General features: G+C 74.0%; 43 protein-coding genes, 1 pseudogene and 1 riboswitch (2 of these 45 running past the window's edge). Of the genes and pseudogenes, 12 read left to right on the top strand and 32 right to left on the bottom strand.

The genetic code is table 11. The features are described from left to right. The 4 genes in view from AC5K6T_RS09095 to AC5K6T_RS09080 are tightly spaced (at most 24 nt apart) and all read right to left on the bottom strand, a layout consistent with a single transcriptional unit that may run on beyond the window. Positions 1-140, bottom strand: the 5' end (the start) of a protein-coding gene (locus tag AC5K6T_RS09095; protein ID WP_493207241.1) for a hydantoinase B/oxoprolinase family protein. It extends 3499 nt beyond the left edge of the window; the window shows 140 of its 3639 coding nt (coding positions 1-140); its start codon is at positions 138-140; the stop codon falls past the left edge of the window. 24 nt (positions 141-164) lie between these two features. After that, entirely contained in the window at positions 165-560 is a 396-nt protein-coding gene (locus tag AC5K6T_RS09090; protein ID WP_493207239.1) for a DUF742 domain-containing protein, read from the bottom strand. 9 nt (positions 561-569) lie between these two features. Then, positions 570-1004, bottom strand: coding sequence for a roadblock/LC7 domain-containing protein (locus AC5K6T_RS09085; RefSeq protein WP_493207238.1), 435 nt, complete (start codon positions 1002-1004; stop codon positions 570-572). After that, positions 1001-3988 (bottom strand): sensor histidine kinase, encoded by a 2988-nt coding sequence (locus AC5K6T_RS09080; protein ID WP_493207236.1) that lies wholly within the window; start codon positions 3986-3988, stop codon positions 1001-1003. Before AC5K6T_RS09080 ends, AC5K6T_RS09085 begins: the two co-directional genes overlap by 4 nt. A gap of 417 nt (positions 3989-4405) precedes the next feature. Here AC5K6T_RS09080 and AC5K6T_RS09075 point away from each other — a divergent pair, with 417 nt between their 5' ends. Then, positions 4406-5002, top strand: coding sequence for a hypothetical protein (locus AC5K6T_RS09075; RefSeq protein ID WP_493207428.1), 597 nt, complete (start codon positions 4406-4408; stop codon positions 5000-5002). Between the two features lie 60 nt (positions 5003-5062). Here AC5K6T_RS09075 and AC5K6T_RS09070 read toward each other — a convergent pair whose 3' ends face one another. The 9 genes from AC5K6T_RS09070 to AC5K6T_RS09030 form a co-directional block, all read right to left on the bottom strand. Further along, positions 5063-9694, bottom strand: a complete 4632-nt coding sequence (locus tag AC5K6T_RS09070) for a hypothetical protein (RefSeq protein ID WP_493207234.1) — start codon at positions 9692-9694, stop codon at positions 5063-5065. A 129-nt stretch (positions 9695-9823) separates the two neighbouring features. Then, the gene (locus tag AC5K6T_RS09065; RefSeq protein ID WP_493207233.1) at positions 9824-10702 is read right to left on the bottom strand and encodes a hypothetical protein; all 879 of its coding nucleotides are present in this window, start codon (positions 10700-10702) and stop codon (positions 9824-9826) included. Next, complete coding sequence (locus tag AC5K6T_RS09060) at positions 10699-10881, bottom strand: hypothetical protein (RefSeq protein WP_493207231.1); 183 nt, start codon at positions 10879-10881, stop codon at positions 10699-10701. The genes AC5K6T_RS09065 and AC5K6T_RS09060 overlap by 4 nt, the downstream gene beginning before the upstream one ends. Then, on the bottom strand, positions 10878-12404 hold the full coding sequence (locus tag AC5K6T_RS09055; protein ID WP_493207229.1) for a hypothetical protein: 1527 nt from the start codon (positions 12402-12404) through the stop codon (positions 10878-10880). Before AC5K6T_RS09055 ends, AC5K6T_RS09060 begins: the two co-directional genes overlap by 4 nt. A 208-nt stretch (positions 12405-12612) precedes the next feature. After that, positions 12613-13485, bottom strand: coding sequence for an SGNH/GDSL hydrolase family protein (locus tag AC5K6T_RS09050; protein WP_493207227.1), 873 nt, complete (start codon positions 13483-13485; stop codon positions 12613-12615). Next, on the bottom strand, positions 13482-14651 hold the full coding sequence (locus AC5K6T_RS09045) for a glycosyltransferase (protein ID WP_493207226.1): 1170 nt from the start codon (positions 14649-14651) through the stop codon (positions 13482-13484). Before AC5K6T_RS09045 ends, AC5K6T_RS09050 begins: the two co-directional genes overlap by 4 nt. Then, positions 14648-15781, bottom strand: coding sequence for a glycosyltransferase family 4 protein (locus AC5K6T_RS09040; protein WP_493207224.1), 1134 nt, complete (start codon positions 15779-15781; stop codon positions 14648-14650). Before AC5K6T_RS09040 ends, AC5K6T_RS09045 begins: the two co-directional genes overlap by 4 nt. A gap of 408 nt (positions 15782-16189) precedes the next feature. Continuing rightward, positions 16190-17608, bottom strand: coding sequence for a HEAT repeat domain-containing protein (locus AC5K6T_RS09035; protein ID WP_493207223.1), 1419 nt, complete (start codon positions 17606-17608; stop codon positions 16190-16192). Positions 17609-17932: 324 nt separating this feature from the next. Then, the gene (locus AC5K6T_RS09030) at positions 17933-18325 is read right to left on the bottom strand and encodes an ankyrin repeat domain-containing protein (protein WP_493207221.1); all 393 of its coding nucleotides are present in this window, start codon (positions 18323-18325) and stop codon (positions 17933-17935) included. Between the two features lie 262 nt (positions 18326-18587). Between AC5K6T_RS09030 and AC5K6T_RS09025 the strand changes: the two genes are divergently transcribed. After that, positions 18588-18782, top strand: coding sequence for a hypothetical protein (locus AC5K6T_RS09025; protein WP_493207220.1), 195 nt, complete (start codon positions 18588-18590; stop codon positions 18780-18782). 40 nt (positions 18783-18822) lie between these two features. Beyond that, positions 18823-20361 (top strand): annotated as a pseudogene (locus AC5K6T_RS09020) (ATP-binding protein); the annotation flags it as partial. A gap of 578 nt (positions 20362-20939) precedes the next feature. On the opposite strand, the gene AC5K6T_RS09015 reads toward AC5K6T_RS09020, so the two are convergent. Next, the gene (locus AC5K6T_RS09015) at positions 20940-22445 is read right to left on the bottom strand and encodes an SCO1417 family PLP biosynthesis transcription factor (RefSeq protein ID WP_493207218.1); all 1506 of its coding nucleotides are present in this window, start codon (positions 22443-22445) and stop codon (positions 20940-20942) included. Positions 22446-22545: 100 nt separating this feature from the next. Between AC5K6T_RS09015 and yczE the strand changes: the two genes are divergently transcribed. The 4 genes from yczE to AC5K6T_RS08995 all read left to right on the top strand — a co-directional run bounded on the left by yczE (position 22546) and on the right by AC5K6T_RS08995 (position 26028). After that, positions 22546-23211, top strand: a complete 666-nt coding sequence (yczE, locus tag AC5K6T_RS09010) for a membrane protein YczE (protein ID WP_493207216.1) — start codon at positions 22546-22548, stop codon at positions 23209-23211. Then, positions 23208-23978 (top strand): glycerophosphodiester phosphodiesterase family protein, encoded by a 771-nt coding sequence (locus AC5K6T_RS09005; protein ID WP_493207214.1) that lies wholly within the window; start codon positions 23208-23210, stop codon positions 23976-23978. The genes yczE and AC5K6T_RS09005 overlap by 4 nt, the downstream gene beginning before the upstream one ends. A 50-nt stretch (positions 23979-24028) precedes the next feature. Then, positions 24029-25375, top strand: coding sequence for an MFS transporter (locus AC5K6T_RS09000; RefSeq protein ID WP_493207213.1), 1347 nt, complete (start codon positions 24029-24031; stop codon positions 25373-25375). Between the two features lie 278 nt (positions 25376-25653). Next, a complete protein-coding gene (locus AC5K6T_RS08995) occupies positions 25654-26028 on the top strand; it encodes an RNA polymerase-binding protein RbpA (protein WP_003977404.1) in 375 nt (124 codons plus the stop codon). A gap of 236 nt (positions 26029-26264) precedes the next feature. Here AC5K6T_RS08995 and fxsA read toward each other — a convergent pair whose 3' ends face one another. The 4 genes from fxsA to AC5K6T_RS08975 all read right to left on the bottom strand — a co-directional run bounded on the left by fxsA (position 26265) and on the right by AC5K6T_RS08975 (position 30409). Beyond that, positions 26265-26828, bottom strand: a complete 564-nt coding sequence (gene fxsA, locus AC5K6T_RS08990) for an FxsA family membrane protein (protein ID WP_493207207.1) — start codon at positions 26826-26828, stop codon at positions 26265-26267. 109 nt (positions 26829-26937) lie between these two features. After that, positions 26938-27738, bottom strand: a complete 801-nt coding sequence (locus AC5K6T_RS08985; RefSeq protein WP_493207205.1) for a polyprenol monophosphomannose synthase — start codon at positions 27736-27738, stop codon at positions 26938-26940. A 514-nt stretch (positions 27739-28252) separates the two neighbouring features. Next, entirely contained in the window at positions 28253-29854 is a 1602-nt protein-coding gene (locus tag AC5K6T_RS08980; protein WP_493207203.1) for an amidohydrolase, read from the bottom strand. A gap of 114 nt (positions 29855-29968) precedes the next feature. Next, positions 29969-30409, bottom strand: a complete 441-nt coding sequence (locus AC5K6T_RS08975) for an Lrp/AsnC family transcriptional regulator (protein ID WP_493207201.1) — start codon at positions 30407-30409, stop codon at positions 29969-29971. A 463-nt stretch (positions 30410-30872) separates the two neighbouring features. Here AC5K6T_RS08975 and AC5K6T_RS08970 point away from each other — a divergent pair, with 463 nt between their 5' ends. After that, positions 30873-31322, top strand: a complete 450-nt coding sequence (locus AC5K6T_RS08970) for a hypothetical protein (RefSeq protein ID WP_493207199.1) — start codon at positions 30873-30875, stop codon at positions 31320-31322. Positions 31323-31797: 475 nt separating this feature from the next. Here the strand turns inward: AC5K6T_RS08970 and AC5K6T_RS08965 are convergent, their stop codons facing one another. The 4 genes from AC5K6T_RS08965 to AC5K6T_RS08950 form a co-directional block, all read right to left on the bottom strand. After that, positions 31798-32970: an acyl-CoA dehydrogenase family protein gene (locus tag AC5K6T_RS08965; RefSeq protein WP_493207198.1), complete on the bottom strand. Its 1173-nt coding sequence runs from the start codon at positions 32968-32970 to the stop codon at positions 31798-31800. Between the two features lie 327 nt (positions 32971-33297). Next, positions 33298-33957, bottom strand: a complete 660-nt coding sequence (locus AC5K6T_RS08960) for a TetR/AcrR family transcriptional regulator (protein WP_493207197.1) — start codon at positions 33955-33957, stop codon at positions 33298-33300. Between the two features lie 603 nt (positions 33958-34560). Next, positions 34561-38244 (bottom strand): hypothetical protein, encoded by a 3684-nt coding sequence (locus tag AC5K6T_RS08955; protein ID WP_493207195.1) that lies wholly within the window; start codon positions 38242-38244, stop codon positions 34561-34563. 1200 nt (positions 38245-39444) lie between these two features. Further along, positions 39445-40845, bottom strand: coding sequence for a C39 family peptidase (locus tag AC5K6T_RS08950; protein ID WP_493207193.1), 1401 nt, complete (start codon positions 40843-40845; stop codon positions 39445-39447). 257 nt (positions 40846-41102) lie between these two features. Here AC5K6T_RS08950 and AC5K6T_RS08945 point away from each other — a divergent pair, with 257 nt between their 5' ends. Further along, positions 41103-41696 carry a uridine kinase family protein gene (locus AC5K6T_RS08945; RefSeq protein ID WP_493207192.1) on the top strand — a complete coding sequence of 198 codons (594 nt, stop codon included), beginning with the start codon at positions 41103-41105 and terminating at the stop codon, positions 41694-41696. Positions 41697-42155: 459 nt separating this feature from the next. After that, positions 42156-44018, top strand: coding sequence for an AAA family ATPase (locus AC5K6T_RS08940; RefSeq protein WP_493207190.1), 1863 nt, complete (start codon positions 42156-42158; stop codon positions 44016-44018). A 219-nt stretch (positions 44019-44237) separates the two neighbouring features. Here AC5K6T_RS08940 and AC5K6T_RS08935 read toward each other — a convergent pair whose 3' ends face one another. From AC5K6T_RS08935 to AC5K6T_RS08895, 9 genes are all read right to left on the bottom strand, one after another. Then, complete coding sequence (locus tag AC5K6T_RS08935; protein WP_493207188.1) at positions 44238-45326, bottom strand: hemolysin family protein; 1089 nt, start codon at positions 45324-45326, stop codon at positions 44238-44240. Then, the gene (locus AC5K6T_RS08930) at positions 45323-46648 is read right to left on the bottom strand and encodes a hemolysin family protein (RefSeq protein WP_493207187.1); all 1326 of its coding nucleotides are present in this window, start codon (positions 46646-46648) and stop codon (positions 45323-45325) included. Before AC5K6T_RS08930 ends, AC5K6T_RS08935 begins: the two co-directional genes overlap by 4 nt. 248 nt (positions 46649-46896) lie before the next feature. Then, complete coding sequence (locus AC5K6T_RS08925; protein ID WP_493207185.1) at positions 46897-47379, bottom strand: PH domain-containing protein; 483 nt, start codon at positions 47377-47379, stop codon at positions 46897-46899. Positions 47380-47390: 11 nt separating this feature from the next. Next, positions 47391-48239 (bottom strand): ATP phosphoribosyltransferase, encoded by an 849-nt coding sequence (hisG, locus tag AC5K6T_RS08920; protein ID WP_493207183.1) that lies wholly within the window; start codon positions 48237-48239, stop codon positions 47391-47393. Positions 48240-48301: 62 nt separating this feature from the next. Beyond that, a complete protein-coding gene (locus AC5K6T_RS08915) occupies positions 48302-48574 on the bottom strand; it encodes a phosphoribosyl-ATP diphosphatase (protein ID WP_029383007.1) in 273 nt (90 codons plus the stop codon). 34 nt (positions 48575-48608) lie between these two features. Then, positions 48609-49094: a 6,7-dimethyl-8-ribityllumazine synthase gene (gene ribH, locus AC5K6T_RS08910; protein ID WP_493207181.1), complete on the bottom strand. Its 486-nt coding sequence runs from the start codon at positions 49092-49094 to the stop codon at positions 48609-48611. Positions 49095-49429: 335 nt separating this feature from the next. Further along, positions 49430-50827 carry a bifunctional 3,4-dihydroxy-2-butanone-4-phosphate synthase/GTP cyclohydrolase II gene (locus AC5K6T_RS08905; protein WP_493207179.1) on the bottom strand — a complete coding sequence of 466 codons (1398 nt, stop codon included), beginning with the start codon at positions 50825-50827 and terminating at the stop codon, positions 49430-49432. Continuing rightward, on the bottom strand, positions 50824-51465 hold the full coding sequence (locus AC5K6T_RS08900; RefSeq protein ID WP_493207177.1) for a nicotinamide mononucleotide transporter family protein: 642 nt from the start codon (positions 51463-51465) through the stop codon (positions 50824-50826). The genes AC5K6T_RS08905 and AC5K6T_RS08900 overlap by 4 nt, the downstream gene beginning before the upstream one ends. Continuing rightward, positions 51462-52067 (bottom strand): riboflavin synthase, encoded by a 606-nt coding sequence (locus tag AC5K6T_RS08895; RefSeq protein WP_493207175.1) that lies wholly within the window; start codon positions 52065-52067, stop codon positions 51462-51464. Before AC5K6T_RS08895 ends, AC5K6T_RS08900 begins: the two co-directional genes overlap by 4 nt. Before the next feature lie 143 nt (positions 52068-52210). Then, positions 52211-52341: riboswitch (FMN riboswitch) on the bottom strand. A 185-nt stretch (positions 52342-52526) separates the two neighbouring features. Here AC5K6T_RS08895 and AC5K6T_RS08890 point away from each other — a divergent pair. Together AC5K6T_RS08890 and AC5K6T_RS08885 are read left to right on the top strand one after the other, a co-directional pair. After that, a complete protein-coding gene (locus AC5K6T_RS08890) occupies positions 52527-54980 on the top strand; it encodes a chitinase C-terminal domain-containing protein (RefSeq protein ID WP_493207173.1) in 2454 nt (817 codons plus the stop codon). A gap of 262 nt (positions 54981-55242) precedes the next feature. Beyond that, positions 55243-55995 (top strand): SDR family oxidoreductase, encoded by a 753-nt coding sequence (locus tag AC5K6T_RS08885; protein ID WP_493207172.1) that lies wholly within the window; start codon positions 55243-55245, stop codon positions 55993-55995. A 23-nt stretch (positions 55996-56018) separates the two neighbouring features. Here the strand turns inward: AC5K6T_RS08885 and AC5K6T_RS08880 are convergent, their stop codons facing one another. After that, positions 56019-57334 carry the 3' portion of an ROK family transcriptional regulator gene (locus AC5K6T_RS08880; protein ID WP_493207171.1) on the bottom strand. The gene runs 19 nt beyond the window's last position, so 1316 of the gene's 1335 nt are visible here — the last part of the coding sequence; its start codon lies off the right edge, out of view; it ends in the stop codon at positions 56019-56021.

Raw genomic sequence — 57334 nt, 5'->3', positions numbered from 1 at the left:
ACACCTGCGACGGCGGCATCGCGGTAGCGGGCCGGGTGCTCCGACAGGAGTTTGCGGGTGAGCAGGCGTCCGTCCGGACGTCTGGCGACGATGTCCGTGAAGGTGCCGCCCCGGTCCACCCAGAACTGCCAGCCCGTCACGCTCTCACCCCGCTTCCGCACCGGTCACAGCGCCCGGAGGCCGTTGATCACGTCGCGCAGAATACTCTCGTCGGGCAGCTCGGCCGGCGGGACGGGGCGTGTCACATGGACGAACTCGCCGTCGACGAGGTCGCCGACGAGCACGCGCACCACGCCGACGGGCAGGTTGAGCCCGGCGGCCAGTTCGGCGACCGACTGCGGGGTGTCCCGGCACAGGTCGACGATGTCCATGTGCTCCGGGGACAGTGTCGGGTCCGATTCCGGATCGTCCGCGTGCGGTTCGGTGACGACCACCGCGATCAGGTCCATGCGGTGCTGTGCGGCGTGCCGGGTCCGGCCGCGCGTCATCGCGTACGGGCGGACGACGGGGCCCGCGTCGTCGTCGAACCAGTGGCTGGGTGCCTGACCGTCTTCGTTCATGTCATCCCACTACCCGCCGGCGTACGGATCGGTGCGCGGAGCGCTCCGCAGATGTGCGCCGACCCGCTTGACGAGCAGGGTCATCTCATAGGCGACCTGTCCGACGTCGGAGTCGGCGTCCGAGAGGACGGCCAGACAGCTGCCGTCTCCGGCTGCCGTCACGAACAGGAAGGCGTCGTCGAGCTCGACGACGGTCTGCCGGACGCTGCCCGCCTCGAAGTGCCGGCCCACACCCTTGGCGAGGCTGTGGAAGCCGGAGGCGACGGCGGCGAGGTGCTCGCCGTCCTCACGGCTGAGGTCCTGCGACACGCCGGTGGGCAGGCCGTCGCCGGACAGGACCAGGGCCTTGCGGATGCTCGCGACGCGGTCCACCAGGTCGTCCAGGAGCCAGTTCAGCTCGCCCTTGCCTGGTTCGGTGCGGCCGGTCGTGTTCGGTGCGGTCATCGACCGTCCCCCTCTGTCGTTCCTTGCGGTGCGGTGCCGCCGGCGTCGTCGCCCGCGGCGTTCTCCTGGCGGCCGCGCTGCCAGCCGCGCTGGAGCGAGGCCATACGGCTGCGTACTTCGTCGGCGTCCCGGTCGGCCGGCGCGGTCCGCTCCTGCTGCGTGCGCCGTACCGGGTCCTGTCTCAGCTGCGGGGCGAGGCTGGCCTGGCGGACACGGCGGGGCAGGGCGTCGCTGCCGGTTGCCGGCTCCTCGGGGCCGGCGCGGTGCGGGGCACCGTCCGGGGTGCGCCGGGGTGGTTCCATGGGGTGCGGGCGCCGGCGCCGTTCGGGAACCGGTTCCGCGGTGTCCGGCGCGGCCGGCGGCGTGGAGCGGTCCCCGCGGGGGGCGGTGCCTTCGGCCGTCCTGCCGCCTGAGCCGAGCGGGGGCCCCGCGGCGCCGCCGGTGCCGTCGGGCGCGCCGGGGCCGGCGGCGTCGGGCCGGACACGGCGGGTGGGGATGGCCCGGGCCGGGCCGTCGGAGCCGCCGCGGTCGGCGCGCCGGCGGGTGGGGAGCGGCTGGGGACCGTCCTCCGGAGGACGGGCGGCCGGGGTGGTGCGCTCCCGGTCCGGCCGGGCATCGTGCGAGGCCGTGGGGCGTGCGTCCTCGGGGTCGGGGCGCCAGACGCGCCGTCCGGTCACCGGTCGGCCGTGGGAGCTGACCAGCTTCGGAGTGTGCCGGCGGGGCGGCGGCACAGGTGCGCCGGTGCCGTCGACGCCGTCCGTGTCCGCGGGACCGGAGCCGTCCTGCATGCCGGTGTCGGCGTCGAAGCGCCGGGGGCCGTCCTCGGGGTCCGCGGGTGCGCGGGCTATCGAGCGGCGCGGGCGGAAGAGTCCCCCGCGACCGCTGTCGTCGCCGAGCGCGCCCGGAAAGCCGCCCAGGCGGTCGAGGTCGACGGGCGCCTCCAGCTCGACGGGGCCGTCCAGCAGCGGGAGGGTCAGGCCGGGCGAGGGGGCGGCCGCCTGCGACAGCGGCACCCGGCGGCCTCCGGCCGGGCCGTCCTCCCTGACGGTGCGGGGGCGGTCGAGGCGGAAGCCGATGCCGTTGGTGTCGGGTACGTCGTCGGTCAGCAGGGCGTCGGGAAGGAACACCACGGCGGTGGTGCCGCCGTACGGTGACGGCTGCAGGGCGACCCGGATGTTCTGGCGCCGGGCGAGTCGGCTGACCACGAACAGGCCGAGCCGGTCGGTGTCGGAGAGCTCGAAGTCGGGGGTCTCGGCGAGGCGCAGGTTGGCGTCCAGCAGGGCCTCGGCCGCCATGCCGAGGCCGCGGTCGTGGATCTCCAGGGTGAAGCCGTTCGCGACGCGCTCGCCGATGACCTGCACAGCGGTGTGCGGAGGCGAGAACACGGTGGCGTTCTCCAGGAGTTCGGCCACCAGATGGGTGAGGTCGGCGACCGCGGGGCCGGTGACGGCGACCCGGGGCAGTCGGCGCACCTCGATGCGCTCGTAGTCCTCGACCTCGGCGACGGCGGCGCGGACGACGTCCATGAGCTGGATGGGCTTGCGCCACTGCCGGGAGGGCGCGGCACCGGAGAGGATCACCAGGCCCTCGGCATGGCGGCGCATGCGGGTGGTGAGGTGGTCGAGGCGGAAGAGGTCGGCGAGTTCCTCGGTGTCCTCGGTGCGCCGCTCCATGGTGTCGAGGAGGGTGAGCTGCTTGTGCAGCAGGACCTGGCTGCGGCGGGCGAGGTTGACGAAGACCTCGGAGACACCGGCGCGCAGTTCGGCCTGCTTGACGGCCGCCTCGACGGCCGCCCTCTGCAGCGTGTTGAGAGCCTGGCCGACCTCGCCGATCTCGTTCCTGTCGTACTCGAGCCGGGGCACCTCGGTCTCGATGTCGACCTGTTCACCGGCCGACAGCCGGCGCATCACGCCGGGCAGGCGCACACCGGAGGCCTCGTGCGCCTCCAGCCGCAGCTGCCGCAGGTCCCGGATGAGGGCGCGGCCGATGCGCACGGACACGACGAGGGAGAGCAGCAGGGCGGCCAGACCGAGGACGCCGGCGATGACGGCCTGGACGATCACACTGGTCACGAACGGGCTGACGCGGTCCTGGTAGCGATTGCCGGCCTGGTCGTCGAGGGAGGCCAGTTCGTCGAGGACGTCGCCGGCTGCCGTGTCCCAGGCGGACACGGTGACACCGCGCGGCAGTCCGGTGCCGGACGCCACCGCCGCCTGCTCGGCCACTCTCAGCGGGGCGGTGGCGGCGTTCTTCCAGAAGCGCGTGTAGCGGTCGCGTTCGGTGGAGGGAAGCAGCGGCAGGCTGAGGTCGTAGAGCAGCGTGCGCTGGGCGACGAGGTCGGAGACCTCGCGCGCCTCGCCGCGGGTCACCTCGCCGACGACGAGGGCGGAGCCGAGGAGGGCGTCCTCACGCGAGAGCAGTTCGCGGGCGCGGCTGAGGTTGACCAGGGCGCGGTACTGCTTGTCCAGCTCCGCGTTGTCGAGGGCCTCGAGGTCGCCGAGCAGTTCGTAGCAGGGGTCGACCAGGCGGTTGTAGAGGTCGAGGGTGTGGGCGCGGTCGACGGTGCCGTCCTCGACGCTGCGGCGCAGGGCGTCGATGCCGTCGAAGGCGTCGAGGACGGTGGTCAGGCGCTCTCCGGCGCCCGGGCCGGCCGCGTCGGACAGGTCCGCGTCCCGGGCGTTCCGGCGGATCTCGGCGACGGCCCGGTCGGTTGCGGCCCGGCTGCTCCGCAGCGCGGTCAGCGCGTCGGACGCCCGGGGGTCGGCGAGGTAGGCCAGGCTCTGGCGGCGCTCCTCCTGGAGGGCCCGGACGGTGTCCTCGGCCGGGTAGCCGAGTTCCTCGACGACGGACGCCCCGCTGAACAGCCGGCCCGCCTCCCGTCCGGTGAGTACGGTGGCGAAGGCCCAGATCGCGGTCAGGGACAGCAGCGGAACGAGCAGCAACGCCACGATCTTCCGGCGGATGGATTTCCCGCGAAAGCGCATGGCCTCCCCCAGCTCGACCCCCCACCGGAAGGGGGGCACGCATGTGCGTCAACAAACGGCGCGAGCCTACTACCGACACACAGCCGGCTCGACGAGCGATGCGGAGGCCCAACTTCCGTACTGCCGGGGAGAGATAGCGCGTTGCTGCCCATTGCGGGAGATTGCACCCTCGAAAGTCGCAGGGCCGGCGGGGCCGGGCGTGATCAGGACACCGAGTCAATTGGCTGGAAATTTTCGGCGCTTGGGAATCTTCACGGGACGCCGTTCGTCCTTCTCCATGGGAAATGGGGGCGGAATCGGTCACAGGAGCCGTATCCCGCACCCGGGGGCGTAAAGAGAGGCAAGCCGGGCAGGCACTGGGGAGCCGGTCTTGGGGCCGGGCCGAGGGTTCTGCCGGCGGTGGGGAGCGACACGGTGATGGGCACGGCGGAGCGGAGTGGGGCGCCGGGACGGGGCACGGGGGACGGAACGGCGGTCTCCGGGGACAGCGGAGTGCCGGATCCCGGCATTCCGACAGGGGCGGACCAGGTGACGGGCAGCGCGGGCAGCGCACAGCGGAGTGCGGCGCGGTCCTCGGGCGGTACGGTCGCGCAGCGATCCTCCGGTGCCGGGGAGCGGGCGGCCCGCCGGCCACTGTGGGTGGAGGAACCCGCCACGCACAGCAGGCTTCCCGATCCTGTGCGCACGGCGGCGGTACGGGCGGTCCTGATCATCGCCGTGACGCTGATACAGGCGATGGTCGCGTTCCTGAGCACCCTGGCCGGTTCATGGCTGGCGTTCCCCATGATCCTCAGCAGCGTGGCGAGTACGGTCGTGGCGACCTGGGCCGCGCTCGACGTCTGGGTGACCCGGCAGGTCTGGAGACAGCGCAACGGCGTGGTGTCCATGCCGAGCAGCACCGCCCGTGCGCTGCGCCGGGAGCGGCGGCGTGCCAGGCGGCAGGAGCGGGCTGCCGCCCGGGCCGAGAGGCGGATAGGCCCGCCCGGCGGGGCCGGGCAGCTGTCTCACCCGTGAGGGCTGTGCACCCGTGAGGAGCAACCGCCGCCCCGGTGGGGCGGCGGGGCCTTCACCTCGTCAGGGCGCGGCTGATGCCGGGCGCTTGAACATGCGGGTCGCCGTGATCTCGCTGTGCACCGCCTCGCCCGTGTCGCCCGCAGAGGCCTGCTGGGGCAGGCCGGGGCGGAGGTGCTCCTCCACGCTGATGTACTTCAGGCCGGCCCTGAGGTCGGCGTCGTTGCGCAGCCGGATCACGAGGGGGAACTCGGCCAGGGCGGTCGTGTCGAACAGGCCGGTGGTGTAGAGGAGCTGGACGCCGAGCGCGTCGGAGACGGCGCGCTGGAGTTCCAGCAGGTAGGTGGCGTTGGCGCGCCCGATGGGGTTGTCCAGGAACAGGGTGCCGGCGTGGCGGTGCCGGTCGCGGCCGCGGTCGTTGGAGCGCAGTGCGGCCATCGTGCAGTACAGGGCGATGGCGGCGGTGAGGAGCTGACCGCCGGAGAACACGTCGCCCATCTGTCCGACGGGTACCCGCTCGGCGCGCAGCACGGCGTCCGGTTTGAGGATCTCGACGGCGACGCCCTTGGGCTGCAGGGCCGCCGCGACGCCCCGCAGCAGCAGGGACATGCCGTCCCGGCGCAGATCGGAGTTCTTCTTCACGGCGGCACGGGTCGCCTCGTCGATGACCTCGCCCAGGCGCTCGGTGAGCGTGGCCTGGTCGGGTTCCTCGAACCGGACGCGCAGGAACTCCTGTCCGGACCATTCGCCGAGTCCCTCGGGCAGCCGGGACAGCCGCTGCGCGGAGCGGAGTGTCGCCAGCGCCGACTCCACCAGTCCGCGCAGCCGGTCCACGATCGAGTCCCGGTTGCGCTCCAGCTGGGTCAGTTCGTCGGTCAGGACGCGGAGGCGCGGTGCGAAGGCGTCGGCCCACCGCTGAGCGTGCTCGGGCAGCGCCGAGGCGGGCAGTTCGCGGATCTGCTGCCGGGCGGGGGTGCGGACCTGTTCGTAGCGGGTGGCGTTGGCGTGCCGCACGAGGACGTCGCAGGCCTCACGGACGGCGGCTTCGGCGGCCGACAGATCGGCGGCGCAGCTCCGCAGCGAGCGGCGGGCCTCCGCTGCGGACTGCCGGGCCTCTTCAAGGCCTCCGGGGTAGGGCTCCGGGGCGTCCTGCTCGTCGTCGGTGACGTGCTCACGCAGCAGGTCGCGGAGCAGCGCGGCGGTCTCGTCGAAGCCGCCGGCCGCGTCCTCGGCGGCGCGATGGGTGTCGAGGAGTTCCGCGTGGGCCGCCCGGGCCTGCTCCAGGGCCTCGGTGCGGGAGGCGAGTTCGGCGGTCGCGGTCCGCAGCAGGGCCTGGGCGTGGTCGGCGTCCCGGGGCCGGGTCTCCTCGGACAGCTCGGTGTGCGCGTCGCCGTCCTCGGGGGCGTGCCGCTCGGCCTCGCCGCGCAACCGGCCGAGCAGCTCACTGGCGGTGGACATGCGGGTCTCCACCAATTGCATGAGTTCCTCGGCGCGGGCGGCGGCGGCCTGCCGGGAAGGCCCGTCGGACCCGTCCGGGGACTGCAGGAGCTGCTCGGCGCGGGTGCGGACCTTGTTGCTGAGCCGGTCGAGTTCGGCGCGGGCCGCGCTCTCGTCGCTCTCCGCGCGGGCTTGCTCGGCGCGCAGATCGGCGCCGACACCGACCTTCTCGTACACCTGGGAGGCGGCGCGGTAGGCCTCGCGCAGCGCGGGCAGGGGCGCGCCGGGGGTGGCGGTCGCGGTGTCGGGCAGGTCGTCGGGGGCGCCTGCGATCTCGGAGCGCTCGGCGCGCAGCGCGCGTGCGGTGCGGCGGGCGTCGTCCGCGGCGCGCTGAGCGGCACGGCGGTCCTCGTCGGCGGCGCGGGCCCGTTCGAGACAGGTCTGGGCTCGGGCTTCGGACTCGGCGGCCTCGTCGGCGAGTTCCCGCAGGCGGGCCTGCCAGCCGGCGCGTTCCCGCAGCCGGAAGGCGAGGCCGGCGAGGGCGTCGGCGGCGCGGCGTGCCTTCTGGGCGGCCTCCTGCCGCTCGTCGCGGAGCCGGGCCGCCTCGGTGGCGGCCTCCTCGGACTCGGCACGGGCGATCCGGGCGTCGGCGAGTTCGGCCTCGCACTCCTCGGCGAAGGAGCGGGCGGCGCGGGCGGCCTCGGCGAGTTCCCGCAGGCGTCCGGTGGCGCAGCCGGCGCGCCAGGAGGCGAGCCGGGCGGCGAGTTCGCGGTCCTTGCCGAGCCGGGCGGCCAGGGCGCGGATCTCCTCGTCGCGTGCGGCGGCGCGGGTGCGCAGCGTGCGGCGTTCCTCGTCGGCGGCGTGCTCGTCGTGCATGGCGGGGTTCGGCGGCACGAGGAAGACAGCGCCGTCGTCGGGGGCGGCGGCCGCCGGCGCCGGGGCGAGGAGGGCGGCCGCGGTGCCGACGGCCACGGCGGAGCGGGGCAGCAGCGCGGCGTCGCCCAGTGCCTCGCGGGCGCGGGCATGGGTGGCGGGGTCGGTGATGATCACGCCGTCGACGAGTTCGGGGCGGGCCGCCAGCACCCGCGCATGGTCCACCGGGTCGACGGCCTGGGCGAGGTAGCGCCAGCCGGGCAGGGCGGGGATGCCGTGCTCGCCGAGGTACTCGACGGTGGCCAGGACGTCGGGGCCGGGCGGCAGCAGGCCGCCGTCGCCGAGGGCTCCGAGGATCCGGGAGTCGTCGGCGGCGGCGGTGCGCAGCTCGAACAGCTGCCGTTCGGCGGCGGAGACGGCGTCGTCGAGGAGTTCGCGCAGTTCGTCGGCGAAGCGGTCGAGTTCCTCGGCGCTGAGCCCCGTGGCGGGCGGTGCGTCCTGCTCGCGGCGGGGCCCCGGTACGGCGGCGGGCACGTCGTGGCCGGCCAGGCCGAGCAGGTCGGTGAGGCGTTCCTCCGCGGCGAGGGCCTGCGCGGTGCGGCGTTCGGCGTCGTGGGCGTGTTCGGCGGCGAGTGCGGCGTCGGCGGCCCGGGCCGCGGTGAGTTCCGCGCGGGAGGCTGCGGACGCGGTCTCGCGGGCCTGCTCGGCGGACCGGCGGGCGGCGTCGCGGGCGGCGTCCCAGGCCGCGACGGCGGCCGTCTCGGCGTCGCTGGCGGCCAGGGCGGCGCGGGCCGGGTCGGCGTCGGGCGTGCTGTCGTCGAGCCAGCCGGCGCGGACCGCTTCGGCGGTCTCCTGCTCCACCTCGGTGAGGCGCTGGCGCAGGTGTCCGGCCTCGCTGCGGGCGCGCTGTGCCTCGGTGGCGGCGGCGGTGGCGTCGCGGTGGGCGCCGTCACCGGCGTCCTGGAGGGCGGCGGAGCGCTCCTCCTCCTCGTCGGCGAGGTTCTCGGCGCTCTCCGCGGCCGTGTGCAGGGCCCGGACGAGGTCGGTGGCTGCCTTGGTCCGGGCGGCGAGGGCGGGGGCGGCGTCGCGTTCGGCCTCCTGGATGGCGGCGGCGACACGGGCCACCCGGTCGGCGGCCGCCCGGTGGCGCAGCACGGCCTCGGCGGCCTGCCAGGCCGCGTGCAGGGTACGCGCGTCGGCGAGTTCGCGCTTCTGCGCGGCGGCGGCCTTCTCCGCGGCGGCCAGGGCCAGCGAGGCGTGCCGGTAGGCGAGTTCGGCGGCGACGAGGGCGCTGCGGCCGCGGGCGGACTCGGAGTGGGTGACGGCGTAGGCCGCGGCGGTGACGCGTTGGGCGAGGTCGGCGGCGCGCAGGCGCTCCTGTGCGCCGCGCGCCGAGAGCCGGCGGGCGAGGGTGCGGGTGCGCCGTTCGGCCGCCGTGTGGACGTCGCGGGCGCGGGCCCGGACCCCGGCGGCCTCGACGATCCTGCCGAGGAGTTCCACGGAGCCGGCGGTGAAGTCGCGTTCGGCGATGAGTTCGGCGCGTCGGCCGAGCTTGCTGCCGAAGCCGCTGACGAGGTCGGCGAGGCCGTCGGTGTCGCGGGTGTCGGTGACGGCGCGCAGCAGCAGGTCGGTGAAGTCGGAGTCCTTCTTGACCGCGAACAGGCCGGCGGCCTCGCCCTCGTCGGCGTTCATCTCACGCTGGTAGCGGAAGAGTTCGGGGTCGAGGCCGAGGTCGCCGAGGTGTTCGGTCCAGCGCTCGTGGATCTCCTCCCAGTGGACCTCCAGGTGCGGGTACGCCTTGCCGGCGTCGGTGAGGGCGTCGCGGAAGCCCTTCATGGTGCGGCGCCGGCCGTGTGCGCCGGAGGCGCCCTCCGCAGCGGGCCGTACGGCGGTGGCCTCGGCGACCGGGAGGTTGTCCAGGGCGAGGCCGGGGCCGGGCCGGAAGGAGTACCAGGCCTCGGCGAACTTGCGGGGGTCGCTGGAGACCTGACGGCCCCGCCACTCGCTGACCTTGCCCACGACGACGCACTCGCCGGTCTGCACGTGCTGCCACTCCAGGGCGACATGGCCGCAGTCGTCGGCGAGCAGGAACTTGCGCAGCACGCCGGAGCTGGCGCCGCCGAGGGTGTTGCGGTGGCCGGGCAGCATGACCGAGAAGATCAGTTTGAGCAGGACGGACTTGCCGCCGCCGTTCTCCAGGAAGAGCACGCCCGCGGGCGCCGGGCGGCGCGGCGGGCCGACCGGCTCCTCCTCGAAGAACTCCGCCTGCGCGGGCGCGGGGTCGGGCACGACGTCGCCCACACCGCGCAGGTCGAGCACGGTGTCGGCGTAGCGCGCTCCGGCGGGTCCGATGGAGTAGAGGCGGACCCGGGACAGCTCGTACATGGCGGACTCTCGTCAGTGTTGGTGCAGGTCGGGAGGTCAGGATCAGCAGGTCAGGAACAGCAGGTCGGGATCAGCAGGTCGGGATCAGCAGGGCAGGACCGCGGGGCCGGGGTCGGCGGGGTCGGCGGGTCAGGAGTGGAACGGCAGTCCGGCGTCGGCGGTGAGGGCGAGGTCGTCGCCGTCCTCGGCGGGCAGCAGGGTCGGGGTGCCGTCGGTGACCGGGACGACGCCGAGCTCCAGCAGCTCGGCCATGGCGGCGCTGCCGGCCATGTCGCGGACCTGGAGCTGGTAGCGGGCGGTCGTACGGTAGGTGCCCCCGTGGTCGTCGCCGGTGCGCTGCAGGAAGCCGGAGTCGGTGAGGAAGGCGACGGCCTTGCCGACGATCCCGGTGGTGGATCCGGCGAGGCGGCGGGCGTCCTTGGTGGCGCCGGTGGCGCTGCGTCGGGCCCAGACCCGCCAGGCGGCCTCCAGACCGGGCGCGTCGGTCGCCGGGTCGGTGTTCTCTCCGGCCCGGTCGGCGCGTTCCTCCAGCCGCCGGCAGGCCTGGCGGACGAACGCGTCCACCCCGTTGACGCTGACCCTCCCGATGTAGCCGTCGTCGGCGAGGTCCTCCGGGCGGGGAAACGCCAGGGCGGCGACGGCGAGATGGGCCAGGCCGTGCAGGAAGCGGTCGCTGCCGTCGGCGGAGGTACGGCGGGCGTAGTCGCCCATACGGACGGCGAACACGGAGTCCTCGGCGGCGGTCACGGCCATGCCTGCGCGCGGGGAGACCTCCAGGACGACCAGACCGAGGCCGGCGGCGACGGCGTCGGTGAGCCGGGCGAACGCCGGGTCCTCCCGGTGGCGGCGCAGGAGTTCGGTGTACTCCGTGTCGCGGGCGGGCTGCAGCTTCGGCTGCAGCCCGAAGGCGACGAGCCGCGCCGCGTCCGCGGCGTCGGCGGGGGTGAGAGCGGTGCTCACCGGCGCTGCGGCGGGCTCCGGGTCACTCCACTCGACGTGCTCGGTCACGGTTTCGGCTCCTCGTTCCGCTCGTGCTCGCTGATGCTCCGGCCCCCGCCGTCGCGCTGGTGCCGGTCGCCGCGCCGGTGTCCGCGGCTGCTCCGGTGCGGGCTGTCGCCCCAGTCCCGGCTGTTGCGCCAGTCCCGGCTGTTGCGCCGGTGCGGGCTGTTGCGCCGGTGCGGGCTCATGCCGCCTCCGTCCGGTCCGCCGCCATCCCCGCGGCGTCCAGCAGGGCGGTACCCACGATCAGGTCGGCGCCGCCGAACTCGGGGTCCTCCAGGCGGGTCCCGTCGTCCACGGCGAACAGCAGCTTCTGTTCGCCCTGCCGGTAGGCGGTGCCCACCGCGGGGCTGGCCGCGTGCACGGCCAGCAGGGCGACCAGGTAGGGCAGCTCGGGGTCCGTGCGCCGGGCCTCGGCCAGCAGGCCCGACAGCCTGCGCGGTGCGTCGGCCGGCAGGTCCAGCAGCGCGGTCGCGGTGGCCAGTTGCTCCTCGCTGAAGCGGCTGTCGTCCGGCGTGGCGATCAGGTCCGGCTCGGGCATCTCCGCGCCGAGGTGGTCGCGTTCGACCGGCGGGGTGAGCAGTATGTCGACCAGGTCGGCCACCCGCACGGACACGGGGGTGCGCAGTCCGGTGCCGTGCGCGAAGAACGCGTCCGTGACGCGCACGGCCTGCTCCAGGGGCAGCGGAAGGACGGGGGCGACGACATGTCCGTAGAGGTCCGTGCCGGAGGACGCGAGGGGCGCGGCGAAGGCCTGCCGGTCCTGTTCCGCGCGGAACAGCGGGCCCGCCTCCAGCAGGCGCGACTGGAGCTGGGTGTGCCGCCGGATGCAGTCCTTGACGATGTCGACCAGTTCGGCCGCGCGGCGCTTGTGCTCGGGGTCCTCCGACTCGTCGCGGGCGCGGCGGATGTTGGTCAGGATCGCGTTCTCGTGGCGGTAGCGGTCCGCGACGTGGTCGAGCGCCTCCGCGATCATGTCGGGCACCGCGTTCAGCCAGTCCACGGCGCGCACGTTGCGGCGAGTGGCCTCCAGGGCCCGGCGCAGTGTCTCGGAGTACTGCACGGTCCGGTACCGGGCCTGCTCCGCGGCGAGCTGGGCGTCGGCGAGCCGGCCGCGGCTGATCAGGACCTCCAGTTTGACCTCGGCGGCGATCTGCGCGCTGGTGACATCGGTGTCGAGAGCACCGACGAGGACGTTGACCGCCTCGTCGGTGGTGCGCAGATAGACGCTGCCGCCGGGCCCGGGCACCTCCTCGATCAGCTTGAAGTCGTAGTCGCGGCGCACATAGCTGCCGTCGGCGGCAAAGGTGCCGTACACGGCGCGGAAGCCGCGGTCGACGCTGCCGACGTTGATCAGGTTCTCCAGGACCCAGCGGGCCACTCGCTCGTGCTCGGCGGCGGGGCGGTCCGGGCTCTGGGCGGAGACGCGGGGGACCAGCCGGGCGACGACCTGGTCGTGATCGGCGCCGGTGTCGAAGTCCATCGTGAGGGTGACCAGGTCGATGGCGGCGAGGGCGACCTCCGCCATGCCGTACACGGAGTACTCGCCGGCGAGGTTGGCCTTGCGCACGTCGAGGTCGTGCAGGGGGGCGGTGCAGGCGAGCGCGCGCAGGCGCCGCGCCAGCCCTTCGTCGGCGGCCGGCCCCGGTGCGGGGCGCGGCGCCGCGCTGAGCTGGGGCGGGACGGGATCCGTCGTTGCTGGCGAAGTCACGGTGCACAGATTAGGTGCTGGGTGCGACAACAGCCCAAACGACCGGAGTGGGCCGGGCGGGGCGGTCCGGCTCGACCGGCCGGTGCGACGGGTGGTCCGGCCCGTCCCGGTCCGCGGGACCTGACCCGGCCGGTCCACCCCACCCCGGGCCGGTCCGACAGGCCTCGGCCGGACCGGGCCCGTCCTGACGGGTGCGGCCGGTACGGCCCTACGCCGCCTCCGGCTCCGGTGCCTCCCGCACGGACAACGAGGCCAGCGCGGTGGACACGGCGTGCGCGGCGCGCAGGTCGAGCCGGGCGCTGGTGCCGCGCGCGCGGTGCCGCATCTCGTCGGCGGCCAGCCGCAGCAGCTGGGGCAGCAGGTCGGTGCAGCGGCGGGTCACCCAGGCGGTGCCGGCGGTGGCGAGCCACCACAGGCTGGCGGTGCGGGTGGGCACCGGGAACTCCGGCTCCGCCGCGGGCGCGGCACCTCGTGCCACCCCGGCGTCGGCGAGCAGCGCGTGGAAGCGCAGGGCGATCGCCCGGTGCCCGCGCTCGCCCGGGTGCAGCCGGTCCGCACTCCACAGCGCGCGGTCGCTCAGCCAGCCGCCCTCGCTGGCGTGCAGGTGCACCGCGCCGTAGCGCTCGGACAGCGCGTGGACCACGGCGTTCACGGCCCGCTGCCGCCGCGCCAGCGGGCGCGCCAGTGCGCCCGGCAGGCCCAGCATGGCGCCCGGGTCGGGCAGGCAGGCGGTGAGCAGGACCGCGCCCTGGGCGGTGAGCTCCGCGTACACCCGGTCCAGCCGGGCGGCGACCGCGTGGATGTCGAAGGTGCACCGCAGCGTGTCGTTGACGCCGACGAGGACGGACGCGACATGCGGCTGCAGGGCGAGCGCGGCGGGCAGCTGCGTCTGGGCGAGGTCGCGGGTCTGGGCTCCGCTGACGGCGAGGTTGGTGAACTCGGCCGCCCCGTGCGGCCCCTCGGGGCCGGCGCAGAGCCCGGTGGCGAGCAGCGCGGCCCAGCCGCGCCACCCGTTGCCGACGGGATCGCCGACGCCTTCGGTGAGGGAGTCCCCGAGTGCGACGTAGCGGACGGAGCTCATGCCGTGCCTCCGGGCAGGACGGGGTCCCGGGGAACGAGGGCCTCGGCCTCGTGCGCGGCGAGGAAGGCGTCCACGGCCGCGCCCCATCCGAAGCACTCGGCACGCGCGCGTGCGGCCCCGCGGCGCTGGGGGCCCGGGCGGTCGAGCAGCTCGGCGACGGCGTCGGCGAACGCGTCCCCGTGGTCGGCGGCGGTGGCGCCGGCGGAGCCGACGACCTCGGGCAGCGCGGAGGAGGCGCTGACCGCCACGGGGGTGCCGCAGGCCATCGCCTCCAGCGCGGCGAGCCCGAAGGTCTCGGCGGGGCCGGGGGCCAGGCACACGTCGGCGGAGGCCTGGAGCGCGCCGAGCAGTCCGCTGTCAAAGACGTGGCCGAGGAAGGTCACGGGCAGGGCGCGCTCCCGGGCCCGCTGTTCGAGGCGGGACCGCAGCGGGCCGTCCCCGGCGACGACGAGCACCGCGGACACGCCCCGGCGGCGTAGCGCGGCGAGCGCGTCGAGGGCGGTGCCGGGCCGCTTCTCCACCGACAGCCTGGAGCACATCACCAGCAGCGTCTGGCCGGCGCGGGCGTAGCGGGCCCGTAGCGCGGCCGAACGCAGGGCGGGGTGCCGGTCGGTCAGGTCCACCCCGAGCGGCGCTCGTACGACGTTGCGGGCGCCGATCCGGACGAACTCCCGTTCCGCGAACTCGGTGGTGCACACGACCTTGGAGTAGACGTGCGCGGTGCGGACGTTGAGGGCGTCGGCGGCGCGCCGGGAGTACCGCTCCGGTACGCCCCAGGTGCGCAGGACGCCGTCGGCGGTCTCGTGCGAGACCATCACCGAGGGCACCCGGGCGCGCCGGGCCCACCGGCCGGTCCAGCGCAGGGTGGTCCGGTCGGAGACCTCCAGCCGGTCCGGGGCGAGGTCCTCCAGGAGGGCGGCGACACGGCGCCGGTCGGCGAGGACCCGGTAGCCGCCGGTGCCGGGCAGCTGCGGGCCGGGCAGGGTGATGACGCGGCCCTGCTCGGTGTCCTGGTCGGTGTGGCGTTCGCCGGGCACGACGAGGACGGGTTCGTGGCCGGCCGCCCTGAACCCCTTGCCGAGTTCGCGCAGCGCGGTGCGCAGACCGCCGGAGGCGGGCGCGACGAAGTTCGCCACGCGGACGATGCGCAGCGGCTGACCGGTCATGCCGCGAGCACCGCCTTCCGGGCGAGCAGGACCTGCTCGTAGTGCCCGATCAGCCGGTCGCCGACGGCCGCCCAGGTGCGGCCTTCCACGGTGGCGCGCCCGGCGGCGCCGTACGCGGCCCGGGCGGCGGGGTCGGCGGCGAGCGCGGCGACGGCCTCGCCGACGGCGTCGGCGTCGCGCGGCGGCACGAGCAGGCCGGTGCGGCCGTGGTCGACCAGGTCGAGGGGTCCGCCGACGGCCGGGGCGACCACGGCCACGCCGCTGGCCATGGCCTCCTGCACGGTCTGGCAGAAGGTCTCGAAGGGGCCGGTGTGGGCGAAGACGTCCAGCGAGGCGAAGATCCGGGCGAGGTCGTCGCCGGTGCGGCGGCCGAGGAAGACGGCGCCGGGAAGGGTCTCGCCCAGCTGGGTCCGGCTCGGCCCGTCCCCGACCACCACGACGCGCACTCCGGGCCGGCCGCAGGCCCCGGCGAGCAGTTCGACCTGCTTCTCGGGGGCGAGGCGGCCGACGTAGCCGACGATCAGCTCGCCGTTCGGCGCGAGTTCGCGGCGCAGTTCCTCGTCGCGGAGGTCGGGCCGGAAGCGGACGGTGTCGACGCCGCGTGGCCACAGGGCCACCCGGGGCACTCCGTGGGCCTCCAGGTCGCCGCGGGCGGCGCTGGAGGGGGCGAGGGTGATGTCGGCGGCGGCGTGCACGGAGCGGATGCGGCGCCAGGCGGCCGCCTCGCCGGCGCCCATGTAGGTGCGGGCGTAGCCGGCCAGGTCCGTCTGGTAGACGGCGACCGCGGGCACGCCGAGCCTGGCCGCGGCGGCCATGCCGCGGACGCCGAGGACGAAGGGACTGGCCAGGTGGACGATGTCGGTGCGGTGCTGGGCGATCGCGTGGGCGACGCGCCGGCTGGGGAGGGCGACGCGGACCTGGGGGTAGCCCGGCAGCGGGAGGGACGGGACCCGGACCACGGGGCACGGCGCCTGGGCGTCGGCCTCGCTTCCGGTGCCGGCGGCGGTGGCCGGTGCGACGACGAGGGGTGCGTGACCGCGATCGACGAGGTGCCGGGCGGTCTGGAGCGCGCAGTGGGCCACGCCGTTCACGTCGGGGGGAAAGGATTCGGTCACGATGACGACACGCATACCGGTGTTCTCGCCGTGCCGGACGTGGCCACGTCAACGTGGATCTTTCCTGTTCGAAAACGTCCCATGAGCGTTGAGCTGTGCCCCCGCCCGGGTCAGGCGGTGGTCATGCCTGGCTGACCCTCGGGTCATCCCCTGTTCATCCGGCGAGCGGCGCATCACCCGTTCCGCCCCACGTACGGGGGTTTCCGGCCAAAGGGGTCACATGCCCCGTAGCGCCGCGGCGCGCTCCCGGCGCGGGGTCCCGTGCCGCTGCCGCGGCCTGTGCCGCGCGCGGCACGGCGCCCCGCGGACCGGCGAGGGCCCCGGCGGCCGACCGCGCCGCCGCGCGGGCCGGGCCGCGCACCGCCGGGCCGCGCCCGGAGCCCCGCGGCGGCGTCCGGATCCGCCCGGCGCCGGGCTGCCGCGTCACACCGGCGGCGTCTCCGTGCCGATGCGGCTGCGGACGGCGGTCTGGACCTCGGCCTCCTCGGCGGGGTCGGCGGCCAGGCGGCGGAGGCGGTCGACGACGCGGGCGTCGCCGGTCTCGGCGTGGCGGGCCGCGAGTTCGCGGGTGGACTCCTCGCAGTCCCACAGGCACTCGACGGCGAAGCCGGCGGGGAAGGCGGGGTCGGTGGCGGCGAGGGCGCGGGCGGCCCGGCCGCGCAGGTGGGAGGAGGCGGTCTCGCGGTAGACGTGCCGCAGGACCGGGGCGGCGCACGCGATGCCGAGCCGGCCGGCGCCGTCGACGAGGGTCCACAGCGTCGGCGCGTCGGGGCCCTGAGAGCGGACCGCCTCGCGCAGGGCGACGAGGACGAGGTCCTTGTCGCGGGCGGCGCCCCGGCAGGCGAGCATGCGGCCGGCGGCGAAGCCGAGCGCGTCGGACCGGCGGGCCCACCGGCGGGCGCGCTCGACGGCGGCGGCGCCGCGCATGCGTTCGTAGGCCGCGACGGCGGCGTCGGCGACGGGCGCGGAGCCGGAGGCGACGGCGTGCTCGATCAGGTCGAGGGTGTGCGGGTCCTCGCTGTCCGCCAGATAGCGCAGGGCGGTGCAGCGGGCCCCTTCGGGTCCGTGGGCGGCGGCGTCGAGGATCTCCGACCGGTCCTCCGGCCCGGCCACGGCGGCGAGACAGCGAGCGGCGGGGACGTACCGGGCGGTACCGCGTTCGACGCCCTGCTGCGCCCAGTCGAAGACGGCGCCGACGCTCCATCCCGGGCGGGGTCCGGACGGCCGCATCTGGCGCTGCCAGCGGTCGAAGCAGCCCGACTCGTGGGCGGTCCGCACCCGTCCGGCGATCTCCTGGCGAGGGTCGTCGGCCCACAGCCGCCAGGGCCGTGGCTCGAAGGCGTCGCGGACGGCGGCGGCGAGTTCGGCGTCGCCCTCGGCGTCGCGGGGGAAGCGGGCCAGGACGGGGGCGGCGAGGGAGCGCAGCCCGGCGTCGTCGTCGCGCAGGGCGAGCTCGTCCAGGGCCCAGGCCCAGTTCGTCCCGTGTGCGGCGTAGCGGCGCAGCAGGGTGAGGGCGTCGTGCCTGCCGTAGGACGCGAGGTGGCCCAGGACCGCGAGGGCGAGGCCGGTGCGGCTGTCCTCGGTGTCGAGCACGTCCTCGGCGTCGAAGAGGTGGGCCTCGACGGCGTCGAGTCCGCCGCCGAGGTCGAGGTAGAGGCGGGCGTAGTAGAGGGAGCGGTTCTCCACCTGCCAGTCGTGGCGGGGGTCGCGCACCACACAGTGGTTCAGCGCTTCGAGCGCCTCGGCGCGGGGAGCGGTGAGCGCGTGCAGGGTGCCGTCGCCGCGGCCCCGCTGAAGCAGGCCGAGCAGGGTACCGCTGGGCGCTATGACCGGATCGAACATGGGAAACAGCCTCACATCAAGCGTCGACGCAACCGGGGATCGTGCTCTACCTGGATGCGCGACAACACGTCGGGGCGCCCGCCGTCTCATGCTTGCTGTAGACCATCTTCCTCTGCCTCTCGTCGGTGGCCCAGGCGGGCCGCATCACGGCCCGCGCGGTGCGGCAACACCTGCCCAGCCATCGCGTCCGTGAATCACGACGTCATGATGACTCGGGGCTCTCCACTGCCGCGACCGAAATTTCCGGCGGCCCCGCACCGCCTCCCCCGTTTTCCGTTGCCTGTCCCGCCCGGGAGGTCGTCCTCCCTGGTCGGGGTGGGTGGATCAGTGCGCCCCGAACAGCGCGAGCAGCTCCGCCTTCCCGAACATCCGTGCGGTGTCGACGGCGGACGGCGTACCGGCGGCCGGGTCGGCACCGGCCTCCAGGAGGACCGTGATGACGGCCTCCTCCCCCTTGAAGACGGCACCGGCGAGCGGGGTCTGGCCTCGGTCGTTGATCCGGTCCGCCTCGGCCCCGCGGGCGAGCAGCTCGCGCACCGTCCCGGCGTGGCCGTGGTAGGCGGCGAGCATCACCAGGGAGTCGCCGCGGTCGTTGGTGAGGTTGGCCGGAACTCCCGCGTCCAGATAGGCGGCGAGCTCCCCGGTCCGCCCCCGCCGGGCCAGATCGAAGATCTTGGTCGCGAGCTCCACGACCTCGGGGTCGGGGGCTTCACTCATGGTCCGGTCCGCCTCTCCTTGCAGCCGTTCAGGTGAATCGCCAGGGTACTGGCTGCGAGGGCACATGACGGGCGCCGCCCGAGGCAAAGATCACCGGGAGACCCGTTCGACGCGACTTCCCAGCTCAGGCGGCCCGGCGACGGCTCCGCCACACGAGCGAGAACTTCAAGATTTCCCCCGTTTGCACCTTTTATCGTATGGATACATCCTGTGATCCTGGAAGTACTCATGGTGACTGTCCCCGCGAACCAGGAGAACTCAAATGATCCTGTCCATGTCTGGTGTGGTCCTGCTCGGCATCATCGTCTTCCTGTTCTTCAAGAAGGACGGGCTCAAGGCGTCGCACGCCCTCGTGGCGGCCCTCTTCGGCTTCTATCTCGCCAGCACGGCCATCGCGCCGAGCATCCAGGCCGGCGGCGAGAGCCTGGCGAGCCTGCTCGGCGGCATCAAGTTCTGACGCCGCAGACCCCGTCCGTACGCACCGTCAGGAGACAGCAGTGGCCCGGCGTCCCCTCCCCCGCATCCTGAGCACAGGCAGCATGCAGATCGCCCGCGGCCGGGATCTGGCCCGGACGGCGGCCGACAGCGCCACCGACGTCCTCCACCCGCTGATCACGATCACCCGTGGCATGCGCCGGCTGGCCTCGGCCGGGCGGCGCAAGTGGGCCGGCACCCCCAAGGACAAGCGCGGGCCGCTGCTGTTCCTGGTCGCGTCGGTGGTCCTGGTCGTCGCCCTGGTGCCGTACGGCCCGCTGCTGGCCGTCATCACCCTGATGGCGGCCGCGGCCTGGCACGGGCGGGACCGTGTCCCGCCCGTCCCCGAAGGCCCCGACGAGTCGCAGATCCAGCGTCTGCAGGGCCTGTACGAGGCCCTGGTCCCCTATTTCTCCGCCGCCGAGGACCCCGACCCGCTGTACGCGCACGGCGGGGACTGGGAGAAGGCGCTGTCCGGGTTCACGTTCGACGACTCGGGCCGCGTCAGCCGCCTCGTGGTGCGCTACCCGGCGTACTTCACCGACGGCGAGCCCGCCGCCCGCGCCCGCATCGAGCAGCTGCTGGCCGCCAAGTCGGGGCGCGGGCGCGAGTACCACTTCCTCTGGGACGAGGAGGGCAACGAACTCACCGTCACCGTGCTCGCCCCGCTCCCCACCGACATCGCGGCGCAGCCTTTCGTGACCTCGCCGGGTGAGACCGTGCTCGGTTTCACCGATCCCGGCGAGGTGCCGCGCACGCTCCCCCTCACCCACGGGGAGGAGCGGCGCGACGTCCCGCCCGTGGTGTGGCGGACCGGGGTCCGCTCCACCGAGCCGCACCTGCTGGCCGTGGGCCAGCCGGGCAGCGGCACCTCCACCCTGCTGCGGTCGATCGCCCTCCAGGCCCTGCGCTCCGGTGACGTCCTGGTGGTCGACGGGGGCGGCACCGGCGAGTACGCCTGCCTGGCCGGCCGGGACGGCGTCCTGGCCGTGGAGTGCGACACGGCCGGGGCGGGGGCGGCACTGGAGTGGGCCGCGCACGAGACCGAGCGCCGGCTCATCGCCGTCAACCGCGCCCGCCAGGCGGGGTGTCCGGCCCCGGAGGACACCCGCCGCCCCCTGTGGATCCTGCTGGACCGGCCCGGGGCGCTCGGTCCGGTGCCCGCCGAGGGGCAGCCGCACCCCCACGCGCTGCTCCAGCTGCCGCTGCGGCACGGCCGGGCGGTGCAGGTGACCGTGGTGGTGGCCGAGCAGTTCGACCAGCTGGACCTGCTCGGCGACCCGGTACGGCAGCACACACGCGCGCGGGTCGTCCTCGGGCCCGCCACCGCGCAGCAGCTGGAGGTGCTGCTGGGCTGCCCTCCGCACACCACGCCGGTCACGCCCGTGCCGCCCGGCAGGGGCTATGCCCGCCTCGGCTCCGGTCCGGTGCTCCGGCTCCAGGTGCCCGCCACCCCGGACCCCTACGACGACGACACCCCCGACGCCCTCCGGCAGGCCGTGCTGGGTCTGCTGCCGCCCCGCACCGCCCCGGCCCAGGCAGGGCCCGAGCCGGTGCCGACCGGGCCGGTGCGGATCGAGCCGGTGCGGATCGATCCGGCACCGGCCGGCTCGGTGCCGACCGGCCCGGTGCCGGCCGAGGCGGTCCCGGCCGGCCGCGCGCCCGCGGGTTCGCCGTCCCCGGCCTCGCCGTCCCCAGGTTCGCCGTCCCCGCGGTCGCCGTCCCCGCGGTCGCCGTCCCCGGGCTCGCTGCCCGCCGACAAGGTGCCCGTCGCGAAGGTCCCGGTGGGCTTGGCGGCGGTGAACGACACGGCCGCGCACCGGGGCACCGGCGGGGCGCCCCCGCTGGAGAAGGCCTCCCTGGAACACCCGGAGAACCCGGAGAACCCGGAGAACCCGAAGAACCCGGAGAGCCCGGAGGAGAACCTGGAGACCCCGGAGAAGACGCCGGCGGACGCCGTGGACGCTGTGGAACGCGCGCGCCGGATGCCGACCGAGGCGGTGGCCGCGGAGGGCTGAACCGCCGCTGCCACGGGCGGCCGGGCCGGGCCGGGGCGGATCCGTCCCGGCCCGGCCGCCGTCCGCACCCGCGCACCGCCCGGTGCGGCACCCCTGGTCCGCCGCACGCCGGCCCGGACGTCTCAGGCCACGAACGTGCGGGGCGGCTCCGTGCCCGCGGTGCCGCCGCGCTCCACCAGACGGGCGGCCGCGGCCAGGCGGGCGGCCGCCTCGTCGGCGACCGCCCCGCCGACGGTGAACGGCAGCCGCACATAGCCCTCGAAGGCGCCGTCGACCCCGAAGCGGGGCCCGGACGGCACCCGGACACCGACCCGCTCCCCCGCCTCCGCCAGCCGCGACCCCGACAGGCCCCCGGCGCGCACCCACAGGGTCAGGCCGCCCGGCGGCACCTCGAACTCCCACTCCGGCAGTTCCCGGCGTACCGCCGCGACCAGGGCGTCGCGGTTCTCCCGGGCCTGGGCCCGGCGCAGGGCGACGGCCTGCTCCCAGCCCCCGGTGCTGAACAGCCAGTTCACGGCGAGCTGCTCCAGTACGGGCGTGCCGAGGTCGGCATAGGCGCGGGCGGCGACGAGACTGCGGATGACGTCGGGGGCGGCTCGCACCCAGCCGATGCGCATGCCCGCCCAGAACGCCTTGCTGGCCGAGCCGACGGTGACGACGGTGGACCCGGCCGGGTCGAAGCCGCACACCGGGCGCGGCATGGCGCCCTCGAACCCCTCGTCCAGCCAGAGCTCGCTCATGGTCTCGTCGGCGACCAGGACGGTGCCCGCCGACCGGGCCGCCTCCACCAGACGGCGCCGCTGGTCCTCGCCGGCCAGGGCGCCGGTGGGGTTGTGGAAGTCGGCGACGACGTACGCGATACGCGGTGCGGCCTCGCGCAGCACCTGCCGCCAGCGGTCCATGTCCCAGCCGGTCAGGCCCTCCGCCATGGCGACCGGCACCAGCCGGGCGCCGGCCTCCCGCATGAGCTGGAGGATGTTCGCGTAGGACGGGGACTCGACGGCGATGCGTTCGCCGCGGCCGCCGAAGAGGTGGCAGATGGCGTCGATGGCGCCCATCGCTCCGGTGGTCACCATGATCTGCTCGGGCATGGTGGGGATGCCGCGCGCCGTGTACCGCTCGGCGATCATGGCGCGCAGGGCGGGCAGCCCCGCCGGGTAGTCGCCGTGCGTGTGGGCGTAGGGCGGCAGTTCCTCCAGGGCGCCCTGTACGGCGCGGGTCAGCCAGGGTTCGGGGGCGGGCAGGGCGGCGCAGCCGAGGTCGATGACGGACCCGAGCGCCTCCGGGGGCAGCGGTTCCAGACCACGCGCGGGCAGCGGGTTGCCGGCGGGTACGGCGGTCCAGCTGCCGGCTCCGCGCCGCGACTCCAGGAAGCCCTCGGTGCGCAGTGCCTCGTAGGCGGCGGCGACGGTGGTGCGGCTGACGGACAGCGCCAGGGCGAGCTCGCGTTCGGCGGGCAGCCGGGCGGCCACCGGGACCCGGCCCTCCAGCACGAGCAGCCGGATGCCGTCGGCGAGGGCCCGGTAGGCGGGCGGGCGACGGGTGCCGGGGCCCGCGGGGCGCTCCTGCTGCGAGGTGAGCAGCCGGGCGAGCTGCGTCGCGCCCACGGCCGAGGTCCACTGAGCCATCTTTTCGGTCCACCTTCCCGGAATTGGCCCTGGATGGCCTTCCTTTCCCCGCCACAGAGTGTCATGCGTCAGGCCACTTCCACCACTGCGGGGGGACATCTTGCGCGCGACAGGCGCCACACCGGGCGGAACGGTCCGCCGTCTGATCCAGCTCTACGCCGGACTCGCCCTGTACGGCGCCAGCTCCGCCCTCCTGGTGGAGGCGGGGCTGGGCCTGGAGCCGTGGAACGTGCTGCACCAGGGGCTGGCCGAGCTGACCGGTCTGACGATCGGCGTGGTGTCGATCGTGGTGGGCGCGGCGGTGCTGCTGCTGTGGATCCCGCTGCGGCAGCGGCCGGGCCTCGGCACGGTCTCCAACGTCTTCGTCGTGGGGCTGGCCATGGACGCCACCCTGGCGGCCCTGCCGGACGTGGACGGCCTGGCCGTACGCGTGCCGCTGATGCTGGCGGGCGTCACGCTCAACGGAGCGGCGACCGGCCTGTACATCGCGGCGCGGTTCGGGCCGGGCCCGCGGGACGGCCTGATGACGGGTCTGCACCGGCGCACCGGCCGGTCGATCCGCCTGGTGCGCACGGCGGTCGAGGTGGCCGTCGTGGCGAGCGGGTTCGCGCTGGGCGGCACCGTCGGGGCGGGAACGCTGCTGTACGCCGCGGCGATCGGGCCGCTCGCCCAGTTCTTCCTGCGCGTGTTCGCCGCTCCCGCGGCATCGTCCGGCAGTACGGTCGTTGCCGCCGGTCAACCCCGGGGAGGGATACTGCGACGGTGACCACCACGCGCATACGCCACCCGTACCTGGACCACCCCGGCCCGATCGCCTTCGCCCACCGCGGCGGCGCCGCCGACGGACTGGAGAACACCGCGCTGCAGTTCCGGCGCGCGGTCGGGCTGGGCTACCGCTTCATCGAGACGGATGTGCATGTCACCCGGGACGGGCGGATCGTGGCGTTCCACGACTCCACGCTCGACCGGGTGACCGACGGCGCGGGCCGCATAGGGGACCTGAGCTGGGCGGACGTGGCGCAGGCGCGGGTGGCGGGCCGGGAGCCGGTGCCGCTGTTCGAGGATCTGCTGCGGGAGTTCCCGCAGGTGCGCTGGAACGTCGACATCAAGGCGGAGTCCGCGCTCCACCCCTTCCTGGAGCTGGTCGAGCGCACCGACAGCTGGGACCGCGTGTGCGTGGGCTCCTTCTCCGAGGCCCGCGTGGTGCGCGCGCAGCGGCTGGCCGGCCCGCGGCTGGCCACCTCCTACGGCACCCGCGGGGTGCTGAACCTCCGGCTGCGCTCCTGGGGGGTCCCGGCCGCACTCCGTTCCTCGGCGGTGGCGGCGCAGGTGCCCGAGACGCAGTCGGGCATCCAGGTGGTCGACCGCCGCTTCGTGCGTACCGCCCATGCGCGCGGTCTGCAGGTGCACGTGTGGACGGTCAACGAGCCCGAGCGGATGCACCGGCTCCTGGACCTGGGTGTGGATGGCATCATGACCGATCACATCGACACACTGCGCGAGGTCATGGAGGACCGGGGCGTCTGGGTCTGACGCCCGGCGACGCCTGCGCGGGGGCGTGAGGACCGGAAGCGAGGGCGCGGGTGGGGACCGACACCGTGCGGGGTGCGGCCGTCGACGAGACGGCGGACCGGCGGCGCGAGCAGCGCGGCTGGTACTTCTACGACTGGGCGTGCTCGGTCTACTCGACCAGCGTGCTGACCGTGTTCCTCGGCCCGTACCTGACGTCGGTGGCCGAGGCGGCGGCGGACGCCGACGGGTTCGTGCACCCGCTGGGCATCCCGGTGCGCGCGGGGGCGTTCTTCCCCTACGCGGTGTCCCTGTCGGTGATCGTGGCCGTACTGGCGATGCCGCTGACGGGTGCGATGGCCGACCGGACGGGCCGCAAGAAGCCGCTGCTCGGCGCGGCCGCGTACGTCGGGGCCGGCGCGACGGCGGGGATGTTCTTCCTGGCGGGCGACCGCTACCTGCTCGGCGGCCTGCTGCTGATCGTCGCGAACGCGGCGCAGTCGGTGGCGATGATGCTCTACAACTCCTACCTGCCGCAGATCGCCACGCCCGAGGAACGCGACGCGGTGTCCTCACGAGGCTGGGCGTTCGGCTACGCGGCGGGCGCCCTGGTGCTGGTCGCCGACCTCGTCCTGTATCTGGCCCATGACAGTTTCGGCCTGTCCGAGGGGATGGCGGTGCGGATCTGCATCGCCTCGGCCGGCCTGTGGTGGGGCGCCTTCGCGCTGATCCCGCTGCGCCGGCTGCGCGACCGGCGCGCTCCCGTGCACGAGGCGACCGCGCCGGGAGCGCGCCAGCTCAGGGCGACCCTCCGCGACATGCGCCGCCATCCGCTGACGCTGGGTTTCCTGCTGGCCTACCTGCTCTACAACGACGGCATCCAGACCGTGATCTCCCAGGCGTCGGTGTACGGCTCGGAGGAACTGGGCCTGGAGCAGTCGACGCTGATCGGGGCGGTGCTGCTGGTGCAGGTACTGGCGGTGGCCGGTGCGCTGGCCCTGGGCCGGCTGGCCCGGACCCACGGTGCCAAGCGCACGATCCTCGGCTCGCTGGTCGCCTGGACGGTGACCCTGGGGGCGGGCTACTTCCTGCCCGCCGGGCAGCCGGTGTGGTTCTTCGTGCTGGCCTCCATGATCGGCCTGGTGCTGGGCGGCAGCCAGGCGCTGTCCCGCTCGCTGTTCTCCCATCTCGTCCCGCCGGGCAAGGAGGCGGAGTACTTCTCGGCGTACGAGCTCAGCGACCGGGGCATGAGCTGGCTGGGGCCGCTGCTGTTCGGGCTGACGTTCCAGCTGACGGGGAGCTACCGGGACGCCATCCTGTCGCTGGTCGCGTTCTTCGCCCTGGGGTTCGCTCTGCTCGCCCGGGTTCCGGTGCGCCGGGCGATCGGCGACGCGGGCAATCCCGTACCGGAGAAGATTTAGCACTCAGAGCGAAAGGGCGGTAGTGTACGCCTTTGGCCTGCCAGGCGTACCGTTACTGCGCGTCAAAGATGAAGAAGCGCTGGGTGACATCCCCTCATAGATGTGACAAACCGGGCGCCGGTGGGTACTGCACTGGTTGACAAGGCTGCGGCTACGACGGCGACGCAGGACCCGGAACGGGAAACGCAACGGGAATCTTTACCGCCGACCGGACGTTGACCGGATGACGACGACAGCGACACCTGTCCTGTGGGCGACAAGCCCGGGAGGCACGATTCATGAGTGAGCGAGCTCTTCGCGGCACGCGCCTCGTGGTGACCAGCTACGAGACGGACCGCGGCATCGACCTGGCCCCGCGCCAGGCCGTGGAGTACGCATGCGAGAAGGGGCACCGCTTCGAGATGCCCTTCTCGGTCGAGGCGGAGATCCCGCCGGAGTGGGAGTGCAAGGTCTGCGGGGCCCAGGCACTCCTCGTCGACGGCGACGGCCCTGAGGAGAAGAAGGCCAAGCCCGCGCGTACGCACTGGGACATGCTGATGGAGCGGCGCACCCGTGAGGAGCTCGAAGAGGTCCTCGAGGAGCGCCTGGCCGTACTGCGCTCGGGGGCGATGAACATCGCGGTTCACCCCCGGGACAGCCGCAAGTCCGCATAGGTCCCGGCGAGGCCTGGCGGCGCCACCAAGCGCCGGCACCGACCGCGGGCGCCGTTCGTTTCCGACGTACGGCGCCCGCGGTCTTTGGCGTGCCCGGCCGCCTTCACCAGGCCGGCTTCACCAGGCTGCCTGCGCGCGCCCTTCACCCTGCCGCCTGTCCGCCCACCCCGTGCTGCCGCGCCGGGCCCCTCGGCCCGCGCAGGCCGCGCCTCGCGCGGGCCTGCCCCGCGCCCCGCTCAGGGCGTGAGGGGCGGGCGGGGCTCCTGCGGAGGGTCGGCCGGTTCGTCCCGGACCACCTCGCCCTGGACGACCTTGCCGTCCGGGCGGTGGATACGGGCCTGCTGGAACGCGCCGCCCAGCGTCCCCGCGCCCGCGGTGCGCAGCCGGCGCTCGACGGAGCGCCCCGTGAGACGGCCGAGGGCCTTCTGCACCGGAGGGACCAGCAGGAGCAGACCGAGCGCGTCGGAGATCAGCCCGGGCAGCATCAGCAGCAGGCCGCCCAGCATCATCCAGCCGTTGCCCCCCGTGCCCTCGCCGGACGGGGTGCCGCCGCGCTGCACCGCCTCGTCGAGGCTGCGGAAGGCCCGCCGTCCGGCCCGCTTGACGACTGCCGCGCCGAGCACCAGCCCGGCGAGCAGCAGCAGGACGACCGTGAGCCCGCCGGCCGCGTCGGCGACCGTGATCAGCAGCCAGATCTCCAGCACCAGCCACGCCGCGATGACCAGGGGCAGGAACGTGCGCAGCCGGGACCGCGGGCGCCGGGCGTCGGGGTGTGTCGGGTTCGGTGCGCCAGTCGTCATGCCTCCAGTGTGCCCCGGCCGGGCTCAGCCCGGGATAAGGCACCTCCCGCCCCGGCCACCGGGGTGGGCGACGCGGCCCCGTCACCCCGCCCCGCGCCCGCGGGAGGGCTCAGGACCGGCTCTGGCGGGCCCGGTCGACGACCTTGCCGACCCGCTCCCCCACGCCCCAGCTGGTCACCCGCCACAGCGCCTCGACCAGGATGTCCCGGCTCATCTTGGAGTCGCCCAGCTCGCGCTCGACGAAGGTGATGGGCACCTCGACCACGTGGTAGCCCGCCCGGACCGCGCGGCGGGCCAGGTCGACCTGGAAGCAGTAGCCCTGCGAGGCGACGTCCGTGAGGCCGAGGCCCTGCAGGGTCTCGCGGCGGAAGGCCCGGTAGCCGCCGGTGACGTCCCGGATCGGCACGTCCAGCAGGACCCGCGAGTACATGCTGCCGCCGCGGGAGATGAACTCGCGGGACTTCGGCCAGTTCACCACCCGGCCGCCCGGCACCCACCGTGAGCCGAGCACCAGGTCGGCGCCCTTGAGGGCGGTCAGCAGCCTGGGCAGTTCCTCGGGCTGGTGGGAGCCGTCGGCGTCCATCTCGACGAGCACGCCGTAGCCGCGCTCCAGGCCCCAGGCGAAGCCCGCGAGATAGGCCGCGCCGAGCCCTTCCTTGCCCTTGCGGTGCAGCACGTGGACCTGGTCGTCGTCCGCGGCGAGTTCGTCGGCCAGCTTGCCGGTGCCGTCGGGGCTGTTGTCGTCGGCGACGAGCACGTGGGCCTCGGGGACGGCCGCGCGGACGCGCCCCACGATCGCCGTGACGTTCTCCGCCTCGTTGTAGGTCGGGATGATCACCAAGGCCGTCCCGAGCGGGCCGAAACGCCTGCCCTGGAGTTGTGCCGCCCCGGTCCCGTCGCCACCGTTCACTGCTGCCCCTTCGTCTCCGTGCGCACGCGTCCACCATAATGGCCGCGTCCTGCGATGACGTGACGGGACGTTCGTATGGTCGCGGCGGCGGGGCCGGGCGCGCGGCCCCGCGGACTGCGGATGGGGGCCCGGCGCCCTTCGGGCCGGCCTGGGACCCGCTGGCTGCGGATCGACCGAGAGCCGTTGTCTACTGAGCGTCCGGGCCCCACCCGGGTCACACCCTCCCGACCGGCCGGAACGTTCCCTCGCCGCGGCGCGGGCGCTGAGCCTGGCTCCCAGTGGCGGTACCCGTGCGGTGCACCGTCCCTGACCCAGCGGCGCGGCGGCGAGTGCGCGGACGTACCCCGGTCGGGCGTCCCGTGGTGGACTCGGCCGAACCTACCGGCCCCGGGCCGCCGCCTGTCAACCACCCCTTGACCTGCGTCTCCACCGGGTCCGGCCGGCCGGCGGGGAGGATGCGCAGGTCGGGCGACGGACCGCGGAGCCGGGCCCCGGAGCGGTCCGCCGCCGCAGATCACTCGCCCGGCCGTACGTACACGGTCCGCCCGCCGACGACGGTGCGCAGGCACACCGGAAGGGGACCGCCCGGGGTCAGGTCGGGCAGGCCGGGCGTGCCGGAACGCGGGTCGGTGGACCAGCGGGCGACCCGGTCGTCCGGGGCCTGGACCACCAGCTCGCCGGTGCGCCACACGGCGTAGTCCGCGGGGGCGCCCGGGACCAGGACGCCCGCGTCGTCCCGGCCGGTCGCCCGCCAGCCGCCGCGCGTGTGCGCGGTGAACGCGGCGCGCACCGAGACCCGGTGCGCGGGCGTGCGGTGGAAGGCGGCGGCGCGCACCGTGCCCCACGGGTCGAGCGGGGTGACGGGGCTGTCGGAGCCGAGGGCGAGCGGGACCCCGGCCCGCAGCAGGGCGGCGTACGGGTTGAGGGTGCGGGCCCGCTCCGCGCCCAGGCGCCGCGCGTACATGCCGTCCTCGCCGCCCCACAGCGCGTCGAACGCGGGCTGCACGGAAGCGGTCAGACCCAGCTCGGCGAACGCGGCGATGTGGTCGGGGGTGAGCATCTCGGCGTGCTCGACGCGGTGCCGGGCGGCCCGGATCCGGGCGGCGCCGACCTGGCCGGCGGCGGCCCGCATGCCGTCCACGACGGCGGTCACGGCGGCGTCGCCGATGGCGTGGAAGCCGGCCTGGAGCCCGGCCTCGGTGCACGCGGCGACGTGGGCGGCGACGGCCGCCGCGTCCAGGTGGGCGGTGCCGGTGTGGGCGGCGTCGGCGTAGGGCCGGTGCAGGCAGGCGGTGTGCGAGCCGAGCGCGCCGTCGACGAACAGGTCGCCCGCCGCTCCGGCCGCGCCCAGTTCACGGGCCTTGGCCACGTCCCGCTCCGCCCAGTAGCCGACGACCCGCGGGCCGGGCTCCTCCGCGGCCAGCCGCAGCAGTCCGGTGAAGTCGTCCTCGGAGGAGATCTCCGGGCCGCCGCACTCGTGGACCGAGCCGATGCCGAGGGCGGCGGCGTGGGCGAGGGCCGCGCGCTGGGCCTGCACACGCTGGGCCGGGCCGACGGAGGACAGCGCGGTCGCCCGTACGGCGTGGTGGGCGTCGGCGGTGAGCGGGCCGTCCGGCCGGCCCGCCCCGGGCGTCAGGTCGAGCAGTGCGGTGGTCACCACCGCCGAGTGGACGTCGATGCGGGACAGGTACAGCGGCCGGCCGCCGGCGGCCTCGTCCAGTTCGGCGCGGGCGGGCGGGCGGCCGCCGGGCCACCGGGCGGCGTCCCAGCCGTGGCCCAGCAGGACCCTGTCGTGCGGGCGCGCCGCGGCGAACTCCCGGACGAGGGCGAGGGCGGCTTCCAGGGTGGGCGCCGCGGACAGGTCGAGTCCGGTCAGGGCGAGGCCGGTGGCGGTGGTGTGCACATGGGCGTCGGTGAAGGCCGGGGTGACCAGCGCCCCGTCCAGGTCGACCACCTCGTCGGCGCCTGCGGCGAAGGCGTCGGCGGCGCCCTCGGAGCCCACCCAGGCGACCTGCCCGTTCTGCACGACCATGGCGGTGGCGAACGGGTCGGCGGGGCTGTGGACCTCTCCGCGGCGGAGCAGGACGGTCTTCGGCGGGGCGGTGCGCTCACTCATGGCAGACAGTCTCCCGCCTCGCCCGCTCCCACCCGCACGCAGGTCACCCGGCCCGCGTGCAACACGACCGGCCCGTGTCCGCGGAGGGCAGGGCCCCGGTGGGCCGGCCGGCCGTCAGACGCGCGGGGGACGGGCCTCGTACGGGGTCGACAGGACCACCGTCGTCCGCGTCGAGACGCCGGCCAGCGACCTGATGCGGGCCAGCAGGCCCTCCAGTTCGCGGGGGGTGGCCACGCGCACCTTGAGGATGTAGTTCTCGTCGCCCGCCACGCTGTGGCAGGCCTCGATCTCGGGCACGTCGTCGAGCCGGTCCGAGATGTCGTCCGGGGCGCTCGGGTCGAAGGGTTTGACCGAGATGAAGGCGGTCATGGGCAGGCCGACGGCCTCGGGGTCGACCACGGCGGCGTAGCCGCGGATGACGCCGCGCTGCTCCAGCCGGCGCACCCGCTGGTGCACGGCCGACGTGGACAGACCCGTGGCCTTGCCGAGGTCTGTGTAGCTCATCCGCCCGTCCTTGACGAGCAGCTGCACGATCTGACGGTCCAGCTCCTCCATGGCGGAGAACCTACAGTGCGCTTGATCTCTTCGGATAGCTCGCCGCGGCCCGCCGCGGCCGGTTCACGCCGCGGGGCCCGGGCGAGGCGCCGCCGGAACGCCGCCGGAACGCCGCCGGAGCACCGCCGCGGCGCTGCCCGAGTCCGACGGATCCTGGCCGGCGCCGTCGCCCGCCTGGTCGGCTTCCCTGGTGGAGCCCTGGTGGAGCCCTGGTGGAGCCCTGGTGGAGCCCTGCCGGCGCCCGGCCGAAGCCCTGATGGCGGGTGGGGCGCGGCGGGGGCCTGATGCCCGTCCGTTGCGGGCACCCGGGCACCCGGGCACCCGGGCACGCCATGTGACGAACACCACAGGCTCGGGGTGACGTCCGTGATGGTCTCGTGATTACCCCGGATGCCGGACGGGAAGTGCTTGCTGTGGTCGAGGCCGCAGTGCCTTCACGGCCCAGCCCGAGGGGGAGAGTCCCATGCAGAGTCTTCAGCGTCCAGGTCGTACCGCGCCCAAGCGGCAGCAGCCGGTCGTCGAGCCCGCTCCGGAGGGCGTCGAATCCGACGCCCTCGACGGCGGCGATCACGACGGCACGGACTACCCGTACGACACCTTCGAGATGTACCGGGTGATCTGCCCGGACTGCGCGCAGCCCATCGCCCTGCTGGCGGACGAGGAGATCCTGCCGGAGCACGCGCTGTGCGCCTCGCCGTGGAACCCGTTCGGGCTCACGGTGTGCCGCGGCACCGGCCGCGGAGCCGCCGAGGCCCGCCCCGCCGACGAGACCTTCGAGCCGCAGGAGCAGGACACCGCTCTGCTGCTGACACTCCCCCAGGGGCTCGACTGGCGGACGCAGCCCTTCTCGCACGTGGGCGGACCGGGCTCCCGTCCGATGCGGGTTCCCTCGATGCGGCGGCTGGCCGCCTGACAGGCGGCCGCGCTCCGTCCTCCCGGCCGACCTCCACCAGCGCCCGCAGGCGGCCGCGGTGCGGGACTCGCGCGGTGCGGGCGCGGAACCCCCGGCCCGGTCCCGGGCGTTGGCCCGGGTACGAGCCCCGCACATCCCACCACCGGGTGCCGGCCGCGGCTCGTCGTGCCGGCCCGTGCGGAATCGGTTCCGCTCGCACCGTCGGCGGTCCCGCGCCCGCCGACGGCTCCCGGCCCGGCACCGGCGGACCCGCCGATCCACCGGGACCTGCCGAGCATCTGGGCCGACCGCGGCCGCACCCTTCCCGGGCGCCATGCCCCGCAGTGGGCGCGGCTCGCGGCGCCCGTGGTGCGCCCGGGCCGGTTCGGCGCGTCCGCCGACCGGTACGGCGCCGGCCCCGGTCCGCACGGCGCGGGCCCGGGCCCGCGCCTTCCCGGCGTGGACCCGCACGGCCCCGGCGCGCGGCCCCGGGGGCTCAGCGCGTCTCCGGACCCACCAGGTGACGGGCGATGACCATCCGCTGGATCTGGTTGGTGCCCTCGACGATCTGCAGCACCTTCGCCTCGCGCAGGTAGCGCTCGGCCGGGAAGTCGGCGGTGTAGCCGTAGCCGCCGAGGATCTGCACGGCGTCGACGGTGACCTTCATCGCGGTGTCGGTGCAGTGCAGCTTGGCCATGGCCGCCTGCTTGGCGAACGGCAGCCCCGCGTCGCGCAGCCGTGCCGCAGCGAGGTACAGGGCGCGGCCCGCCTCGATCTGCGTGGCCATGTCGGCCAGCATGAAGCGCAGGCCCTGGAAGTCGGCGATGGGCCGGCCGAACTGGCGGCGCTCGGCCGCGTAGGCCGCGGCCTCGTCGAGGGCGGCCTGGGCGACGCCCACCGCGCAGGCGGCGATGCCGAGCCGGCCGGAGTCGAGCGCGGACAGGGCGATGGAGAAGCCCTGCCCGAGGTCGCCGATGCGGCGGCTGTCCGGGACGCGTACGCCGTCGAGGTGGATCTGGGCCGTGGGCGAGCCCTTCATGCCCATCTTCTTCTCCGGCGCGGCGGCGCTCAGCCCCTCCGCGTCGCCGGGGACCAGGAAGGCGGTGATGCCGCGGGGACCGTCCTCGCCGGTGCGGGCCATCACGGTGTAGAAGTCGGCGATGCCGCCGTGGGTGATCCAGGCCTTGGTACCGCTGAGCACCCAGTCGTCGCCGTCGCGCACGGCCCTGGTGCGCAGCGAGGCGGCGTCGGAGCCGGAGGACGGCTCCGACAGGCAGTAGCCGCCGAGCAGGCCGCCGCCGAGCATCGCGGGCAGGTGCTCGACCTGCTGCTCCTTGGTGCCGTAGGCGGCGAGGCCGTAGGAGGCCAGGGTGTGGACGCTGACGCCGAGGCCGACGGTCAGCCGGGCCATGGCGAGCTCTTCGAGGACCTGGAGGTAGACCTCGTAGGGCTGCTCGCCGCCGCCGTACTCCGCGTCGTAGGGCAGCCCGAGCAGTCCGGAGCGGGAGAGCAGGGTGAAGGTCTCGCGCGGGAACCGCCCGGCCTCCTCCTCCTCGGCCGCCGTCGGGGCGATCTCCCGCTGCGCGATGTCGCGGACGAGCGAGATCAGGTCCCGGGCCTCGTCCGTGGGCAGTTGACGGTCCACCGGCTGCGGGGCGCGGTCGGGCATGTCGACGCTCTCCTCCCTGTCGGGCACGGGCGGGGCCCGGCCCCTGTGGGGGCGGCTCCGCCGGGTCTCTGCGGATGCCGGACGGTGCGCACGGCTCCGGGTCTCGGAGCGCTGCTGACCAGCGGCTCGGCGGTGTGAGTATGCCCGATCGACGGGCCCGCGTCACTGGTTAACGACCGCTTACTTCAGGGAATCCGCAGCGCCACCGGGTTGGTCCGCACCATTGGCCGAATGGTCTGGTCCAGCTCGCCCCCGCCGGCCCCTTCGCGACCGCCCTCCTGGCACGCGCATGCCGAGCGTGCACCGCGTGCCGGTCCGCCGCGCCGTTCAGGGGTCCCGGCGGGCCGGCTCCGGGGCCGGGTGGGCGGGGTCCAGTTCCTCGATGGCGCGCAGGGTGCCGCCGAGCATCTTGACCAGCAGGTCGCGCATGCTCGCCCGGGACAGGCCGGGCCTGCCGATCCAGTCGAGAGTGGCGCCCTCGACGCCGCACACCCAGCCGAGCAGTCCCATCCGGGCCAGCGGCCCGATCTCCCGTCTGCCGTAGGCGCCTTCCGCGATCGTCGTCACGATGGCCTCGCGCACCCCGTCGCGGATGGCGTGCACCTCGGCGTCGAAGCCCACGCCGCCGCTGACGATGGTGCGGTACGCGGCGTGGTGGTGCTCGGCGTAGCGCAGGTAGCCGTCGATGGTGCGCTGCACCCGGTCCACGGCGGGCAGGTCGAGCCCGCTCGCGGCGGAGCCGACCAGGTCGGCGACCGAGTCCTCGACGATCGCCAGGTAGTAGCCGCGCTTGGACCGGAAGTAGTAGTAGATGAGCCCCTTGGCGACGTGGGCCTGGCGGGCGATGTCGTCCATCGAGAGCGCGTCGTAGGGCGTGTCGGCGAACAGCTTGCGCCCGATGGCGATGAGTTCGGCGCGGCGCGCCAGCGAGCGGTCGGTGCCGCGGACCTTCGGCCGGGCGGCGTCACGCCGGTGACTGATGTCCAATGTTCGAACCTGGTATCCGACGGGCGGTGGGACCCCCGCAGTATGTCAGGTCATGGGTGGCTCAGGTCACAGCGGTGCGAGCTCGGGCCACCGCCCCTCCCGGACCGCCGGCCGCGCCCGGACCGCATCCCGTCGGGCCGGGCCCTGTATCACGGGTTCAGCCGCCGACCCGCGAACGTCGCGACGGCCACACGACCGGCATCCAGCCCAGGACCTGCCCGGCGAGCCCGGTGCCGCCGACGCCCCCGGGACCCGCCCCCGGGACCCGCCCGCGGAACCCGGGGTGCTGCGGCCGGCGCGACAGGCCGGGTGCCGCCTCACGCGCGGGTCCCCTCTCTCGCCCGACGGCACCGGCTCGTCGCCGCCGGGCCGGCCGACGGCGGGGCCGCGCTGGTGGAGCGCGGCCCCGCCGTGGCGTTCGGCGTGCTAGGGCGTGTTTCGAAAGTAGCGTCGTCTGCCCGAAGGGCAGGTCTGGCGGCGTCTGGTGCGTGCGATCGCAAGGCGGAGGGTCGCCCCGATACTGGATGTATCGGGGCGAGCCCGACAACGCGGCGAGCGTGCGTGCCAGACGCCGCCAGGCAGGCGGGACTTTCGAAACACGCCCTAGCGGATGGTGATGTCGTCGACGTAGCCGCTGTAGTCGGCGTTGCCGGTGGAGTACTGGTCGTAGCCGAGGTTGATGCGGGTGATCTCCTTGCCGTCGAGCTTGTCGGGGAGCTGGACGGTGACGTGGTTCCACCGGCCGGGTTCGAGGGTCTGGCACTGGTCGGCGGGGTGGATCCGGTGTCCGTGCTGGTCGACGGCGGCGGAGTCGCGCAGGGTGGAGCCGTCGGCGAACACCAGGTCGAGTGCGACGCAGTTGCTGTTGTTGACCGGCCAGGGGTCCATTCCGTCCCACCGGTCGGCGGGCTCGGGGTGGATCCAGTAGCTCAGCGTCTTTCCGCCGTCGACCTTGACCGGCTTGTCGGCGAGGTCGAAGACCTTGAGGTAGGCGTAGGCGTGTGGCGCGTCGTGGCCGCCCTCGGTCGAGCCGGAGTACTTCAGCGATCCGGTCCCGGCGTGGGCCGTCTCGTCGGTGCGTGCGCCCGCCACCGGGCCGGGGCCGCCGGAGCGGCCGGCGACGTGGGACACTCCGCCGTTGTCCTGGTCGACGGTGTCGGTCCAGGACGGCATGACGTCGCCCTGCTCGAAGCCGGTGGTGAAGTCCGCGCCGTGTGCGGGGTGGGGGTCGGTCGGGGCGGGCGAGTCCGGAGGGGACTGGCCGGGGTCGGTTCGTCTGGTCTGCCGGTAGGTGAAGTCGGTCTGGGTCGTGTCGAAGTCCGGGCGCGGGGTGTTCAGCAGGAAGCAGTGGGAGACGCCGAGCTGGGGGTCGCGGAGTGTGAAGCCGCTGTAGCTGCACAGGGTCGTGGTCTCGCCGTCACGGGGAGCGAAGTGCCTGACGAGGTAGGCGCCGTCCTCCCGGTTCGCTTCGTAGACGCCGTAGGCGAAGGCCGTGGGCCCGCTGACCGCGCAGTCCTCCCCGTCGCGGGCACAGGCGTGCGCGGCCCAGTCGTCGTCGACGCTCGGCTTCGCGTGGTGGGTGTCCGCGCCGAGGACCAGGTCGTGGTCCTTCGCGGAGAGGTAGCAGTAGCCGCTGCTGCCGTCCTGCAGATGGTTGCCCGACAGGCTGGCGACATCGGCGAAGGAGGCGTCGTTGCAGGTGAACTCACCGGCGGGGACGGTTTTGACCACCCAGGATCCGTCGCCGCCGTAGGCGGCCTGATAGGCGCCTGACTCGGGCACCGCACACCTTCCGTCCGGGCCCGCGCAGAACGCGAACGGGGCCGGGGGGTTGGCGATGTAGCAGCTCTTGCGCTCGCCGGGCAGGGGGTCCTTGCCGAAGGCGGCGACGGTGCAGGGGACCCCGGAGGGGTAGTCCGCCGCCTTGACCGTCCTGTAGGTCCAGCCGCGGGCCTCGTCGTCGATGTGGGCGCCCAGGGCCAGCCGGACGGTGCCGACGACGTGGCAGCGATCGCCCTCGACGGCGCATGCCTGGTACGGGCCGCCGGCATTGACCGCCTGGCTCGGCGGCGCCCCGGTCAGAACCCGGCATTCCTTGGCCTTGCCGGGAGCCGGATCGCCGCCGAATCCGCCGACGGTGCAGGCGGCAGCGGACGTGACCGGCTTGACGACCCAGGCCGCGCCTGCGCCGAACGCCGCCAGCTGGGTACCGGAGACCTCACACGTCCTGCCCTCGTCCGCGCACCCGCGCACCGACGCCAGCCACGACCCGTCGTCGCCCTTGACCGGGCTGTCCTGAGCGGGAACGAAGCACGCCTGGTCGGCGTCGGGGTTGGGGTCGACCGGGAACGAGGAAGCCTTGCACGCGATCCCGTCGGAGGGCAGCGGCGCGGTGACGTACGACCCGGCCGCACCGAACGCGACCTGGCCCGTGCGCCCCTCGATCCCCTTGCACACACCCCCGTCGTCCGCACACGGGACGAACCCGACCGGCGGTACCGGGGTCGTGTCCGAGATCCGCAGGGGGGTGAACATCTCCCCCTCACGCACGCGGGCGTCGACCGCGTCCTGAGCAGCCTTCACGTCGTCCGCGGTGAACAGGTCCTTCGGCACGTCGGCCACGACGCGCTTCGCGTGGTTCTCCTCGAAGGAAGCCCGCATCTCAGCGGTGTACCTGCTCGGCTCCTTGCATGTCTGGTATCCGTCGACGTACGTCGTCGGGCAGAAGTCGAAGAGGTGGTCGGTGGACCACTGCGGCCAGACGGCCTCGTCCATGTACGCCTTGCTGAACTCCTCAGCTCCGGTGCCCTCGTTCAACGAGGCGAACACCGCGTCCACCGCCTGGTGCACACCGTTGACGAAGCCGCTGCGCAGAGAGCCGACCGACGCCCTCGCATCCGCCATGATCCGCGCGTTCGCGGTACGGGCGGCGGCGATCGCCGTGGAGTGGCCCGTACGGGCCGCATTCGCGTTCACGGTCTCCATCGTGACGTTCGCCCCGAACAGGACCTGCTTCTGCGCCCGGTCGAACCCCTTCTGCGCGGTCGACAGCAGCTCCGGAAGGGACTTCTCGATCACGTTCTTCTTCATCGTGTCGTGCCAGGCCTGATTGCGGGACTCGATCCACCTCTCCTCCTCGCTCTTCCCGGTCGCCCAGTCCACGATCTGGGCGACGACCGTCGTGACGAGCGCCACCACCCCGAACAGCATGGCCAGTTCCGGCTGCCCTGCCATCTCCGACACGGCCGCGAGCAGGGCCAGGGCGTTCACCACACCGCTGAGCGCGTCATGCCGCTCCACCGCATCCGCGATACCCAGCAACTGCCCCACCACCGGAACCGGAGCCAGGACGACGGTCGCCTTGGTCAGGTCGGTGGAGTCCTCGCTGAACACCTCCGCGACCGAGTTGATCCACGCGGCCGCCATCGCCGGCGTCAACACCTCGTTGAAGACACCCCAGCCCTCCGTCAACACCGCGGAGACCCGGCCGGGCGCCACACCCTCGACCGACGTGGCCCCGCCGAACGGCACAAAGACCTTGGCCGGACTCTTCCAGGACTCCGCCAGGTCGGACGTGAACCCGAACTCCGACAGATCGGAGCCGGCAGCCCGCGCGGTCTCGTACGACGACGCCACGTTCTGCACCGTCGCCCGTGCGTACACCGAGATCTCCTCCGGCGACAGGCCGGAAACGACCTCCGACTCGGGAGACGCCGCGAAGACCTTCCCGTCCTCCACCGCGTCACGGAACTTCTCAGCCGCCTCCACCTCCTTCGAAGTCGCCTTCCTGACGGAATGGAAGCAGCCGGACAGCGGCGTGTTTCCGCAGGCCGCGCCGGCCGCAGGAGCAGGAGACGTCCGCTCCACCAGAGAGGTGCTGTTCCCAGGATTTCTGAAGTCGTCCTGCGAAAGCCCGCTCCACGACGCCCCACTGGCCAACTCGAACTTGGCGTCCGGCAGGTCGGGCGGAGCATTGTACGTCGGGCGATGAGGCTGAGATATCGGACTGGCCTCCACGAACGTCGTCTCGGAGACAGGGTCCTTCGACAACGCCATACGAACCTTCAGCGTCCGCTGGATCCGCGGATCACCAGGATTCTTCCCGGCCAGCTTGGTGGCGATCTGCACCGACCGGGCAGCGTACGGATCCGCCTTCACGGAGAACCCGAACGACCACCACTTGCTGCCGAAAGCGTCCTTCAGTCCGGACTTTCCTCCATGCGTGATCAGCTCCTCGACATTCGTCGAGGTCGTCCATCCCGCTCCGCTGTTGAAGGGATCAGCCACATGAGTATCCGCGGTCACGTCCGTGAGCTGTGCGTCCGCTACGGGATGGAAGCCGAGCAGGTGACGCAACGAGTGAACCAGCTCATGGAACAGTGCCGTCGCCGGGCGCATCCCGAAGGGCTTCCCTTTGGCGTCGTAGAATCCGGCAACATACTCCGGGAAGTCGATGAAGACTGAACCGGACCCCGCACCCTGCCCGGGCCAGTCCTTCCCGACCGAAACGTAGCTCCTGGGATCCGAAGCGGTTTGCACAGCTCTCGCCCTGTAGGGCTTCCCCGGAGAGGCGCGCGTGATCACCGTCTTCACCGGCGAAGGACCCGCGTGCGGCTGGTCGGCATTGTAGAACCCCCACGCCGGATCGTTCCCGGCAGGCAAGGGGGAGGCCTCACCCATCGCCCGGAGAGCCCTCACACCCTCGGGGTTCGACGCGATTTCATCCAGCTGAGCCCACGCGCGACTGAGAAACTCCTGCGCGTCCTTTCCGGACGAGGACTTGGATGGCCAGCGCGTGAGCCTGTCGTCCCCGCCGTACAACGGATCCCCGGGGTACACGGCCACACCCGTGCTCTCCCCGGTCGGGAGCAGGTACTCGAACACCTCCAGTTGGTAACTCGCGTCCACGGGCAGGCCGATCGTCCTGAAGTGGGGGTCGCTGCTCCCCTTCGCCAGGTCGGGCGGTGTGGTGTCAACCACCGGCTGCGCCGGCGCGGCCGAGGCGACAGAGGGAAACTGCCACTGCACGGCATGTGCCCCGGTCGTCAAGAGCACCACGGGAAGAAACAGAGCCATGAGGCGATTTCGCCACCATGGCACTCTACGGTGTGCGGACACGGCTGCTCCTGTTCTCTCCGGTGAGGATGCCGCCCGCGCCCGGCGGACACCGGAAGCCAGAGCGCGCCGCGAAACCGACGCCACCTACCGCGCCTGCGGCACCCGCTGAACCACCACCACGTGGTCGTGCGACGGCGTCCCCACTCTCCGTCCGGCCGTCCGGACCGAGCCGGAGGCCGCGGAGAGTATGTGCTCGGGGCGAACCCGCGTGGCAGCGTAGAAGTACCTGAAGAACTACGTGCCATGGATCCGGAACGCACCCGGTTCAGGTCCGTCGGCCGTGCGTGGGCGCTCTGGTGGGGGATGCGCGGACGTGGTCACCCCAGGCGCGGGAGGCCGTGCGGCCGCCGGCGGTGGGGCCGCACCTGCTCACAGCAGGCCGAGCGACCGCAGCGCCCGGCGCTGGCCCGGTGCCGGCCTGACCGGCCAGAAGAGGTAGCAGACACCACCGGTACCGCTTCTGACCTTGCCGTTCGCGTCGTACCTCTTCGTACGGAGCCAGATGTTCTCCCACTCTCGGCGCGGGTAGACCCGGCGCACCGCCTCGTTGTCGGGGGCGGCGGGGTCGTTGGCGATCACGTCCCCGTCCTCGGTGAAGCCGGTCACGGTCATCAGGTGCCCGGCGGTGCCGTACCCGGCGCCGGTCAGTTCGTCCGCGCGGAAGGACTGCGAGGTGATGACCGGGATGCCGGCCGCGATCAGCCTCTCCAGGTCGGTGAGCGAGTGCAGCCGGGTGACCACACCCTGGAGGCCGCGGAAGCCGCCCGCGTAGGCCGCGTTGAACGGCCAGTTGCCGCAGCCGCCGTACGCGTGGTCGTAGGTGCACCGGGCCGCGTGGCACACCTGCGGGTCGGCGTAGGCGGGGTCGACCCAGGACAGCTGCTCCCCGGTGAGCCGGCCGCCCCAGTACTCGATGACCATCTGCGAGGAGGTGGGGCTGCACCAGGCCTCGCCGCCGCTGTCGTACTCGGGGTACCGGCCCCGGTGGATCTCCTGCGAGTAACGCGGCACGGCGAGTTCCCCCGCCGGGCCCGGCGCGGAGGCCGGCACGGTGAAGCGGTCGGGGACGTCGGAGCCCATCACGCCGAGCCGCCGCACGGCGGGCGTGGCCCGGGTGCCGGGGCACCGGTAGAGGGTCAGGCGCACCCGGTAGGCGGCCAGCCGGAGCCCGTCGGAAGGGTCGTCGACGGCGACGGTGTCCGTCCACACGCTGCTGCGGCCGTCGCCCTGGCCGTCGACCGAGGTCCGCCGGATGTCCTGGTCGCCCGCCGCCCATCGGCCCAGCACGTACCAGGGCGTCCGGGTGCCGTCCGGGTAGGTCCCGCGGAACTCGATCTGGAGCCAGGTACCGGCCGGGGTGTCGGCGTTCCAGGAGGCGATCGCCTCGGTGGCCGGGACGGCGAAGGTCCGCAGCGGCGACGTCCAGGTCGCGTACTCCCAGGCCGCGGTGGTGCCGGTGTGCGGATCGGTGTATTCGACGGTGCCGGCCGGGTCGGCGATCACGAGGGCGGGCCGGGTCCCGGCGACGGCGCGGGTGCCGCGGCCGGTACCGGTGCGCCAGTCGGTGTACGAGGTCCAGGCGTGGTTGCCGACGAGGCGGGCCGGGGCGGGTTCCGGGGCGCCGCCGCCGGCTCCCGGACCCGCCGCCGGGCCGCCCTCCCCCCTGTCCGCGGCCGGACCGGCCGCCGCCGGGCCCGTGCCGGTGACGACCGCCGCGACGACGGCGGCGGCCAGAACGGTCCTGCGGGACGGCTGTTCGGCTCTGCTCATGAGTGGATGCCCCCAAGGTGTCCGGGTCGGGACGGGCCCGATGCGTGGCTGGGTGCGCCAACTATGTCCGCACGCACCCCCGTCCAGCCAGCATTCCGGGCCGTGCCACGCCCACCGATACGGGTCTGGACCACTGGCACCACCTGCGGCGTCGCCCTGCGGGCCGGCGAGCCCCGGCTGCACGCGGGAGGCGCCGGTGCCCTGCCGGCGGGTACCGGGCGGGCGGTCCGGTCGCCGGGGGCGGGGATGATGGGGCGATGCACCCGCTCGCGCTCCCCGGACTCGCCCGGCACCTGCAGGCCCTGCCGCCGTCGTGCGGGGCAGTCCGCCTGATCGCCGTCGACGGGCACGCCGGGTCCGGCAAGTCGACCTTCGCCGGGCGCCTGGCCGCGGCGATGGGCGGGATCCCGGTGCTGCACCTGGACGACTTCGCCACCCACGAGGAGCTGTTCGCCTGGACCGGACGGCTGCGGGAGCAGGTGGTCGACCCGCTGCGACGGGCCGAACCGGTCGTGTTCCGGCCCTACGACTGGCGCACCCGGAGCTTCGGTCCGCCGCGGGCACTGCCCCCGGCCGGATCGGTGCTCGTCGAGGGCGTCGGGGCCGGCCGGCGCGCGCTGCGTCCGCACCTGGCGCGGCTGCTGTGGATGGAGATGGGCCCGCGGCAGGCGTGGGCGCGGGGGCGGGCACGCGACGGCGAGGAGCAGCACGCGTTCTGGGACGGCTGGGTCAGGGCCGAGCGCGGGCACTTCGCCGAGGACCCCTCGGAACCGTACGCGGATCTTCTGGTGCGGCAGGTGCGGGAGGGGTACGAGGTGCTGCCCGGTCCCGCCGGCGGGACCGCGCCATGACGCTCCGTGAGCAGTTGAGAGCAATGTGGTGAACTTGTGAAGACGGCGCCTCCGGAACTTTGAAGACTGCCCCAACTCTGCTTGACCGCCGGGTCGTACAGGTCTTACGTTCTCAATGTGCCCCTCAGCGGGGCGCCCCGTAGACGCGAAGCCCCCGGTTGTTCCCCCGTGACCGGGGGCTTCGTTCTGCCCTCACATCCTCCGGCGGACGCCGTGAGGCGCCGCGCGCTCACCCTGGGTGACCGCCGGGGGGCGCATCCGGCCGCCGCCGTCGCCTCGAACAGCCCGTACCGCACCCTTCGGCGGGTGACACCCGCGCAGGTACGATGCCCCCGACGCGGCTTTCGTACGGCGGCCGCGCCGGGCAACTCCGGTCCGGAGCACGGCGGTTCGAGCGGGACGACCGACGGGTGACGGCCCGGCGGTGAACCAGCGGGGGCACGGCTTGTGGGGGACGTGATGGACTTCGGCATGCAGGGCCCCGAGGCGCCGGCCGACCTCGCCTGGCTGCGGGGGGTCGACGCCTACACCATGGGCGCCTATCCGCAGGCGGAGGAGGAGTTCCGCACCGCGGTGCGGATCGACCCGGGCATGGCGGACGGCTGGCTGGGGCTGCACGCGTTGCGCGTCGACACGACGACCGCGCTGCTGCGGATGTTCCGCCACCGCGACCGCTTCGGCGAGCAGCGCGCCCGGCACACCCGCACGCTCAACTCCTGGTACTGGCTCGGCTGGTGGGTGCAGCCCGTGCTGGAGAGCCCGCGCGACCTGCTGCTCGCCCACGCCTCGCACTGGCTGGACGGACGGCACGTGCCGGAGCTGGACCGGGCGCTGGCGGGACTGCCGCCGGTGGACGCCGACCCCCAGGTGCGTTTCCTGCACGCCTGCCGCTCCTACCTGGTCAAGGACTGGGAACAGCTCGTCCGGCACACCGACCCGCTGCTCGACGATCAGCTGCTCGGCATCGAGGCCGGGCTGTTCGGCGGTATGGCCCGGGTGCGGCTGGAGATGTACGGGCAGGCCGACCCGCTGCTGTCGGCGGCGCTGATGCGCTGCCGCAGTGAGCAGCCGCAGCGCAAGGAGCTGCGCTACTGGCTGGCGCGGGCGCACGAGGGCACCGGCCGCTCGGCGGCCGCGCTGCCGCTGTACCGGGCGGTGCACCGGGTCGACCCCGCCTTCATGGACACCTCCGCCCGGCTCGCCGCGATCGCCGAGGGCGACGGCTACGACGACGCCGCCGACCTCGCGCCGATCACCCTGGCCGGTGCCGGGCAGGACGGTGCGGACGGCATCGACGCGCTCGACCCGCTGTTCGGCACGGACGGGCGGGAGCTGCGGCTTCCCGAGCCGGATCTGCTGCCGCCCGCCGCCCTGCCCGCGGTCACCGGCCCCCCGGTGCGGGAGCGGACCGTGCCGCCCACCGCGCTGCCCGCCGGGCCGACGGACCCGGTGTTACTCGACGAGGCGCTCGCGGAACTGGAGCGCATGGTGGGACTGGAGCCGGTCAAGCGCCAGGTCAAGGCGCTGTCGGCGCAACTGAACATGGCGCGGCTGCGGGCCGGCCAGGGGCTGCCGGTCCAGCCGCCCAAGCGGCACTTCGTCTTCTCCGGCCCGTCCGGCACCGGCAAGACCACGGTGGCCAGGATCCTCGGCCGGGTCTTCTACGCGCTCGGGCTGCTGGGCGGCGACCATCTGGTGGAGGCCCAGCGGGCCGACCTGGTGGGCGAGTACCTCGGGCAGACCGCCGTCAAGGCCAACGAGCTCATCGACTCCGCGCTCGGCGGCGTGCTGTTCGTCGACGAGGCCTACTCGCTGTCCAACTCCGGGTACGGCAAGGGCGACGCCTACGGCGACGAGGCCCTCCAGGTGCTGCTGAAGCGGGCCGAGGACAACCGCGACCACCTCGTCGTCATCCTGGCCGGCTACCCCGAGGGCATGGACCGGCTGCTGGCCGCCAATCCCGGGCTGTCCTCACGCTTCACCAGCCGGGTCGACTTCCCCTCCTACCGGCCGCTGGAGCTCACCGCGATCGGCGAGGTGCTCGCCGCGGAGAACGGCGACGCCTGGGACGAGGAGGCGCTGGACGAGCTGCGCTCCATCGCCGGGCACGTCGTCGACCAGGGGTGGATCGACGAGCTGGGCAACGGGCGGTTCCTGCGCACGCTGTACGAGAAGAGCTGCGCCTACCGCGATCTGCGGCTGTCGGCCTACCCCGGCGCGCTCAGCCGGGACGACCTGGCGACGCTGCGGCTGCCCGACCTGATGCAGGCGTACGGCGAGGTGCTGTCCGGACGGGGCCCGCAGGACCCGTCCGGGATGTAGGGCGTGTCGCGGCAGGAGCGCCGTCCGCCCGATGGCGGGCCCACGGGTCCGGTGGGCACGCCGCACGGCGGAGGGCCGTGGGTGCACGGGCCCGTCCGCGGACGGCCCGGCAACGCGGCGGGGTGCCGGGCCGGGCGCGCGGGCCGACGGTGCGTGCGTGACACGCCCCGGACCGCCGGGGCCCCGCCCGGCCGCCTGGGTGGGCGGGGCCCCGGCGGCTCAGGTGGCGAGGACTCCCTCCGGCTCACCCGTCGTGCGCGGCTCGGCCAGCCGCACCGGCAGGGCGGTCGCCCGGTGGGCGGGGTCGCGCACCTCGCCGACGATCAGCTCCAGCACGTCCTCCAGCGCCACCAGACCGAGCACCCGCCCGGAGGCGCCGGCCACCTGGGCCAGATGCGTGCCGGCCCGGCGCATCACGGTCAGGGCGTCGTCCAGGGGCAGGTCGGAGCGGAGGGTGGTCATATGGCGCCAGACCTGCTGGGGGACGGCCCGGTCGGAGTCCTCCAGATCGAGGACGTCCTTGATGTGGACGTAGCCCATGAAGGCCCCGTCGACCGCGGCGACCGGAAAGCGGGAGTAGCCGGTGCGGGCGGTCAGCGCCACGATCTCGCCGGGGGTGACCGACGGGCCGACGGTGATCAGCGACTCGCTGCGCAGCAGGACGTCCGTGACCGGGCGGGAGGCCAGCTCCAGGGCGTCCTCCAGCCGCTCCTGCTCCTCGGGGTCGAGGAACCCGGCCTGGCCGGCGTCCTCCACGAGCCGGCCCAGCTGGACGCTGGTGAACACGGCCTCCACCTCGTCCTTGGGCTCGACCCCAAAGAGCCGCAGGACCGCCTGGGCGCAGGCGCCGAGGGCGTGGGTGACGGGTCCGCACAGGCGGGCGAAGGCGACCAGGCCGGGGGCGAGCCACAGCGCGGCCTTCTCGGGTGCCGCCATGGCGAGGTTCTTCGGGACCATCTCGCCGATGACGAGGTGGAAGAAGACCACGGCGGCGAGGGCGAGGACGTAGCCGAGGGGGTGCACCATGCCGTGCGGGAGGTGGATCCACTCGAAGACGGGCTCCAGCAGGTGCGCCACGGTCGGTTCGGCGACGGCGCCCAGGGTGAGGGAGCAGATGGTGATGCCGAACTGGGCGGCGGCCATCATCCGCGGCAGCCGTTCCAGGCCGTGCAGCACCTGGCGGGAGCGGGCGGTGCCGAGCGGTTCGATCTGGCTGCGCCGTACGGAGACGAGGGCGAACTCGGCGCCGACGAAGAAGCCGTTGGCCAGCACCAGCAGCGCGGCGAACAGCAGTTGCAGGACGCTCATCGGGCGGCCTCCCGGACCGGGGCGGTGCGCACCAGGCGCACGCGCTCGGCGCGGTAGTGGCCGACCCGGCGCACGGAGAGCCGCCAGCCGGGCAGCTCGGCGCGGTCCCCGGCGGCCGGGATGCGGCCGAGGAGGTCGGCGACGAGCCCGGCGACGGTCTCGTAGGGCCCCTCGGGCACCTGAAGGCCTATCCGGGTCAGGACGTCGACGCGGCAGCTGCCGTCCACGTCCCAGGCGGGCCGGCCCTCCTCGGCGGGGGCGGGGGCCAGTTCGGGGGTGTCGTGGCCGTCGTGCTCGTCGCGGACCTCGCCGACGATCTCTTCGACGATGTCCTCCAGGGTGACGACTCCGGCGGTGCCGCCGTACTCGTCGACGACGACGGCGATGGGCTGCTCGCTGCGCAGCCGCGCGAGCAGCGGCCGGACCGGCAGCGTCTCGGGGACCAGGAGCGCGGGCCGGGCGATCCGGGCGACCGGGGTGCGCAGCCGCTGCTGCACGGGCACCGCGAGGGCGTCCTTGAGGTGGGCCATGCCGACGACCTCGTCGATCTTGTCCCGGTAGACCGGGAACCGGGACAGGCCGGTGGCGCGGGTGAGGTTGACGACGTCCTCGGCGGTGGCCGAGGACTGCAGCGCGCTGACCTTCACCCGGGGGGTCATCACATGCTGCGCGGTGAGCTCGGCCAGCGACAGGGTGCGCACGAACAGGTCGGCGGTGTCCTGTTCCAGGGCGCCGGCCTGTGCGGAGTGCCGGGCCAGGGAGACCAGTTCGCCGGGGGTGCGGGCGGAGGCCAGCTCCTCCGCGGGCTCCACGCCGAGGGCCCGGACCAGGCGGTTGGCGACCGCGTTGAGGCCGGCGATCACGGGCCGCAGGAGCCGGGCGAAGGCGTGCTGCGGGCCGGCGACGAAGCGCGCGACCTGCATCGGCCGGGACACCGCCCAGTTCTTCGGCACGAGTTCCCCGACGACCATCTGGACGGCGGAGGCCAGCAGCATGCCGATGACGACGGCCACACCGGAGACGGCGCCCCCGGGGACGCCGAGCGCGGTGACCGGCCCGTCGAGCAGTTCGGCCAGGGCGGGCTCGGCGAGCATGCCGACGACGAGGGAGGTGATGGTGATGCCGAGCTGGGTGCCGGAGAGCTGGAAGGACAGCTCTCTGAGCGACGCCACGACCGTGCGGGCGCGGCGGTCGCCCTCGGCGGCGGCCTTCTCGGCTTCCGGGCGTTCGACCGTCACCAGGCCGAACTCGGCGGCCACGAAGAATCCGTTGGCCAGGATGAGCAGGAATGCGGCTGCCAGGAGCAGCAGCGGGGTGGTCATGAAGCCACCGCCTGCGCACGGGCGCGGACGAGGTCCGTGCTATGTCGGCAGGGGGCGGCGCAGGTACTGCAGGACGATCCGTCCATCGCCGGAGAGGGTCACTCCTCGGGTAGCAGGAACCCCTGTGCGCCGGGCGGGCGCCACAGGGGCGGAGGCGCAGGGAAGGCCTCCGCCACCAGATTAATCAAGACACGGGCCGGAGCGGCAGGGTGAGCACCCCTGAGCCGGCCCCGGGCTTCTGCCCCGGCTCAGCTCCGGGGCGCCTCGGGGTCGCCGCCGCAGCGGGCCTCGACGAGTGCCCGCAGGGCCCGCGCGTCGGTGACGGCCTGCTCCTTCGCGATGCCCGGCTGGATGCCGAGGGCGGGCAGGCTGGTGCCGTCGCTGAGGTCGAGGAACACCCAGGGGTCCCCGACCCGCAGGTTGACCTGCACGATCTCCGCCCAGTCCAGACGGCGGGTGCTGACGAAGTTGACCACGGTGACGCCGGAGTCGTCGGCGACGACCTTGGGCCGGGCCAGCATCAGCACCAGACCGGCGAGCAGGGCCGCGGTGAGGACGAAGCTGAGGCGCTCGCCCGGTCCGAGGTTCTCCAGCAGCAGCGCGATCGCCGAGACCACCACGAAGATCGCGGCGGCCGCGGTGAGCAGGACCGCGCGGGTGCGGCCCGGCCGGAAGGTCACGGGGAGGGACGACGGGGCGGTCGGGGCAGACGGGTCGGGAAGGTCCGGCATGGTGGCGTTTCTCAGAGGCGGCAGGCGTGGATGGCGGTGGTGAGGATGGCCCGCGCGCCGATCGCGTACAGGTCGTCCATGATCCGCTGCGCCTCCTTGGTGGGCACCATGGCGCGGACGGCGACCCAGCCCTCGTTGTGCAGCGGGGAGACGGTCGGGCCCTCCAGGCCGGGGGTGATGGCGACGGCCGCTTCGAGGTGCTCGGCGCGGATGTCGTAGTCCATCATCACGTACGTCCGGGCGACCAGGACGCCCTGGAGGCGGCGCAGGAACTGCTGCACCTTGGGGTCGTCGGGGTCGGCGCCGGTGCGGCGGACGACGAGGGCCTCGGACGTCATGATCGGCTCGCCGATGACCTCCAGGCCCGCGTTGCGCAGCGAGGTGCCGGTCTCGACGACGTCCGCGACGACCTCGGCGACGCCCAGTTCGATGGCCGTCTCGACGGCTCCGTCCAGGTGGACGACGGAGGCGTCGATGCCGTGGTCGGCGAGGTGCTTGGCGACGATGCCCTCGTAGGAGGTGGCGACCGTCATGCCGTGGAGGTCCTCGACGCCGCCGGCCGTTCCGGGCCTGGTGGCGTAGCGGAAGGTGGAGCGGGCGAAGCCCAGCGGGAGGATCTCCTCGGCGTTGGCACCGGAGTCGATGAGCAGGTCGCGGCCGGTGATGCCGATGTCGAGCTTGCCGGAGGAGACGTAGATCGCGATGTCGCGGGGGCGGAGGTAGAAGAACTCGACCTCGTTCTCCGGGTCGACGATCCGCAGCTCCTTGGACTCGCGGCGCTGCTGGTAGCCGGCCTCATGCAGCATCTCCGCCGCAGGGCCGGAGAGGGAACCCTTGTTGGGGACGGCGATGCGCAGCATGAGGTCGGCTTCCTTTGCGTGAGGGCGTACGGCTGGAGGGTACGGCGGCGGGGTGGGGTGGGTCACAGGTGGGCGTAGACGTCGTCCAGGGAGATGCCGCGGGCGACCATCATCACCTGAACGTGGTACAGCAGCTGCGAGATCTCCTCGGCGGCCGCCTCCTTGCCCTCGTACTCGGCGGCCATCCAGACCTCGGCGGCCTCCTCGACGACCTTCTTGCCGATGGCATGGACGCCCTTGTCCACCAGTTCCGCGGTGCGGGAGGTGGCGGGATCGCCGTGGGCGGCCTTCTGCTGGAGCTCGGTGAAGAGCTCCTCGAACGTCTTCTTGGACATGGTGGTCCTTACCCTACGCGCTCTGCGCCCTCGGTCAGCGCCACGGTTCGGATACTGAACGCAGGGTGGCCGCGGTGGCGACGGCGGCGGTGACCGCCTCGTGCCCCTTGTCCTCGCCGGAGCCGTCCAGTCCGGCCCGGTCCAGGGCCTGTTCCTCGGTGTCGCAGGTGAGGACGCCGAAGCCGACGGGCACGCCGGTGTCCACGGAGACCTGCGTGAGGCCCTGGGTGACGCCCTGGCACACGTACTCGAAGTGGGGGGTGCCGCCCCGGATGACGACCCCGAGGGCGACGACCGCGTCGTAGCCGCGGCCGGCGAGCACCTTGGCGACCACGGGCAGCTCCCAGGTCCCGGGGACCCGCAGCAGTGTGGGCTCGTCGATGCCGAGGTCGTGCAGGGCACGCAGGGCGCCGTCGACCAGTCCGTCCATCACCTTCTCGTGCCATTGCGCCGCGATGACGGCGACGCGCAGGTCGCCCACGTTGCGTACGGACAGTTCGGGTGCGCCCTTGCCGCTCACGGTCTTGTGTCTCCTCGTCGGTCGGTGGTGACGGTTGTCGATGATGGTGGTGCCCGTGGTGCGTCGCGCCGGAGACGCGTCGTACCGGTGGTGCGTGGTGCGTGGTGCGTGGTGCGTGTGCAGTGCGTGGTGCGTGTGCAGTGGGTGGTGCGTGTGCAGTGGGTGGTGCGTGTGCAGTGGGATGGTACGGATCGCGGGAGGAGCCGGGCCGGACCCGGGGGCGGGTCCGCGAGGGGCCCGGGGCGGCCGGGGCGGTTCCGCGGGTGTGCGGGGCGCCCCGGGGCGCGCTCATCGGCGGATCCGGGGGCTTCCCGGCCGGAGCCCGGTGCGGTCCGCTACTGGGTGGCGCAGGTGCCCGCGGACACGGCGGCCGGGGCGGCAGGGGTGTCCAGCCAGGGCAGGTCGTGGCCCATCCGGTCCCGCTTGGTGCGCAGGTAGCGCAGGTTGTGCTCGCCCGCGGTCACCGGCATCGGCTCGCGGCCGGCGACCTCGATGCCGTGCCGCACCAGCGCGTCGGACTTGTCGGGGTTGTTGGTCATCAGGCGGACGCTGACGACGCCGAGGTCGCGGAGCATCCGCGCTCCGGCGCCGTAGTCCCGGGCGTCGGCGGGCAGACCGAGTTCGAGGTTCGCGTCGAGGGTGTCCCGGCCGCGCTCCTGGAGTTCGTAGGCGCGCAGCTTGGACAGCAGGCCGATGCCGCGCCCCTCGTGGCCGCGGAGGTAGACCACCACTCCCCTGCCCTCGGCCTGGATGCGTTCCAGGGAGGCGTCGAGCTGGGGGCCGCAGTCGCAGCGCTGGGAGCCGAAGACGTCTCCGGTGAGGCACTCGGAGTGCACCCGGACCAGGACGTCCCGGCCGTCGCCGAGGTCGCCGTGGACGAGGGCGACGTGCTCGACGCCGTCGGCGGTGGAGCGGTAGCCGTAGGCGGTGAAGGTGCCGTGTGCGGTGGGCAGGCGGGTCTCGGCCTCGCGGTGCACGGTGTGCTCGGTGTGCACAGTGTGCTCGGTGCGCTCGGTGCGCTCGGTGGAGCGGCGGTAGGCGATCAGGTCCTCGATGGAGATGATCGTCAGCCCGTGCTTGCGGGCGAAGGGGATCAGCTCGGGCAGGCGCAGCATGGTGCCGTCCTCGCCGGCGATCTCCACGATGGCGCCGGCCGGGCGCAGGCCCGCGAGGCGGGCGAGGTCGACGGCGGCCTCGGTGTGGCCGTCGCGGGTGAGGACGCCGCCGGGCCGGGCGCGCAGCGGGAAGACGTGGCCGGGGCGGACCAGGTCGTCGGGCCGGGCGCTGCCGCTCGCCAGCAGCCGGAGCGTGGCGGACCGGTCGGCGGCGGAGATGCCGGTGCTGACGCCGTGGGCGGGCGAGGCGTCCACCGAGACGGTGAAGGCGGTCTTCATGGACTCGGTGTTGTCGGCGACCATCTGCGGGAGCTGGAGCCGGTCGAGCTCGTCGCCCTCCATGGGGGCGCAGATCAGGCCCCGGCACTCGCTCATCATGAAGGCGACGATCTCGGGGGTGGCGTGCTCGGCGGCGACGACGAGGTCACCCTCGTTCTCGCGGTTCTCGTCGTCGACGACGACGACCGGGCGGCCGGCCGCGATGTCGGCGACGGCCTGCTCCACCGGGTCGAGGACGAAGGTCTCGGGGTCGTCGGCCGGGTAGGGCCGGGAGGTGGAGGCGGTGGCGCGCAGGGCCTCGTTGAGGGTGACGGTGGCGGGGGTCGGGTAGGTGTTCATGCGGGCGCTCCTTCCAGTACGGGCCGCGCGTCCCGGCGGGAGCGCAGCCACCAGTCGCGCAGGCCCCACAGGACGAGCGCACCGTAGATGACGTAGACGAATCCGGAGAAGGCGTAGCCGTTGGCGAAGTTGAGCGGGACGCCGACGAGGTCGACGAGGAGCCATGCGAGCCAGAACTCGACCATGCCGCGGGCCTGCGCGTACATGGCGACGATGGTGCCGATGAAGATGTAGGCGTCCGGCCAGGGGTCCCAGGACAGGCTCGGGAACGCCGTGAAGAGCAGGGCGACGGCGACGGTGCCGGCGGCGGCCGCGGCGGCCAGGGCGAGGCGCTCGGCCCGGGTGGCGAAGCGGACGGCGATGTGCCCGTCCGCGGCCTGGCTCCGGCCGCGGGCCCACCGCCACCAGCCGTAGAGGGCGACGAGCATGACCACGGCCTGCTTGCCGGCGCTGCCGGCGAGGTGGCCGTAGAAGGCGCCGAAGAGGATCAGTCCGGCCAGGAACTGGGCGGGCCAGGTCCACACCGAGCGGCGCCAGCCGAGGGTGAGGGCGATCAGGCCGAGGGTGTTGCCGATCATGTCGGACCAGATGATGTGCTGGTCGAACAGGACGAACGCCTCGGAGTTCAGCCGGTTCACCTCTCCTCCTGCCGGCCGGCTTCGAGCAGGCGCTCGACGTGCTTGGCGATGATGTCCACCTCGAGGTTGACCGGGTCGCCGGGCTGTTTCACGCCGAGCGTGGTCAGGGCGAGGGTGGTGGGGATGAGGCTGACGGTGAAGTGGTCGGAGCCGGCCTCCACGACGGTGAGGCTGATGCCGTCGACGGTGATGGAGCCCTTCCGGACGACGTAGCGCGCGAGGTCCGCGGGCAGGGAGATCTTCACGATCTCCCAGTTCTCGGAGGGGGTGCGCGCCAGGACGGTGCCGGTGCCGTCGACGTGGCCCTGGACGATGTGCCCGCCCAGGCGGGAGCCGACGGCGGTGGGGCGTTCGAGGTTGACGCGGGAGCCCACGGTGAGGGCGCCCAGGCTGGAGCGCTTGAGGGTCTCGGCCATGACGTCGGCGGTGAACTCGTCGCCCTCGCGGTGGACGACCGTGAGGCACACGCCGTTGACGGCGATCGAGTCGCCGTGCTTGGCGTCCTCGGTGACGACGGGACCGCGCAGCCGGAAGCGGCAGGCGTCGTCGAGGGTCTCGACGGCGGTGACTTCGCCCAGCTCTTCGACGATTCCTGTGAACACTTCCCGGGTCCTCCCTCTGCGGGCACGGACTCCGGGGCTGTCGAAGACGACAGAGAACACGAGCGGGGACGCCGAGGACGACGCCGGACAGAGCTCGCCCTCAGGCGAACCGGTACGGCGACACGCACGGATGTGCCCGCCCGCCGCGCACTGCCTCCCATCCGGACTTTAACCGTCGGTCCAGGAATTTCACCTGGTCAACCGGCCGCTGGAGGCGACCGGGTCGCGGACTGTAACCGCCGGTTCGGACTTTCACCGACCCCGGAGTGCGCTGCTACTGGTACGAGCCCAGTCTGCCACGGACCGCGGTGGTCCATGCGGGTGACGTGTGTGGGCTGACTCACAACACGCTTGACGAGTACTTGACGAATCCCGGAACGGCGGAGTTGGTCCATACCTATTGACTCATTGGTCTAGTCCTCTCTAGGGTCTGCGCAACTTCCGTGGAGAGGAACCGCCTTGCTGTCGCCTTCACGCACCACCGCGCGCTCGCGCGACGTCGTGAGACCCGCCCTGTTCGCCGCCGCGGCCGCGGTCGCGGGCCTCCTGCTGGCCGGCCTGCCGGCCACCGTCTCGCACGCCGCCGACCAGGAGTCCTGTCGCCCCGACGGGCTCTACCGGACGCCCGGCGTCGAGGTCCCGTACTGCTCCGTCTACGACGCCGACGGGCGCGAGAAGATGGGCGCCGACCACCAGCGCCGGGTGATCGGCTACTTCACCGGCTGGCGGACCGGCAAGGACGGCACGCCCGCCTATCTCGCCTCCGACATCCCGTGGGACAAGGTCACCCATCTCAACTACGCGTTCGCGCACGTCGACGGCGCGAACAAGATCTCCGTGGGCCCGGACGGCGCGGACAACGCCGCCACCGGGATGACCTGGCCGGGTGTGGCCGGTGCCGAGATGGACCCGTCGTTCACCTACCAGGGACATTTCAACCTGCTGAACAAGTTCAAGAAGCAGCACCCGGACGTCAGGACGCTCGTCTCCGTCGGCGGCTGGGCGGAGACCGGCGGGTACTTCGCGGACGACGGCAGCCGGGTGGACTCCGGCGGCTTCTACTCGATGGCCACCAGGGCGGACGGATCGGTGAACCAGGCGGGCATCGACACCTTCGCGGACTCCGCGGTCGCCTTCATCAGGAAGTACGGGTTCAACGGCGTCGACATCGACTACGAGTACCCGACGACCATGAAGGACGCGGGCAACCCGCTCGACTGGTCCCTCGCCAACGCCCGCCGGGCCGGGCTGGTCAAGGGCTACGCGGCCCTGATGAAGACACTGCGCGAGAGGCTCGACCGGGCGGGAGCGGCCGACGGCAGGCACTACCTGCTGTCGGTGGCGGCGCCGTCCTCGGGCTATCTGCTGCGCGGCATGGAGACGTTCCAGGTCCAGAAGTACCTGGACTACGTGAACATCATGTCCTACGACCTGCACGGCGCCTGGAACGAGCACGTCGGTCCGAACGCCTCGCTGTTCGACGACGGAAAGGACTCCGAACTCGCCGCGGCGGGCGTGTACACCACGTCCCAGTACGGCGGAATCGGCTACCTGAACACCGACTGGGCCTACCACTACTTCCGCGGTTCGATGCCGGCCGGCCGGATCAACATCGGCCTGCCCTACTACACCCGCGGCTTCAAGAACGTCACCGGCGGAACGGACGGGCTGTGGGGCAGGGCCTCCGCCACCTCCTGCCCGGCCGGCTCCGGCCTGACCCAGTGCGGTGACGGCGCCTTGGGCATCGACAACCTCTGGCACGACCTGGACACCGAGGGCAAGGAGTCGCCCGCGGGTTCGAACCCGATGTGGCACGCCAAGAACCTGGAGAAGGGCGTCGTCGGCGACTACGTCACCCGGTACGGCTTCCCCGCGGACACCACGCTGACCGGCACCTACGCCCGGAAGTACAGCGCGTCGCTGGTCGCGCCCTGGCTGTGGAACGCGGAGAAGAAGGTGTTCCTGTCCACCGAGGACGAGCAGTCGGTGAACGCCAAGGCGGACTACGTCGTCGACCACGGCATCGGCGGGACGATGGTGTGGGAGCTCGCGGGCGACTACGGCTGGAACGCGGCCAAGGGCCAGTACGAGCCGGGCTCGACCCTGACCACAGCGATGTACGAGAAGTTCAGGAGCGCCGCTCCGTACGGAGCCGAGCGTTCCACCGTCGGTCTGCCCTCCCAGGCGGTCGACATCGCGGTGGACTTCGGGAAGTTCCCGCTCGGCGACTCCAACTACCCCATCAGCCCCAAGCTGAAGATCACCAACAACACCTCGGCGACACTGCCGGGCGGCACGGAGTTCCAGTTCGACTACAGCACCTCGGCGCCCGCGAACGCCAAGGACCAGTCCGGCTGGGGCACCTCGGTGATCCGCAGCGACCACACCGGCTCCAACGTCGGCGGACTGAAGGGCACCTACCACCGCGTGTCGCTGAAGCTGCCGGGCTGGCAGACGGTGGCGCCCGGCGCCTCGGTGGAAGTGGACTTCGTCTACTACCTGCCGGTGTCCACGCCGTCGAACTGGACGGTGGCCTTCGGCGGGAAGACGTACGCCCTGGCCGGTGACCTGGCCCGGGGCACCACCCTGGTCGACCCGGGCACGGCGACGCCCACCCCGACCCCGACGGCCACCCCCACTCCGACCCCCACTGCGACCCCCACTGCGACCCCGACGCCCACACCGACTCCGACCCCGACGGGCACCGGGACGCCGACCCCGACCCCGACCCCGACCCCGACCCCGACCGGCGGCAGCTGTACGGCGCCGGTCTGGAACTCCACCGGTGTGTACACGGGCGGCACCTCGGTCTCCTATCGGGGTCACACGTGGAAGGCCAAGTGGTGGACGCGGGGCGAGGAGCCCGGCACCACCGGCGAGTGGGGTGTGTGGCAGGACCTCGGCGCCTGCTGACCCCCTCCGCGACGGGCCCGGCGGCGGGTGACGACGGCCCTTGCCCCGCCGCCGGGTCCTCTTCACCGACCGGGCCCCGGTCCGCCCGGCGGGGTCCGCCGGCGGACGCCGGCCGCCCGAGCCGGTCGCCCCGGAACGCGGGCCCGGAGCCGCGCCGTACCGGGGGCCGGGCCGCGCCCGGGCCTCGCGCCGGCGCCGGCCCTCCCTGACCCGTGGCTTCCCGCCCGCGGCGGGCGGGGAGGCCTTCTGGCAGAGTGAGTTCATGACCACGATCCTGGTGACCGGCGGCACCGGAACCCTCGGCCGCCTCGTCACCGAGCGACTGCGGCAGGACGGGCACACGGTGCGGGTGCTCAGCCGGCACGCGCGGCCGTACGCCGTCGACCTGCGCGAGGGCGGCAGCCGGCTGGACGAGGCGGTGGCGGGCGTGGACGCGATCGTGCACTGCGCCTCGTCGCCGCGCGGGGACGAGACGGCGGCGGCGCACCTGATCGCCGCCGCGCGGGGAGCCGGTGTACGGCATCTGGTGTACATCTCCATCGTCGGCGTGGACCGGGTGCCGTTCGCCTACTACCGCACCAAGCTCGCCGTGGAGCGGCTGGTGGAGGAGTCGGGGCTGGGCTGGACCGTCCTGCGCACCACCCAGTTCCACGATCTGCCGGCCCGGCTGTTCGGCATGCTGGCCAGGTCGCCGGTGCTGCTGCTGCCCGCGCGGCTGCGGGTGCAGCCCGTCGAGGCGGCCGAGGCGGCCGGCCGGCTGGCGGAGCTGGCGGCCGGCGCACCCGTGGGGCGGGCCGAGGACATGGGCGGGCCCGAGGTGCGGACCTTCGAGTCGCTGGCCCGCGCCTATCTGGCCGCGGCCGGCCGCCGCCGGGCCGTGCTGAACGTGCCCCTGTGGGGCGCGGCCTACCGCGGGTTCCGGGCCGGCGGCCACCTCGCACCGGAGCGGGCCGTGGGGAAGGGGACCTTCGAGGAGTACCTCGCGCGCAGGTTCCGAGCCGGCGGCGCTGCCTGACCGGCCGGTCCGGCGGCGGCCGGTCACCGCCGAGGGGGTGCGAACAGTTCGTCCTGGGCCCGGTCCCGGGCGGTGAGCAGGGCGCCGCGCAGCACGGCACCGCCGCCCAGGCCGCTCGGCCGGACCTCGGTGTCCAGCGGGGACATCAGCCGGGCCCGCTCCTGGACCCGGCGGGCGAGCACCTCGCCCCCGGCCTGGCCCACCTCCCCGCCGAGCACGACGCAGCCCGGGTCGAGCAGGGCGGTGACGGAGGCGACGCCGATGGCGAGGCGGTCGGCGAGCGCGTCGAGGAAGCGGGAGGCCCCGCGAGCGGGGACCCCGGCGGGGAGGACCCCGTCCCCGGCGGCGCCCGGCCGCGCGCCGGCGCTCCCGGCCGCGTCGGCGCTCCCGCCCGGACCGGCGCTCCCGCCCGGGCCGGCACCCGAGGGCGCAACGGTGCCCGGGTACGCACCCCTTGCCTCCAGGGCCACCGCCGCCCGGACCATCTGCGCGGCCGCCGGTGCCTCCCCGACGGCCTCGCCCGGGATGCCGTACTCCCCCGCCAGGCGCTCGACCGCGGCCGCCCCGGCGAGGGAGTGGAACCCGCCGCCGCAGTCGGTACGGGAGGGAAGGGTGTCGGTGCCGGGCACGGGCAGGAAGCCGATCTCCCCGGTGCCGCCGGAGGCACCGCGCCGCAGGGCGCCGTCGAGGACGACGGCGGCGCCCGTACCGTGGCCGAGCCACAGCAGCACGAAGGTGTCGCGGTCACGCGCCGCGCCCTCGCGCTGCTCGGCCAGGGCGGCGAGGTTGGTCTCGTTCTCCACGCTGATCCGGGCTTCCGGCAGCCGCTCCTGGAGCGCGGCGACCAGGTGGCGGTGCCACTCGGGCAGCTTGGTGGTGTCGCGCAGCTCGCCGCCCGCCGGGTCGATCAGTCCGGGCGCCCCGATGCCGACGGTGTGCAGCCGGTCGGCTCCGGCCTCCTTCACCGTGCGCTCGACCAGCATCACGGCCTGCTCCACCGCCGGGCCGGTGCCCGTGTCGCCGCCGATCGGCACGGACGCCTCCGCGAGCACCCGGCCCACCAGATCGGAGACGATCACGGCGACGCCCTCGGTGCGCACGTCGAGGGCCGCGAGATGCGCACGCCCCGCGACGATGCCGTAGAGCTTGGCGTTGGGGCCGCGGCGCCGGGCGCCGGCCTCGCCGACCACGGTGACCAGTCCGGCGGCGGTGAGCCGTTCGACGAGATCGGCGACCGTGGGCCGGGACAGTCCGGTGAGCCGCTTGAGCTGCGCCGCCGTCAGAGGGCCCTCCTCCTGCAGCAGGCGCAGGGCGAGACGGTCGTTGAGGGCTCGGGCGA

This window comes from Streptomyces sp. B8-7, assembly GCF_058833805.1.
Note: the sequence above shows the minus strand (reverse complement) of the source record. Positions and strands in the feature narration are given on the sequence as shown.

What these genes read in the sequence shown, in the direction of transcription:
- AC5K6T_RS08975 (WP_493207201.1), bottom strand. Translation starts at nt 30,409, where the DNA reads ATGGAGGAGCTGGACCGTCAGATCGTGCAGCTGCTCGTCAAGGACGGG.
- AC5K6T_RS09080 (WP_493207236.1), bottom strand. Translation starts at nt 3,988, where the DNA reads ATGCGCTTTCGCGGGAAATCCATCCGCCGGAAGATCGTGGCGTTGCTG.
- AC5K6T_RS09085 (WP_493207238.1), bottom strand. Translation starts at nt 1,004, where the DNA reads ATGACCGCACCGAACACGACCGGCCGCACCGAACCAGGCAAGGGCGAG.
- AC5K6T_RS08970 (WP_493207199.1), top strand. Translation starts at nt 30,873, where the DNA reads ATGCAGAGTCTTCAGCGTCCAGGTCGTACCGCGCCCAAGCGGCAGCAG.
- AC5K6T_RS08950 (WP_493207193.1), bottom strand. Translation starts at nt 40,845, where the DNA reads ATGAGCAGAGCCGAACAGCCGTCCCGCAGGACCGTTCTGGCCGCCGCC.
- AC5K6T_RS09070 (WP_493207234.1), bottom strand. Translation starts at nt 9,694, where the DNA reads ATGTACGAGCTGTCCCGGGTCCGCCTCTACTCCATCGGACCCGCCGGA.
- AC5K6T_RS08940 (WP_493207190.1), top strand. Translation starts at nt 42,156, where the DNA reads ATGGACTTCGGCATGCAGGGCCCCGAGGCGCCGGCCGACCTCGCCTGG.
- AC5K6T_RS09075 (WP_493207428.1), top strand. Translation starts at nt 4,406, where the DNA reads ATGGGCACGGCGGAGCGGAGTGGGGCGCCGGGACGGGGCACGGGGGAC.
- AC5K6T_RS09030 (WP_493207221.1), bottom strand. Translation starts at nt 18,325, where the DNA reads ATGAGTGAAGCCCCCGACCCCGAGGTCGTGGAGCTCGCGACCAAGATC.
- AC5K6T_RS08995 (WP_003977404.1), top strand. Translation starts at nt 25,654, where the DNA reads ATGAGTGAGCGAGCTCTTCGCGGCACGCGCCTCGTGGTGACCAGCTAC.
- AC5K6T_RS08930 (WP_493207187.1), bottom strand. Translation starts at nt 46,648, where the DNA reads ATGACCACCCCGCTGCTGCTCCTGGCAGCCGCATTCCTGCTCATCCTG.
- AC5K6T_RS09060 (WP_493207231.1), bottom strand. Translation starts at nt 10,881, where the DNA reads ATGAGCCCGCACCGGCGCAACAGCCCGCACCGGCGCAACAGCCGGGAC.
- hisG (WP_493207183.1), bottom strand. Translation starts at nt 48,239, where the DNA reads ATGCTGCGCATCGCCGTCCCCAACAAGGGTTCCCTCTCCGGCCCTGCG.
- AC5K6T_RS09035 (WP_493207223.1), bottom strand. Translation starts at nt 17,608, where the DNA reads ATGTTCGATCCGGTCATAGCGCCCAGCGGTACCCTGCTCGGCCTGCTT.
- AC5K6T_RS09040 (WP_493207224.1), bottom strand. Translation starts at nt 15,781, where the DNA reads ATGCGTGTCGTCATCGTGACCGAATCCTTTCCCCCCGACGTGAACGGC.
- AC5K6T_RS09050 (WP_493207227.1), bottom strand. Translation starts at nt 13,485, where the DNA reads ATGAGCTCCGTCCGCTACGTCGCACTCGGGGACTCCCTCACCGAAGGC.
- AC5K6T_RS08915 (WP_029383007.1), bottom strand. Translation starts at nt 48,574, where the DNA reads ATGTCCAAGAAGACGTTCGAGGAGCTCTTCACCGAGCTCCAGCAGAAG.
- AC5K6T_RS09090 (WP_493207239.1), bottom strand. Translation starts at nt 560, where the DNA reads ATGAACGAAGACGGTCAGGCACCCAGCCACTGGTTCGACGACGACGCG.
- AC5K6T_RS08905 (WP_493207179.1), bottom strand. Translation starts at nt 50,827, where the DNA reads ATGAACACCTACCCGACCCCCGCCACCGTCACCCTCAACGAGGCCCTG.
- AC5K6T_RS09015 (WP_493207218.1), bottom strand. Translation starts at nt 22,445, where the DNA reads ATGGCTCAGTGGACCTCGGCCGTGGGCGCGACGCAGCTCGCCCGGCTG.
- AC5K6T_RS09045 (WP_493207226.1), bottom strand. Translation starts at nt 14,651, where the DNA reads ATGACCGGTCAGCCGCTGCGCATCGTCCGCGTGGCGAACTTCGTCGCG.
- AC5K6T_RS08980 (WP_493207203.1), bottom strand. Translation starts at nt 29,854, where the DNA reads ATGAGTGAGCGCACCGCCCCGCCGAAGACCGTCCTGCTCCGCCGCGGA.
- AC5K6T_RS08945 (WP_493207192.1), top strand. Translation starts at nt 41,103, where the DNA reads ATGCACCCGCTCGCGCTCCCCGGACTCGCCCGGCACCTGCAGGCCCTG.
- AC5K6T_RS08935 (WP_493207188.1), bottom strand. Translation starts at nt 45,326, where the DNA reads ATGAGCGTCCTGCAACTGCTGTTCGCCGCGCTGCTGGTGCTGGCCAAC.
- AC5K6T_RS09025 (WP_493207220.1), top strand. Translation starts at nt 18,588, where the DNA reads ATGATCCTGTCCATGTCTGGTGTGGTCCTGCTCGGCATCATCGTCTTC.
- AC5K6T_RS08925 (WP_493207185.1), bottom strand. Translation starts at nt 47,379, where the DNA reads ATGCCGGACCTTCCCGACCCGTCTGCCCCGACCGCCCCGTCGTCCCTC.
- AC5K6T_RS08885 (WP_493207172.1), top strand. Translation starts at nt 55,243, where the DNA reads ATGACCACGATCCTGGTGACCGGCGGCACCGGAACCCTCGGCCGCCTC.
- AC5K6T_RS08965 (WP_493207198.1), bottom strand. Translation starts at nt 32,970, where the DNA reads ATGCCCGACCGCGCCCCGCAGCCGGTGGACCGTCAACTGCCCACGGAC.
- fxsA (WP_493207207.1), bottom strand. Translation starts at nt 26,828, where the DNA reads ATGACGACTGGCGCACCGAACCCGACACACCCCGACGCCCGGCGCCCG.